Genomic DNA, 54,440 nt, shown 5'->3' with positions numbered 1-54,440 from the left:
TCGTATTTCTGTTTCTTGAGTTGGAGGTAGACGAAGGTCTCGGTCGAGGCGACCCCGTCGAGCGTTCTGATCTTTTGGTTCAGGAACTCGATGAGGCCATCGTCATCCTCGCACACGACCTCTGCCATCAGGTCGAAAGATCCCGCACTGAGGATCAGGTACGAGACCTCCGGCAAGTCGGCGAGGTGGTCGGCGACGACCCTGGTGTCGCCGGAGACGCGAATGCCGATCATGGCGAGCCGGCTGAAGCCGATCCGCATCGGGTCGGTCACGGCAACGATCTGCATGACCCCGGCATCGGTGAGCTTCTGCACCCGCTGGCGGACGGCGGCCTCGCTGAGGCCGACCGCTTTGCCGATCTCGGCGTACGAGCGGCGACCATCGATCTGAAGCTGTTCGATGATCGCCTTCGACGTCGCGTCGAGGGCGAGTGAAGTCCGCTTGCTGCTCACGGTTTCGATCTTGGCACTCCGTGGGCGGAAACGCAAAGGAATTCGAAGCGAGTTCGTGAAAATGCTGGGGATTCCGCAGGTCGGTTCCGCGTGTCGGGGTCCTGCATCCAGGATGCGCAGGACCCCGGAAGCTGCGCCGGACCCGGACACCGTGTTCGGAATCCGGCCCGGATCGGACGCTGGATTCGAAGATCCGTAACGTTCCCGTGAAGATTCGTCGAACCCGCGTCCGGGCTGCTGGTTCGCGCCCCGGCTCTGTGGAATAGTTCGAAACGACCGACCCGGCGATGGAGCTTCAGGATCGTCGTACGGGGAACCGTCATGCATCGAGTCAAAGGAGACCCGAGATGAACAGAGTGCCCGAGGACCCCATTGTCCGAGACCTCGTCGCGATGGTGCGCGGCGCCCAGATGAACCGCCGCGGACTCCTCCGGCTCGGCGCTGCGGGAGCGGCCGGCGCCGGAGCACTCGCGCTCAGCGCCTGCGCAGGAGGCGCTCCGAAGGTCGATCAGGGGACCGGCAAGGCCGGATCGATCGTGTGGGGCAACTGGACCTATTACCTCGACTACGACTCGAAGACCCAGACCTTCCCGACGCTCGACGCGTTCATGAAGCAGACGAACATCAAGGTCGAGTACCTCGAGGACATCGACGACAACAACACCTTCTACGGCAAGATCAAGGATCAGCTGAAGCTCGGTCAGGACACCGGCTACGACGTGATCACGCTGACCGACTGGATGGACGCCCGCCTCATCGAGGCGAAGCAGATCCAGGAGTTCGACTACGCGAACCTCGCGAACGTCACGGCGAATCTCATCGACTCGCAGAAGAACGCGCTCGACGTCGATCCCGGCCGAAGGTTCACGATCCCGTGGCAGCTGCCCGCCTCGGGCTTCGTCTGGAACAAGAAGCTCGTGCCCCAGGGTGTGCGCACGCTCGAGGACTTCATGCGCCCCGAGCTCAAGGGCAAGGTGGGCGTGCTCACCGAGATGCGCGACACCATGGGCATCATCATGCAGGCGCAGGGAGTCGATGTCGCGCAGAAGACCTGGGGCGACGCCGAGTTCGACCGGGCGCTGCAGTGGCTGGACGACGGACTGAAGAGCGGACAGATCTCGAAGGTCAAGGGCAATTCCTACACCCAGGACCTCGAGAAGGAGGACACCCTCGCGGCGATCGCCTGGACGGGCGACATCGTCATGCTGAACGCCGAGCAGGGCGACCAGTGGACGCTCGAGGTGCCCGAGTCCGGCGGCATGATCACGGCGGACTCGCTGACGGTGCCGAACGGCACCTCGGCGAAGAACAAGAAGCTCGTCGAGCAGCTGATCGACTACTACTACCAGCCGGAGATCGCGGCGCAGGTGGTGGCCTACACGTCGTTCGTGCCGCCCGTGAAGGGCGCCAAGGAGGCGATGGCGAAGATCGACCCGAAGCAGGTCGACAACCCCCTGATCTTCCCGGATGCGGAGATGGACAAACGGCTGCACAACTTCCGCACGCTGACTCCGCAGGAGGACAAGAAGTACACGGCCGCATTCAACAAGGTACTGGGACTGTAATCACGCACATGAACGACGCACACTCCTTCGCAGAGGCCGGAGCCGACCTCACCCTCACCGGGATCCAGAAGCGATTCCCGGGATTCACCGCCATCGAGCACCTCGATCTCGAGATCCCCGCCGGGTCCTTCTTCGCGCTGCTCGGCCCCTCGGGCTGCGGCAAGACCACGACCCTGCGGCTCGTCGCGGGCCTCGAGGATCCGACCGCCGGTCGGATCCTGATCGGCGGTCGGGACGTCACCGCGCTGAAGCCGCACAAACGACCGGTCAACACGGTGTTCCAGTCCTACGCGCTGTTCCCGCACATGACGATCCTCGAGAACGTCGCCTTCGGACTCCGCCGCCGCAGGGTGGGGGATCCCGTCGGCAAGGCCAAGGAAGCGCTCGAGCTCGTCGAGCTGGCGCACATCTCCGACCGCAAGCCCGCCCAGCTCTCGGGCGGCCAGCAGCAGCGCGTCGCGCTCGCCCGCGCCGTCGTGAACCGCCCCGCGCTGCTGCTGCTCGACGAGCCGCTCGGCGCGCTCGACCTCAAGCTGCGCCGTCAGATGCAGCAGGAGCTCAAGCAGATCCAGCAGGAGGTCGGCCTGACCTTCCTCCACGTGACCCACGATCAGGAAGAGGCCATGACCATGGCCGACACGGTCGCGGTCATGAACAAGGGCCGCATCGAGCAGATGGGCGCCCCCGAGGAGCTCTACGAGCTGCCGCGAACCGTGTTCGTCGCGAACTTCCTCGGGCAGTCCAACCTGTTCGAGGTGCAGGTGGTCGGCACCACCGATCGGGTCGTGCAGACCACGCTGAACGGCGGACGCATCACACTGCTGCGCGAGCGGACCGAGCGCGACGGCGGCACCATCACCGTCGGAGTGCGCCCCGAGAAGCTGCGGCTGCACCGCGAGCAGCCGGAGGACGACCCCGCGATCAACGCGATCGGTCCCGGCCGCATCACCGACGTCTCGTTCATCGGCGTCAGCACTCAGTACACGGTGGAGGCGCCCGAGTTCGGCTCGGTGCAGGTGTTCTCCCAGAACGTGGAGGCCGGTCCCGGTGCGCGGCTCGGCGATGAGGTCTGGCTGAGCTGGCACGTCGAGCACACCTTCGGGCTCGCCGACGACCCGAGCGGAACCGGATCCGTCGCCTCGGATCTCTCGACGCGGGCCATGGCAGCCCAGGCGAAGCAGGGCTAAGGGGAGACCGATGGCATTCACCGCATTCTCGACGGGCGCGGCGTCCGTCGAGCAGGCGCCGAGGAAGCGATCCTGGACCGCGCTGCTGCTGCTCGCGCCCGGCATCGCCTACATGCTCCTGTTCTTCCTCGCGCCCTTCATCCAGCTCGTGTTCACCTCGCTCCAGGCCCCAGCGGCCTCGGGCGGTATCGGCGAGTACATCGCCGCGTGGCAGTTCGGCAACTACGCCGACGCCATCGTGCAGTACTGGCCGCACATCCTCCGATCCTTCGTCTACGCGCTCACCGCGACGGTGATCGGGCTCATCATCTGCTATCCGCTGGCCTACCTGATCGGCGTCACGCTGCGTCCGCGTCCCATGCTGCAGGGCATCGCGCTGATCCTCGTGGTCGCGCCGTTCTTCATCAGCTTCCTGCTGCGCACGCTCGCATGGAAGCAGATCCTGCCGAGCGAATGGATCGGGACCGACTTCTCGGTCATCTTCGGCCTCGTCTACAACTTCATCCCGTTCATGACCCTGCCGATGTTCGCCTCGCTGCAGCAGCTCGACCTGCGGCTCGTCGAGGCCGGGCAGGATCTCTACGCCTCCCCGGTCACCACGTTCCGCAAAGTCACGCTGCCGCTCTCGCTGCCCGGCGTGGTCTCGGGCACACTGCTCAGCTTCATCCCGATGGCGGGCGACTACGTGAGCGCGTCGACCGAATTCCTGGGGTCGACGAAGACCGCGATGATCGGTAACGCGATCGAGTCCAACTTCCTCCGCACGCAGGACTATCCGATGGCGGCGACGCTCTCGATCATCCTGATGGCCGTGATCCTCGTGATCGTCGCGACCTACGTGCGCAAGAGCGGGGCGGAGGATCTGCTGTGAACAAGTTCAGCCTGGGCAAGGCCTTCGTGCCGGTCGTCGGATCGATCGTTCTCATCTACCTGCTGCTGCCGATCTTCTACGTGATCGTGTTCTCGTTCAACGACGCCGGTCGCAACAACATCACCTGGCGTGGCTTCACGACCGACAACTGGTCCAACCCCTGCGGCGCCCCCGACGTCTGCGAGGCGTTCGGCAACAGCATCCTGGTCGGCGTGGTCGCGACGATCGTCGCGACCGTGCTCGGCAGCGCGATCGCGATCGCGCTCGTGCGGTACCGCTTCAAGTTCCGCTCGACCATCAGCCTGATGCTGTTCACCCCGATGGCGACGCCCGAGGTCGTGCTCGGCGCGGGCCTCGCGGCGCAGTTCCTGCTGGCCGGTGTCGAGAAGGGGATCGGCACCATCATCCTGGCGCACACGATGTTCTGCATCTCGTACGTCGTGGTGGCGGTGAAAGCCCGTGTGGCGAGCCTCGACCCCTCGATCGAAGAGGCCGGCCGCGATCTCTACGGCTCACCGGCGCAGGTGTTCTGGCGGATCACGCTGCCGATGCTCATGCCGGGCATCATCGGCGCGGCGCTGCTCAGCTTCGCGCTGTCGTTCGACGACTTCATCATCACGAACTTCAACTCGGGTACCGCGAACACGTTCCCGAAGTTCATCTACACCTCCGCGCTGCGCGGCGTTCCGGCGCAGGCGAACGTGCTGGCATCGATCGTGTTCCTCGGAGCTCTCGCGCTCGTGATCATCGTCCAGATGGTCGGAATCAATCGACGGAAACGGCTCGCGAACCGGTAGAAGCTGCGGTGTTCGCGCCGCGCGGTCGCCGGACCCCCGAACGGGGTTCGGCGACCGGCGCCGCTCCCAGCAAACGGTCGGCCGGGCCGACCGGATGGGTGCATAATGATTCCTTGTTCACGCGCGAAGACGCGCAGGGCGACGGTTCGCGCAGTGCGGTCCTGCCGCGCGAACATCCTCGGTTCTTAAAGGAGAGAACATGACGACAACCTCGACGGCTGCGAAGGGGGCGACCCTCAAGCGGAGCCTCGGACTCTGGGCCATCGTCGGTCTGGGCCTCGGCTACATGACCCCCACCGTGGTGTTCGACACCTTCGGCCTCGTCGCACGCGACACGAACAACGTCGTGCCGCTCGCCTACGCGGTCGCGCTCATCGTGATGGTGTTCACCGCGATCAGCTACGGCAAGATCGCCGGCGCGATCCCCAGCGCGGGTTCCGCGTACACCTACGTGCGCGAATCGATGCACCCGAACCTCGGCTTCATGGTCGGCTGGACGTCGCTCATCGACTACATGCTGCTCCCGATGGTGAACTGCCTCATCATCCGCAGCTACCTCGAGGCGTTCTTCCCGGGCGTACCCGGGTGGATCTGGGTCATCGTCTACGTCGTCTTCGTCACCGGAATCATCTACCTCACGATGCGCGGCACGTCGAACATCAACATGATCCTGCTCGTGTTCTCGATCGTCGTCATGGCCGTGTTCGTGTTCATGGTCGTCATCCAGCTCAACGGCGGCGCCGGCGAGGGCGGCGTGGTGTCGATGAAGCCGCTCTTCCACAACGGCGTCGAGTTCGGCGCGGTGCTGGCCGGAGCCACCATCGTCTGCTTCTCCTTCATCGGATTCGATGCGGTCACCATGTATGCGGAGGAGGCGAAGCACCCGCGCATCATGCCGAAGGCGATCCTCCTCACCGTGATCCTCGGCGGAGCGATCTTCTTCATCGCCGGCTACTTCACCCAGATGCGGTTCCCGGACTGGAACGAGTTCGCACCGAAGGGCGACATGCAGTTCGTCGAGGACAGCACGCTGCCGATCATCGGCGAGATCGTCGGCGGCAAGACGCTGTCCGCCGTGCTCACCGCGGCGGGCTTCGCAGCGACGCTCGCCTCGGGCCTCGCGTCGCACGCATCGGTCTCGCGCATGCTGCTGGTGATGGGGCGCAACAACGTGCTGCCGAAGAAGTTCTTCGGGTACATCAACGCCAAGACGCACACCCCGACCTTCAACATCGTGCTCACCGGTGCGATCTCGCTGCTGGCCGCCGCGTTCACCCTCGAGATGATCGCCGCGTTCATCAACTACGGCGCCCTCATCGCGTTCACCTTCGTGAACCTCTCGGTGATCGCCTGGTTCGCGTTCCGCAAGGGACTTCGCAAGACTCCGAAGGACATCTTCAACTACATCGTGATGCCCCTCATCGGTACGCTGCTCACCGGTCTGCTGTGGGTCAACCTGCACGCCGACGCGCTGGTCGGCGGTCTGATCTGGACCGCGATCGGTTTCGTCTACCTGCTCTTCATCACGAAGGGCTTCCGCAGGAAGGTTGCGGCCTTCGACGAGAACCAGCCCGTCACCGGCTTCAACAAGGTGCCGGAGGGTGCCGACGTCGACTGACCGGATCCGGCTCCCGCCCTGCGCGAGGAATGCTCTGTCATCCTGCGCGAGGAACGAGTCGCAGGATCTCTCCCGGGATCCTGCGACTCCTCCGTCGCGCAGGATGACGAAACAGCGTCGCGCTGAGCGACCGGGCGAGACCGCTAAACTGAGGGAATCATGCTCGATCTCGATTTCGCACCGCGCATTCGCGCCGTCCGGTCCACCTTCGCCGATATCGCCGCCGTGCTCGACGTGCCGAAGCTCGAGCGGGAGATCGCCGAGCTCGAGGAGCAGGCAGGTGCGCCCGACCTGTGGGACGATCCCGCGGCCGCGCAGAAGGTGACGAGCGGCCTCTCGCATCGGCAGGCCCGCCTGAAGCGCCTGCGCGGCGTGGAGCAGCGGCTCGACGATCTCGACGTGCTCATCGAGCTCGCTCAGGAGATGGACGACGAGGACTCGGCGTCCGAAGCCGGCGAAGAACTCGCCGCGCTCGAGAAGGTCGTGCAGGACCTCGAGGTGCAGACCATGCTCTCGGGGGAGTACGACGAGCGCGCAGCGGTCGTCACGATCCGCTCGGGCGCCGGCGGCGACGACGCGACCGACTTCGCCGAGATGCTCCTGCGCATGTACCTGCGCTGGGCCGAGCAGCATGATTATCCGACGAAGGTCCTCGACACCTCGTACGCCGAGGGCGCCGGCATCAAGTCGGCGACCTTCGAGATCGACGCGCCCTACGCGTTCGGCACCGTATCGGTCGAGGCGGGCACGCACCGTCTCGCCCGCATCAGCCCCTTCGGATCCGCCGACAAGCGCCAGACGAGCTTCGCCGGCGTCGAGGTGATCCCCTTGCTCGAGGAGGCGACCGAGGTCGATATCCCAGAGTCCGACATCCGCGTCGACGTATTCCGCTCGAGCGGCCCCGGCGGGCAGTCGGTCAACACGACCGACTCGGCCGTGCGCATCACGCACATCCCGACCGGCATCGTGATCTCGATGCAGAACGAGAAGTCGCAGATCCAGAACCGCGCCGCCGCGATGCGCCTGCTGCAGACGCGCCTGCTGCTGCTGCAGAAGGAGCAGGAGGCAGCGAAGAAGAAGGAGCTGGCCGGCTCCGTCACGGCGAGCTGGGGCGACCAGATCCGCTCCTACTTCCTCTACGGGCAGCAGCTCGTCAAGGATCTGCGCACGGGCCACGAGTCCTCGCAGCCCGACGCGGTGTTCAACGGCGACCTCGACGGCTTCATCGCCGCGGGGATCCGCTGGCGCTCGCTCTCGAAGAACGACTGAGCGAGCCGCGCGAAAGCTGAGAGCTCCCGGTTCGCCCGCGCGTCGCCGCGGGCGGCCGGGCCCGTCCGCGTAGTGTCGTCTGCGTCATGATCCTCTTCGAGAACGTCACCAAGAAGTACCGGGGTGCGCAACGTCCGGCGCTCGACGGCATCGACCTCCGGGTCGATCGCGGCGAGTTCGTCTTCATCGTCGGCGCATCAGGTTCCGGTAAGTCGAGCTGCCTGCAGCTCATCCTGCGCGAGGAGCAGCCCACCGGTGGCACGGTGCACGTCCTCGGGCACGATCTGAGCAAGATCTCCTCCCGCAAGGTCCCCTACTTCCGCCGCAACCTCGGCATGGTGTTCCAGGACTTCCGCCTGCTCACCAACAAGACCGTGTACGACAACGTCGCGTTCTCGCTGCAGGTCATCGGCAAGTCCCGCGGCTTCATCCAGGAGGCCGTCCCCGACACACTCGAGATGGTGGGCCTGGAAGGCAAGGGCAAGCGGTACCCGCACGAGCTCTCGGGCGGTGAGCAGCAGCGCGTCGCCATCGCGCGAGCCATCGTCAACAAGCCGGCGATCCTGCTGGCCGACGAGCCGACGGGCAACCTGGACCCCGCGACCAGCCTCGGCATTATGCAGCTGCTGCGCGCGATCAACGCGGCCGGCACGACCGTGGTCATGGCCACGCACGAGGCCGCGTTCGTCGACATCATGCAGCAGCGCGTGGTCGAGCTCTCGCAGGGCGTCGTCGTGCGCGACGAGCAGAGCGGCGGGTACGGCGAGACGGCTTCGATCCCCGTCATGGACCTCACCGAGCAGGGCGCCCGCGTGCTGCGCACCACCGAGGCGGTCGTGCGTGCGGCGCTCGCGCCCGAGGTCGGCGTCGTCGAGAGCCCGAGCGCGGCGGCCGAGGCCGGAGCGCACGAGGCCCCGGCCGCAGAAGCGCAGGCACCCGCCCCGGTCCTCGCGGCACCCGAGGCACCCGCCACGGCCGCGGCAGCGACCGTGCCGCCCGCGGACGACGAGGATCCGCTCGACCTCACGGTCCGCGCCGATGGTACGAACGCGGCGCAGGCGCGCAGGGTTCCCGGCTTCCTCGCGCCGAACGACATCGATCCCGTCGAGCTGGCGGCCAAGGGCGGACTCGCCGAGCGCCTCGGCCTCTCGGGTTCCCAGGACGACGACCAGACGGATGTGGGGCCGGTTCGATGAGAGTTTCGCTCGTGCTCGGCGAGGTCTGGAACGGCCTCCGTCGCAATATGTCCGTGGTCATCTCGGTGATCCTCGTGACCTTCGTCTCGCTCACCTTCGTGGGCACGGCGATCCTCATGCAGCTGCAGGTGCAGCAGATGAAGACCTACTGGTACGACCGCGCGCAGGTCGCGATCTACCTGTGCACCAAGTACGACCAGAGCGCGACCTGCTCGGGGGCCGACGCCTCGGAGGATCAGGTCGCCGCGGTCAAGCAGGCGCTCGAATCCGATACGTTGAAGCCCTATATCGCGGACTCCTTCTACGTCAGCCACGACCAGGCGTACACGGAGTTCAAGAAGCAGTTCAAGGGCAACCCGATCGTCGACATCACGAAGCCCGACCAGCTGAACCAGACTTACTGGGTGAAGCTCAAGGATCCGTCGCGCTCCGCGATCATCCAGGAGACGTTCTCGGGGATCCCGGGCGTGCAGTCGGTCTCCGACCAGCGTTCTCTGCTCGATCGGATCTTCCTGATCCTCGGCGTCGCCAGCTACACGGCCATCGCGATCGCGGGCCTGATGCTCATCGCCGCCATGCTCCTCATCTCGACGACGATCCGGCTGTCGGCGTTCTCGAGGCGCCGCGAGATCGGCATCATGCGCCTGGTGGGTGCGTCCAACCGGTTCATCCAGACACCGTTCGTGCTCGAGGGCGTCATATCGGCGGTGATCGGAGCCGTGCTGGCCGGCGTCGCGTCGGTCGCGATCGTCAAGTTCTTCGTCGAGGGCTTCCTCGTGACGAACGTGCCCTTCACGAGCTACATCACCGTGCAGCAATCGCTCGTGGTGCCGCCGATCCTGCTGGCGCTCGGTATCGTGCTCAGCGCCATCGCCGCGAAGATCGCGATCACGAGGTATCTGCGGGTCTGACCCGAGCTTCTGCATCGAGCCTCCGGGTTGCTTCCGCGCGCTCGGGGATCCCGTCGAGTGGCGGCAGAACGCCCGTATCCCATCCGGATACGGGCGTTCTGCCGCCACTCGACGCATTTCGCCTCCGCGCGGGCACGAGCTGTGGCAGACTGAGCGGGTCGGCCGACGCAGGCCGACATTTCGCTCACACTACGGATCGTCCGGCACGTGCCTGCCGGTGGAACGAAAGGAAACCTCGATGGCGAGCGTCGTCTACGACAACATCACCCTGCAGTACCCGGGAACCGACCGACCGGCGGTATCCGACCTCAACCTCCACATCGAGGACGGCGAGTTCCTCGTCCTCGTCGGCCCCTCCGGCTGCGGCAAGTCCACCGCGCTGCGCATGCTGGCCGGCCTCGAAGAGGTGACCGGTGGTCGCATCATGATCGGGGGCGAGGACATGACCCATGTCTCGCCCAAGGATCGTGACATCGCGATGGTCTTCCAGAACTACGCGCTGTACCCGCACATGACCGTCGCCGAGAACATGGGCTTCGCGCTCAAGATCGCCGGTGTCGACAAGGCCGAGCGCCAGCGTCGCGTCGAAGAGGTCGCCGAGCAGCTCGACCTCACCGAGTACCTCTCGCGCAAGCCGAAAGCGCTCTCCGGCGGCCAGCGCCAGCGCGTCGCGATGGGGCGCGCGATCGTCCGCGAGCCCCGCGTCTTCCTCATGGACGAGCCGCTGTCGAACCTCGACGCGAAGCTGCGCGTGCAGACCCGAACCCGCATCGCGTCGCTGCAGCGCGAGCTCGGCGTCACGACCGTCTACGTGACCCACGACCAGACCGAGGCGCTCACCATGGGCGATCGCATCGCGGTGATGAAGCTCGGCGTGCTCCAGCAGGTCGGCACGCCGCGCGAGCTGCTCGACCGCCCCCGCAACGTCTTCGTCGCGGGCTTCATCGGCAGTCCGGCCATGAACCTGTTCACCGCCGAGGTGACGGCGGCGGGCCTCGTGCTCGGATCCGCGACGATCCCGCTCGCCCCCGAGGTCGCGGCAGCGATCACCGGCGGCACGGTCACCGTCGGCATCCGTCCCGAGGACCTCTCGCAGGGCGAGCCCGGTGCCGCGGGCCTCGAGATCGACGTGAACCTCGTCGAGGAGCTCGGCGCCGACGGTTACCTCTACGGCCGCAGCGAGATCGCTGGCGCGCAGACCGACCTGGTCGTGCGCGTCGACGGGCGTGCGCACGCCAACGCGGGGGAGCGCGTCACCGCGGTGCCCGATGTGGCCCGCGTGCACCTCTTCGACGTCGCGACCGGCGAGCGCATCGGCACCCCCGAATCGCGCGAAGCCTGACCCGAACGCAGCGACGAACGCTCCCGACCGCAGCGCGGCCGGGGGCGTTCGCGCGTTCGCGCTCCGGGGAATACCGCGAATCGCGAGAATCGTCGCCCGCGGGCGAGACGACGGGCGACGCCGCACGCTAGGATGGAGGTTCGGTCCGCTCACGGGAACGCTCGAAGAAGGGGGAGTGCCATGCCGAAGGAAACCGGCGAGAAGCTGATCGCGTCGAACAAGAAGGCTCGGCACGAGTACCTCATCATCGACACGTACGAGGCGGGCATGGTGCTCACCGGCAGCGAGGTCAAATCGCTGCGCATGGGGCGTGCGTCCCTCGTCGACGGCTACGTGTTCATCGAGCACGGCGAGGCCTGGCTCGACGCCGCCTACATTCCCGAGTACCTCAACGGTTCGTGGACCAACCACGCTCCGCGGCGCAAGCGCAAGCTGCTGCTGCACCGCCAGCAGATCGACAAGCTGTACCAGAAGACGCGCGAGGGCGGCATGACCATCGTGCCGCTGCGCCTCTACTTCCTCGACGGCCGCGCCAAGGTCGAGATCGCGCTCGCCAAGGGCAAGCGCGAGTACGACAAGCGGCAGACGCTGCGCGAACGTCAGGACCGCCGCGAGGCGGATCGCGCGATCTCCGCGCGCAAGCATCTCGGCGAGTAGGGGCGTCTCAGCGATTGGCGGGAGGCGGCGCGCAACTCCGTTCGCGCGCCGATCCATCCGCGTCCGGCGCTTCGCGCTGGCCGCTCCCGCCAGACCCGCCAGGCTCGCGAACGGAGTTGCGCGCCGCCTCCCGCCGACCGGTCCCGGTCAGTCGAGCGCGCGACTGATGTCGAGCAGCAGCGCGTTCTGCAGCGAGTCGAGCTCGTCGGAGAGCGGTTCCGGCCAGCTCGACAGTTTCACGATCACCGAGTCCGTCTGCGGGTCGAGCCAGAGGTTCTGGCCGTGGATCCCGATCCCGCTCACGTTGCCGCGCTCGTTGCCGGTGCACCACCACTGGCGGGTGTAGCTGCCGTTCGGGAATTCGGCCGTGAACCCCGCGTAGGTCATGGCCTCGGTGGAGCCGCCGGCGAGCACGCCGCGGGTCCACTCCTCGGGGACGACGCGCCCTCCGGGCGCCATGCCGCCGTCGAGGATCACGCGTCCGACGCGTGCGAGGTCGCGCGCCGTGCACGAGATCGCCGCGTTCGCGAATCCGAAGCCGGTCGAGTCGACCGTGATCGTGGCGTCGCGGTCCGCGTCGAGCTTCGACCAGAGGTGCTCGGAGAGCGCGTCGGAGTAGCGCGAGCCGGTGACGCGCTCGACGATCCAGGCGAGCACGTCGGTGTTCGCCGAGCAGTACTGGAACTCGCCGACAGACCCGCTTCCGCGCAGGGCGGCGAGGAACGCGTAGTCGTCCGCCGGGTCCCCGGGCTTCGCGGGGCGCCAGCCGGCGGCGCGGTCGTGCGTCTGCACCTCGGAGTCGGGATCGACGTAGTTCTCGCTGTAGTCGATCGCGATCTCCATGTCGAGCGCGCGCTGCACAGTGGGGCCGTCGTAGACGGATCCGGTGAGCTCCGGGATGTAGTCGGTGATCGCCGCCGCGGGATCGATCCGTCCGGCGCCGATGAGCGCGCCGACGACGGTGCTGCAGAGCGACTTCGACACGCTCATGAGGAGGTGGCGCTGGTCGGGCGCGAACCCGGGCCGATGGTACTCGGCGACGACGTCGGCGCCGCGGAGCACGAGGAGCGCGTCGGTGTAGGTGCGCTCGAGGCGATCCTCGAGCGTGTCGACGCGGCTCACGAGGGCCTCGAGACGCGCGGTGGCCTCGGCCGGTGTGGCGGGCCAGCGACGCGAGACGGTTGCGACGGGCAGCATCTCGGCGAGGTTCGCGAACGCCCAGCGATTGTGCGGCGCCTCCTGCCAGGACTCGAGGGTCGGCTGACCCGCTGGTGCGCCCGGGTAGCGGGCGGGGTGGGGGCCGGTGTCCGTGCTCACGCGGCGACCTCCTTGCGGATCGCGGGGCGGGCGAGCAGGACGTAGAGGCCGGCCGAGACGAGGAGGCCGACTGGCACCGAGAGGTCGAGTCCGCCGGCGGCCTCGGCGAGCGGGCCAACCCAGATGTCGGTCGAGAGGAACAGCGCGGTCGCGACACCGCCGACGACGGCCGAGAGCAGTCCGGCGACACCGAAGCCGTTCGCGAACCAGTAGGCGCCGCTCTTCGACTCCTCGAACAGCTCGAAGGCGTCGTAGCGGCGCTTGCGCAGGAGGATGTCGGCGACGTAGACCGCCATCGTCGGCACCGAGATGATGAGCAGGAACTGCAGCAGCAGGTTGACCGCCGAGATGAGCGAGGTCGACATGGCGAGCACGATGGTGAAAACTGTGCCGAGGACGCCGATGAGGATCGCCGACGGGATGCGCTTGATGGGCACGCCGATCGACTGGAAGACCATGCTCGAGGTGTAGGTGGTCATGCCGTTGAGTGCGATGGTGTTGACGACGACGCCGAGCACGAAGATCGGCCCGAGCCAGCCGGGGATCATATCGAGCAGCGAGTACTCGATGCCGAGATCGAGCGCGTCCGCGGTGACGGCGGTGCCGAGCAGGGCGCCGAAGCCGGTGAAGAGGAAGCAGGGGATCGCGCCGCCGAGCGCCGTCGCGGCGATGATGCTCGCGGGCTTCGTCTCGGCGGGAAGGTAGCGCGCCAGATCGGCGCTGTTGGAGTAGGAGAGCGGGGTGGACGCCAGGATCGCGAAGCCGACGCAGAGCGACACCCAGAGATCGTGCCCGCCGAGGGGCTCGGGCTGGGTGAAGCCCCAGTCGATGTGGGGAAGCAGGAATCCGGTGACGACGAGGAAGATCACGAGCAGGACGGTCGTGACGACGGTGTACGCGCGCAGGATCAGCGCGTGCCCGTAGACGGCGACGAGTACCGTGATCGCCGAGACGACGACGGTCACGCCGATGATCGCGAGCGGCTCGTTGTCGAGGCCCATGCGGCGCAGCAGCTCCACGCCCATGAATGTGGAGGCGACCCAGTTGAGGGCGAGGAAGACGCCCGAGATGAACCAGCCGTAGAAGGCGATTACGATCCGGTTCCCGCGGATGCCGTAGATGGCCCGGGTGATGACCGATCCGGAGGTGCCGGCCGCGGGGCCGCTGACGGCGACGATGCCGGGCAGGACCCAGAGCAGGCAGGAAGCGAGGATCACGAGGAGCGCCTGCCAGACCTCGAGACCGAGCACGAGGGTGAGCGTGGCGCCCATGGTGAAGTTGAGCACGCTCACGTTGGGCGCGGCCCAGACGGCGAACAGCTCGCGGGCTTTGCCGTGCCGCTCGGAGGGTGCGATGAGCTCGATCCCTCGGGTTTCGGGCTGGCTGGCGGTGTCGACGAACGTGTCGTCTGGGGCGGGGGCGGACGGCTTCGTCACTCGGGTTCCTCTCGGCAGCAGCCCAGGCAGCATCGCGTGGTCCAGAACGAGCGGCAGTGCTATTGGTCATGGGGCCAATGGGCTGTTGGTCACTATTCCAATATGATGACGGGCATGGTGTCAAGTGGAACGCGCGGACGCGTGCGGAAGGAGCCCGAGGAGCGCCGTGCCGAGATCCTCTCCACTGCGGCAACGATCGCCCTCGAGGACGGGCTCGAGCGCATCACCCTCCGCGCCGTGGCCGAGCGACTCGAGGTGCGTCCGGGGCTGATCAGCCACTATTTCCCTGCCGCGGAGGACCTGGTGATCGCCGCCTTCGAACTCGCCATCGCGGGGGAGCGGGAAGAGATGTTCGAGGGAAGCGGAACCGCCCTGGAACGGATCGCCGGGATCGTGCACCGCATCGAGAGCCGGAGCGCCGACGACCTCGCGCGACTCTGGCTCAACGCGCGGCATCTCTCGCGTTTCAGCGAGCCGCTGGCTCGCGCGGTCGATGCGCAGGAATCGCTCGACCGCGACGAGCTCATCGCCCTCATCGACCAGGGGATCGCGGAGGGCACCTTCGTGGCTCCGGACCCGCTGACCGCGTGCATTCGCATCTTCATGGCGATCGACGGCTTCGGCGGATACGTCAACGACCGGGGGCCGTTCGTCGGCGAGGCCTTCACCGGGTTCGTGAGCGACGTCGTCGCATGGTCGCTCGGCTTCGAGCGCGCGGAGCTCGACGCGGCGGTGGCGCGCCTGGCGTGACCGCAGCCCGCGGTGCTAGAATCGAGGTTCCGGTTCTGCCGGAGTTTGACAATTCCACAGCGCGTGATGTGCCGCCCCGGTGGTCGGAAGACCGCACACGGGGCCGATCGGTTTCGACACGTCGATTTGAGACCGTGAGAAGCGGGCCGAGGACGCGGAGTTATCTCGTAAACGCCCTTCGCAAACCATAGGTGCCAACGCTAAGCGCACCGACTTCGCTCTCGCTGCCTAAGCAGTAAGACCGAGTCCGTCAGGTCGGGTGGGCCTCCGCCCCGGTTTCCTGGCGTCATCTAGGGGGCTTGCTGATGCGTCGCGTCTCAGGGCGCATCGGGACTTTTTCTGAGACTGGGCCTGTCGTACTAGCTGTTCGTGGCAAAGAACGGGGCCGAGCAGAACGTTTTCACGAACTACGCTCGTAGAAGGCACGGAATCGTCGAAGTGGACCGGGGTTCGATTCCCCGCGGCTCCACAGCGGCATGAGCATCACGCGCACGAATCGTCACCGCAGAGGCCGTCCGAAAGGGCGGCCTCTGCGACTTTCTGGGGCTGACGGACGCTCCGTTCTCAGCCTCTGGCGCGGGCACGGTACACGGTGAGCGCACGGCGGCTGGATCGCGCCCTGAGTACTTCGGCGAGCTCGCCCACTTCTCCGTCCCGAGCGACGCGCGCGGGGCCGTTCGGCAGTGAGATCCGGAGTTCGGGAGCCGAGACCTCGTGGTACTGCTTCACTCGCCCGAGCTGGCCGGTGAGCGTGGCCAACAGCACCACGACCCGGGACCACTTGCTCGAGACATCGAGGATGCGGAGATCCAGCAGACCGTCCTGCAGGTCCGCTCGAGTGCTCGGGGCGAAGCCCTGCGGCTGGTACTGGCCGTTGCCGAGGAACAGCAGGCTCGACTCACGCGTGCGTCCGTCGACCGTGACGGCGACCGAACGGTCCTTCGAGAGCAGACGCCAGGCCGCCACGAGTGCGGCGAGGGGCTTCCCGATCCGCTTTTCGAGTCGCTCCCGGATGCGCACGAAATCCGTGTAGGCGCCGACGCTCGCCGTGTTCAAGAAGATCTCGTCGTTCACATAGGCCACATCGACCTTGCCGACGCTGCCTCGCTGGATGGCCTGCACGGTCCGACCCGCCGAGGAGGTTCCGATGGCCCGGGCGAAGTGGTTGAAGGTGCCTGCGGGGAAGACCGCGAGCGGAATGCCGCGTTCGATCGCCGCATGCGCCGCCGAGCGGACCGTCCCGTCGCCGCCGGCGACCGCGAGGACCTCCGCCTCCTTCGCAGCGGCGGCCATGACCGCCTCGACATCGTCGTCCTGCGCGAGTTCCACGACCCGCATGTCGGGAAGCTTCCGCCGAGCGCTGTTCGCAAGTTCGGCGCCGCGGCCGCTGTGCGAGGCAGGGTTGACCACGAGGAGCACGCCTTCGCCCGTCCGCCGTGGCTTGATCCGATCGAATTCGATCGGCCGCGAAGGTTGGGGAGCCGGCACGGGCGGTACGAGGCGACGTCCGATCGCTGCGATCGAGCCGCCGAGGACGAAGCCTGCGGCCACGTCGGAGGGATAGTGGGCCCCCGTCGCCACGCGGGAGAATCCCACGAGGCCGGCCAGGACCTGCAGCGGCACGCCGAGCGCCGGCACCTCGGACGAGACACCGGCCGCGAACGCGGCAGCGCTCGCCGAGTGTCCGCTCGGGAACGAGGACGAGCGAGGACTGCGCAGGGAACGCCGACCGAGGGGAACGGCATCTCGCAAGGGCCGCTCGCGGTGGTGCAGACGCTTGGCGAGCTGGTTCGCGATCAGGCTCGTCGCCCCGAGCGTGACGACACCGCGCAGGGCGGCGCGGCGCACACGGCCGCGACCGGTGAGGGCGAGACCGCCCGCGATCGCGAGCCACAGCACGGAGTGGTCCGCGGCGTTCGTGAGCTTCGGCATCCAACGATCCAGCACGGGGCTGGGAGTGGACGCCACTGCGGAGTAGATCGCGCGGTCCAGTGCGTGGATCTGCGCGCGGGTCTCCGAACCGGCGCGCCGTACCGGACCTCGGTTCTGCCTTCTCGCCAATGCGCACCTCCGCCCCTACGTTAGCAACGCCCGGTGACGGCGGGCCCGCTAGACTGGGCCGCCATGAACGACCCCTTCGGCGAGATACCGGTACTGCCGATCGTGATCCCGTTGGGTATCGTCGTCTTCGTGCTGCTCTGCTGGCGTCTGCGCGCGAAGCAGATGCTCTCGCTGCCGCGTGCAGCGGTGGCGGCGGCGCTCGGGGTCTATGTCGCGGGCATCGTCGCGAACACCGTCTTTCCCGTGTTCCTGCGCGCTCCGGCCCCGCCGGGACCCTGGTGGTCCGGCGTCGTGCTCACCCCGCTCGTCGACTACGAGGTCGAGGACGCGCTGATGAACGTCATCGTCTTCATGCCGCTCGGAGTGCTGATCCCGCTGGTGCTTCGGCGGCCGGTCTGGTGGAGGGTGCTGAGCGCGGTCGTCGGAGTGAGCCTCGCGATCGAACTGACGCAGCTCGCCGCCCAGGACTTCGCGGGCGGCGGCCATGTCGCCGACGTCAACGACCTGATCTTCAACACCCTGGGCGGGGTCATCGGGTTCGGATTCCTCGCGCTGTTCGGCCGGCTGCCCGGGAGCGACCGGATCCTGGAGCGGTTCCGCTGGGCGGACGGCGACGGGCTGCCGGTCGCGCCGCTCTGAGCTCGGACCCGTTCCGGCTCGGTCGATCGACCCCGCACCTCCTGGCGAGCGGGCCATCCTCCTGCGTTCAGTGGCTGGGAAGGATCCTGAACGACTCGAGCAGGTCGCCGCGCGTAGTGGCGATTGCGGTGCTGACGCCGGTGAAGACGCGGCTCTCCCACGAGAAGCGCAGTTCGGTGGTCTCACCGTCGGTCGTGGACTCGAGCACGGTCATGCGTGCGCCGGCACCGATGGCATCGCTCGCCGCCCAGCTGCGCACCCCGTCCGGGCCTCGGAGCACGCGTCCCCAGTCGTCGACGAAGCCGTCCTCGGTGAATGCCGCGACGAACGCGTCGGCGTCCGCCGCGTTGATGGCATCGACGAAGGCCTGAACGGGAGCGGGGGGAGTGGAGGCGGTCATGCGACGATCGTAGGCGCAGCACCTGGAGGAGCACCACCGCACCAGGTGGGAGGTCGGGCCTTTTGACCCCTCTCCGGGGGTCAAAATCGACTGCTGCGGAGCGGTGTCCGTGCTTCGGCTACCCGGACCTTCGCATCGGAGCTATGTTTTCGCGTGTCGTAACTGCGCATTCGAGCTGCGCCGTCGGTACGACGAGACGCGCAATGAGCACCGAACAGGAAAGCGAGGACGCTTCATGGCATCTGGAACCTCCAAGGCGACGGAACCGCGCAGGCGCTGGTGGGCGGTCGCACTGCTCGCCGCCATTGCACTGCTCGTTCCCTCGGTCGCGACCGCGGCGAACGCGGCGACGATCACGAACGGACAGTCGGTCTGGGTCGGCAAGACCGTTCCGGGGTCGGGCGGCACCGCGTTCCACGGTATCCACCTGCAGACGCCCGCCGACCCGAAGAATCCCGGTACACCGGACTTCTACGCCTACTGCATCGAGCACGACATCAGCGCCGTGCCGCTGCAGAACGGGGTCGTGGGGGATCCGTCCAGCTACCTCGGAGCCAACCACTACACGGATCCCGCGATCCAGGGCAAGGTGAACTGGGTGCTGCAGCACAGCTACCCCGCGCTGAGCCTCGAAGAGCTCGCCCAGGCGGCGGGGCTTCCGAGCATCTCGCTCTTCGATGCGACCGAAGCGACCCAGTACGCGATCTGGCGCTACACCGATCTCACCTTCGACGCGGCCTGGCAGTGGAACAGCGATGACTCGAAGGCGGCCTACTGGTACCTGGTGAACGGAGCGAACGCGAGCTCCGGTGCACCCGTCGATGCGCCCATCACCGTGTCGGTGACCCCGGCGTCGGGAACCTTCCCGGCCGGCGGCATCTCGGGGCCCTTCACCGTGCAGACCAACCAGGCGACGGCGGCGGTCACCGCGAGCGGCGGCGCGACGATCGTCGACGCGAGCGGCAACGCCATCGACGCGGGCAATGTGGTCGACGGGCAGCAGGTCTACCTGGATCTGCGGAACGTGACGGCAGCCGGGTCGACCACGATCACCGCGACGGTCGCGGGCGCGTCGGGCACGGGGCACATCATCACCTCGCCGAAGACCATCGGCGGCACGGCGACCGCCGGAAGCCACGGCCAGAGTCTCGTGCTCGTCGTTCCGGGCGGGGCGACCACTTCGGCCACGGCGGATGCGAGCTGGACCGTCCCCGCGATCAGCACGACGCTGCTGGATCAGGCGGACGGGGATCACAACCTCGTGTTCACGGGCGGCACGGTGGTCGACACGATCGCCTACAAGAATCTGGTGCCGGGTCAGCAGTACACGGTGTCGGGTGAGCTGATGCGCAAGTCTGATGGTTCGGCGACGAGCATCACCGGGTCGAGGACGTTCACGCCGACGGCGGCGAACGGCAGTGTCGAGGTGACGTTCGTGGTGCCGGCCGGTTTCGACGGGCAGACGCTGGTGGCGTTCGAGAAGCTGTATCGCGGTGAGTCGGCGTCGGGTACTCCGGTGGCGACGCATGAGGATATCGATGATGCGGCGCAGACGGTCGTCGTCGCGAAGAAGCCGGCGCAGACGACGCCGACCACGCCGGGATCGACGACCGCACCTGGGACGCCGACCACGCCGGGCGGAACGCTCGCGACCACCGGCTCCGCGGCGCAGCCGGCGATGCTGGCGGGAGTCGCACTGCTCGGGCTGATCGCGGGGGCGACCGCCCTGGTGCTCGCGCGTCGCCGACGGGCCGCAGCCGTCGAGGCGGAATAGCCCGGGACGGCCGCGGATCGAACGCGGTCGCGAGATGGAACCGAGCGGGCCCCGATCCTCTGGATCGGGGCCCGCTCGCGTCCGGATCCGGGACTCGAAGATCGTCCGGCGCCCCGGAACTCACCGCTGCGCGTCGCGGAACGCGCCCGGTGCGATTCCCACGCGGTGCTTGAAGTACTTCGAGAAGTTCGCCGGGTCGTCGAAGCCGAGCCGGGCCCCGATCGCGGCGATCGGCGTCTGTTCGTGGGCGAGCAGGCGCTTCGCCTCCAGCACGACACGGCGGTCGATCAGTTCCTTCGCGCTGAGCCCCGCGTGCGCACGGGCCAGGCGGTTGAGCGTGCGCTCCGAGTACCCGAGACGCCGGGCGTACCAGGCGGCCGTGCGATGCTCGGCGAAGCTGCGCTCGATCTCGTCGAAGAACCAGTGGAACGCTTCCGGCAGCTCCACCTCGACCGTCGACGCGTCCGACTCGGCGGTGTCTGCGAGCAGGAGCAGCGCCGCTGCCGCGGCGTGCGTCGCAGCGTGATCGTGCGCCTGCGCCCGGGCGGCCCGGTCGCCGGATCCGGACGAGTCCGCGGTGATCGCGGCGAGGGCGGTCAGCGCGCTGAGCAGAGGACCGCCCGGAGCGGCGGCGTCAGCCCAATGATTCCGCGCGAATGCTCCGAACGTGCGCAGCAGCGCGACCACGTCGGCCGGCAGCGCGTCAGGACTGAAGATGACCGCGATTCCCTCCAGCTGACGCACGTCCCCCCACAGCTGGACCTGCCCGGAGTGCACCCAGAGCACGTCGCCCGCGGAGACGTCGTAGCGCGTGAAGTCGACTTCGTGCGTCGTGCTCCCGTGCTCGATCGCGAGCAGGAGCTCGAAGTCGGGGCGCTGCGGGGCCGCGAACTCGGCGAGGCCGCCGCGCCGTCTGATCCGGTCGATCGTGGTGATCTCGATCGGGAGGCGCGCGGCCCCGGCCGGGTTGTAGCGCACCCGCCTGACGGGCGATGTCTGATTTTCACCATTCATTGTCCCTGCCGAACCGTGATCTTCGCGCTCCATGAGCATAGTTTTACCTCATGGCCGCGGAATCACCGAGTGACTCGCGGTCGACCACCGCTCGCACACCGATCCACGGAGAGAAGACATGACCGATCTCACCATCACCGTCCTGGACGCGCCGGCGTCCTCACTGCACAAGACGAGCGTGCTCGTCACCGGCGAGACCGACGCGGTGCTCGTCGACGCCGGTTTCACCCGCGCCGACGGGCACCGGATCGCCGCCGCGATCCTCGACGCCGGCAAGACCCTGACCACCGTCCTCGTGACCGGCGGCGATCCCGATTTTTACTTCGGCGCCGAGGTCATCGCGGACACGTTCCCCGAGGCCCGATTCATCGCCCCGAGCGACGTGATCGAGCACATCCGGCACAGCTACGACGGGAAGCTGCAGGCCTGGGCGCACCTCGGCGCGAACCTGCCCACCCGTCTCGTCGAGCTGGAAGCCTTCGACGGCGGCGAGATCGCCGTCGGCGACCGCAGCATCGAGCTGCGCAGCGCCGGCGACGATCTCGGGGATCGCCGCTGGTTCGTGTTCGACGCGGCGCAGCGCGCTCTCTTCGGCGGGATTCTGCTGTTCGAGGGCCTGCATGTCTGGACCGCCGACACCGCGACCCCCGAGGCGCGCCGCGCCTGGCTCCGTGCGCTCGACGGCTTCGACGCGCTCGATCCGGCATTCGTCGTCGCGGGCCATCGCATCACCGGCGCTCCGACCGATCGCACCGCGATCGAGCACACCCGCGCCTACCTGCAGCGCTTCGAGGAGGTCATCGCCGAGTCCGTCGACGCCGCGGCGGCCGAGCGGACCCTGCTCGCCGAGTACCCCGACGCCGGGCTCCAGATCGCCGCATCGCTCGGTACCAAGGTCGCGAAGGGGGAGATGTCGTGGGGCTGAACGAGTCGAACGAACCGGCAGACGTCGTCCGCAGGCAGTACCTCGCATCGGCGGCGGGCGATCTCGCGGCGCTGCGTGCCACCCTCGCGCCCGACGTGGAGTGGACCGAGATGGCCGGGTTCCCGCTCGCCGGAACCTACCGCACGCCCGAGGGCGTCACCTCGAACGTGATGGAGGTGCTGGGCCGCGACTGGACGGGTTGGACCGCGCACGACGACTCCTACGTCGTCGACGGCGAGAACGTCGTCGTGCTGGCGCGCTACACGGCCCGGAACAATGCGACCGGCAAGGACCTGAACGTGCGGGTCGTCCACCACTTCGTCGTCCGCGGCGGCCTCATCGTGCGCTTCGAGCAGTTCGTCGACACCGCGCTGGTGCGCGACGCGATGGCCTGAACCGCGGCGGGACCGCGTGATGCCGCGCGGCTACGCGATTCGGGCGAAGCGGGGTCCGCGGTACCCGTCGCGATCCACCTGCTCGACGAACATCGCGACGGGGCGCACCCAGAAGCTGTAGTCGTCGTAGAGCTTGCGGTAGAAGACGAGCGACTCCTCGGTCTCGGAGTGCCGGCCCGTGCCGATCACTTCGTACCGTCGGCCCTTGAAATGCTGGTAGATGCCGGGCTCGACGTCGGAGGAAACGGAAACGGTCATGGTCGCAGCATATCCGCTGCGACCATGACCGCTTCCGGCATCCGACGGTTGCCGGGCGCTACTTCGGGAACTCGGGGGCCTTCGCCTCGCACGTCACCGGCTTGCCGGGATCCGAGGTCGCCGTGGCGATCTCCTTCGAATCATCGAGCAGGATCCGGCAGGTGGCGCGCACGCCGGCCGGAGGGGTCGCGGAGATGCGGGTCTGCTTGCCGACGACCACGATCGAATCCGCCTTCCACTTCGAGGGGGCGCCCCCGGCTCCGGCGGAGGTCTCGACCGTGCCGACGCGCTTCATCGCAGCTTCTTCGAGGCGGCCGCTGGTGTCGAGGTACGAGACGTCGGTGAGCGTCGCCGACGCGCTTCCGTCGGTGGTCACCTCGTAGTTCAGCTGCCAGGCGTCCTGCGAGGACTTGCCGATCGCATCGATGACGCTGCAGCCGGTCAGCGGGAGCAGAAGGGCGGCGGCGCCGACGGTGAGGGCGAACGGGCGGATTCGAGAGGCGGTGGTCTTCATGCTTCCGATCCTCCCGGGTGACTCCGGCGTGCCGCATCGGACCCAGGTCGGACGAGAAGGTACCGGGGTGCCGTCAGTCGTGCCCGCGGTTCCGTTCCAGGAGGCCGAGCATCCGCGTGAAGCGGTCCTGCTCCGCGCCGAGCGCCGCGAAGTACGCGCGATCCGTCTGTTCGACGGCCCGCACGGCCCGGTTGACGATCGCGAGTCCCGCAGGTGTCGGGGTCACCGTCACCGCGCGGCGATCCTGCGGGTGCGCTCCGCGGGCGACCAGGCCGTTCCGTTCGAGCGCGCGAACCACCTGCGAGGTCATCATCGGGTCGGTGGAGGCGGCATCGGCGAGGTCGCGCTGCGTCATCGGTTCGTCCGGATCCGCGTGGGCGAGCGCTGCGAGCAGCACGAACTGGACGTGCGTGAGGTCGAAGGGGGAGAGGGCGGATCGGATCGCCCGCTGCCACGCGTTGGTGACCCGCCAGAGCATGAGTCCGGGGCTCTGGCTGGCGTGCGGGTAGTCGGAGTCGAGTCGGCTCACGCGGTCATCGCCTCCCGCAGGGTGTCGAGGTCCTCGGGTTCGAGCGGCACGAGTCCGAGGCGGAGCCGGTAGCCCCAGTGCGGGTCCGCGGTGAGTCGCAGCGAGTCCCGCACCCGTTCCAGCGGCACGTGCGTCGTCGAGAGGACGTCGAAGCGGCGGCGGTACGGGTGGAACGAGCCCTCGTCGGCCTGCCAGATCTCGTCGTCCGGCAGCGTGCCGATCGCGGTGAAGCAGCGGTAGGCGATGCCGTCGCCGCGGGAGCGGGTCGGAGAGTAGTAGACGAGCGTGTCGCCGGCGTGCATGCGCGCGAGCGCCGTGCGGTTGCCGTGGTTGATCTGCGCGATGCCGAGGTCGGCACCGCGGGCCACATGGTCCGCGGCGACGACGCCGAGCCAGCCGCGGTTCATGCGGCGTCCAGGTTCGCGAGGAGGCCGTCGATGTTGGTGTGCGCCGCGTCCGCGAACCCGCGCCCGATCGCGAGCCGCCAGAGCGGCGCGAGCGGGCCGTCGATGCGGATCTCCACCGACAGGGTCGCCCCGTCGCCCGCCGGTTCGACGCGGTGATCGAAGGTGAGTGCCGCGCCCGGCATGCGCGAGACGTTGGTGAAGCGACGATCCTCGACGAACTCGGTGATGGTGAAGGAGGTCGCGGGGCCGCTGGCCGGCCGCATGCGTCCGGTGGCGCCGACGCGGACCCGGTCGGTGAAGGCGACCTCGCGCACGTCCGGATCCCATGCGGGCCAGGAATTGGGGTCCGCCCATCGCGCGAACACGGACTTCTCGGGGTGGTCGGTTCGCGCACGGTGGGAGCTGAGGATCGGCATGTGTTTAGTATGCGTGCTTATTATCTGATGGGCAAGCCCTCCCTTCTCGGAGCGTTCGCGTCGGGTCTCTGGAGCCCTGTGCCGAGGGGATCAGTGGAGGCTCACCGGCACCCCCTATGCTGTGCGGCATGCATGGAATCGGTGCCGTCGGCGCCGCGGCCGTCGGGCCGCGGCCGCTCCGACGCGCGGTCCTCGCGTTCGTGGTCGTCACGACCGTGCTCGTCGGCCTGCTGGGCATGCACGTGCTCGAGCTGCACGGCACCTCCGCTGCGGCGCACGCCGCCTCGGGCATGGCGCCCCACGCCGAGGTCGTCTCCGTCGACGGTGCTGCGGCATCGAGCGGCATGCACGGCGCGGACGGGATGAGCGACGCCGCTGGCATGGTGATGATGTGCGTGCTGGCGCTGCTGCTCGTCGCCTTCGCCGTGCGACTGCGACGGCGTTCCGTACTGCGCATTCCCGCGCTTGCGCGGGGGAGCGTCCGCCGCAGATTGCTTCCTCGACTCGCGCCGCGCATCCCCGATCCGCCCACACCCCTCCTGCTCGGGATCAGTCGGACCTGAGCGGCCTCGGATCCGAGGTGCTCTGTTGCGCCCGGATCGCTCAGCCGTATCCGAACGAACCCATTTCAGCGGGCGCCTGCGCGCCCGCGCACTCAGGAGACCCACCATGACCAAGAACACACCTGCGCTCACCGCGCTCCTCGCCGGCGTAGCGATCGCTGGATCCCTCACGGTCGCCGGCTGCTCGACCCAACCGGCGGGCGAACCGTCGCCGAAGCCGAGCGCGAGCGCATCGCTCCCCGCCGATGTCAACGAGGCAGACACGATGTTCGTCTCGATGATGATCGGACACCACCAGCAGGCGATCGAGATGAGCGACATCGTGCTGGCCAAACCCGAGCTGGACCCGGGCGTTCGTGACCTCGCGAAGCGGATCAAGGCCGCGCAGGGTCCGGAGATCACGCAGCTGAAGGGTTGGCTGTCCGACTGGGGGATGGCCGATGCCGGTTCCTCGTCCGAGCACGGAGGTCACGCCATGAACGGCATGCTGTCGGCGGAGCAGCTCGGGCGGCTCCGTTCGGCCGACGGCGCGACGAGCTCGACGCTCTTCCTGGAGCAGATGATCGAGCACCACGAGGGCGCGGTCGAGATGGCGAAGCCGGAGGTCGCCGATGGCGCGAACGTCGATGTACAGCGGCTCGCCCGGTCCGTGATCGACGATCAGAGCGGCGAGATCGCGGAGATGCGCGAGATGCTCGCCGAGCTGCGGTAGCGGAGCCGGTGCCGGGCGTGGGGAACCGCGCCCGGCACCGCCGCGCCAGTGGGCCGGGTGATCGCGGGTGACCGAGCCGGCTGCGCGCGTCCCCTAGACCGTCGCCGGGGCTTCCAGATCCTGCAGTGCCCGCACGAGCGGAGCGAGTTCCGGTCGTGCGTCCGCCTCGGCGAGCACCCGCTCGAGCGCCTCGTCGTGCACGGGGTGCGCGCGTTCGTAGAGCCGGCGGCCGGCGGGGGTGAGCTCGGTGTAGATGCCCCGGCGATCGTCGGCGCAGAGGATCCGGGTGAGCAGGCCGCGGTCCTCGAGGCGGGTCACCAGGCGCGTGGTGGCGCTCGGGCTGAGCGCCGCGGCGCGCGCCAGCTGCTGCATGCGCATGTGCCACCCGTCCTGCCGGCTCAGCGCGTCGAGCACGGTGTACTCGACGACCGACAGCTCGACTGATGCGCTCAGCGTGCGCTCGAGCTCGGCCTCGATGAGGCCGTGCATGGCGGCGAGGGTGCGCCAGCCGCGGGCGCGGATCTCGACGGCGTCGTCGGCGATGCCCATGGGTCCTCCAAAGGTAGTTGCTTGCGCGGATTAATTGCGTATGCAATGATTGTGTTCATCGACGCAACATCCCGCGTCTGCAACTACTTTATCAGGATCCTCCGCGAACCGCGAGGGATCCGGGGGAGCGCACACATGCCACTCGGACTCATCGCCCTCGCTATCGGGGCGTTCGGCATCGGACTCACCGAGTTCGTGATCATGGGCCTGCTGCCCGACGTCGCCCGCGACTTCGGCGTCAGCGAGGCGACGGCCGGCTGGCTCATCTCGGGCTACGCGCTCAGCGTCGTCGTCGGTGCGCTCGGCATCACCGCTGCGACCACCCGGCTGCCGCGCAAGGCCGTGCTCATCGGGCTCGTCGTGCTCTTCATCATCGGGAACGCGCTCACCGCTGCGGCACCCGACTACGGCGTCGCCATGCTGGGCCGCATCATCGCCGCGCTCAACCACGGGGCGTTCTTCGGCATCGGGTCCGTCGTCGCGGCCGAGCTCGTGGCCCCCGAGAAGAAGGCTGGTGCGATCGCGATCATGTTCACGGGCCTCACCGCCGCCAACGTGCTCGGGGTGCCGTTCGGCACGTTCCTCGGGCAGCAGTTCGGTTGGCGATCCACCTTCTGGGCGATCTCGGCGATCGGTATCGTCGCGCTCGTGGGCATCGCGGCGCTCGTCCCGGCACCGAAGAGCGCGGGGGAGCCCGTGCGGCTCCGCTCGGAGCTGCGGGCGTTCCGGTCGGCCCAGGTCTGGCTCTCGCTCGCCGTCACCGTGCTCGCCTACGGCGGCATGTTCGGTGCCTTCACCTACATCGCGTACACGCTGACGGATGTCGCCGGTTTCGCCAGCGCATCGGTGCCGTGGCTGCTCGTGCTGTTCGGCGCGGGGCTCGTGGTCGGCAACTGGCTCGGCGGGCATCTCGCCGACCGATCGATCGACGGCACGCTGCTCGGGTTCATCGCCGCGCTCGTCGTCGTGCTGGTCGCCTTCGGCCTGCTCGCCTTCTCCCAGCCCGCGACCATCGTCATCCTCTTCCTCATGGGCGGCTTCGGCTTCGGCACCGTCCCCGGGCTCCAGAGCCGCATCATGCAGTACGCGGGCGGGGCCCCGACGCTGGCCTCCGGTGCGAACATCGGTGCGTTCAACGTGGGCAACGCCCTCGGCGCATGGGCCGGCGGAGTCGGCATCGCCGCGGGGCTCGGCTACACCGCTCCCATCTGGATCGGCGCCGCGATCACGGTGGCCGCGCTCCTCGTCATGGCGTTCGCGGCGTTCGCGGCGAAGCGCCCCAGCCGGGAATCCGCGGTCGCGAATCCGCAGCTGCAGCCGTCGGCCCTGAGCGCCGCCGCCCGGTGACGCCTCGGGCCGTTCCGCCCGACACCCCGTTCCTCCCATCCACCACTCGAATCCCACAGGAGATCTCATGACCGCACCGACCGTTCCCACCATCACCCTCAACAACGGCCTCGAGATGCCGCAGCTCGGCTTCGGCGTCTTCCAGGTGCCCGACGCCGAGACCACGGCGGCGGTCTCGGCCGCGCTGGATGCCGGGTACCGGAGCATCGACACCGCGGCGATCTACGGCAACGAGGCGGGCGTGGGTCGCGCCATCGCCGAGTCGGGGATCCCGCGCGACGAGCTCTTCGTGACCTCGAAGCTCTGGATCGACTCGCTCGACTACGATTCCGCGATGCGCGGCTACGAAGCGTCGCTCGAACGGCTCGGCCTCGAAACGCTCGACCTGTTCCTCATCCACTGGCCGGCGCCGGCGAGCGACCGCTACCTCGACGCCTGGCGAGCGCTCGCGCAGCTCGCATCCGACGGTCGCGTGCGCGCCGTCGGCGTGTCGAACTTCCTGCCGGCGCACCTCGACCGGCTCGCCGAGGCGAGCGATCTGGTGCCCGCCGTGAACCAGGTCGAACTGCACCCGGCCCTGCAGAACCGGGAGACGGCCGAGGCGAACCGACGCCTCGGGATCGCTACGGAGGCGTGGAGCCCGCTCGCGCAGGGTGCGGTTCTCGGCGAGGAGTCCGTGATCGCGATCGCCGAGCGCCACGGGAAGACCCCGGCCCAGGTGGTGCTGCGCTGGCACCTCCAGCAGGGGCGCATCGTGATCCCGAAGTCGGTCACCCCCGCGCGCATCGCCGCGAACCTCGACGTCTTCGATTTCGAGCTCGCCGACGCAGAGCTGGCGGCGATCGACGGTCTCGAGCGCGACGGCCGCACCGGTCCGCACCCCGCCGAGTTCAACGGCTGAGCGCGGGCGAATCGAGACCGCTGGATCCGCGAATCGCCGCGGATCCAGCGGTCGCTCAGCATCGGCTCCGCGCGGCTGTCCGTCTGGAGAATGAGCCACGAGTCGCTCGTTTCGGGACAAATCGGTACCTCGGGATGACGCGCGGTATCCCGGTATCAGGGATCATGGGATCATGCAGCTGAGATCGATGACCGTCGTCCGTGTGCTCGGGGCAACCGTCGCGGCGGCGCTGATCGCTCCCGCACTGACCGGTTGCGCCGTGCTGCGCGGCACGCTGGGAGAACTCGACGCGCAGCTGCGGCGCGTGACCTATGAGGTCTCGGTCTCGGGCAAGAGCGCGGGGGTCGGATCGCTCGGCGTCACCAACCTCTCGTACCTCGACGCCCCCACGCGCGGGCGCGACACCAAGCACATCTCGAGCATCACCACGCGCAGCGGGCAGAACCGCATGGACTGGTCCGCCGACGCGCTCGTACGCTCCGGGCGCACCGCCCGGGTCGCGGCCACCCCCGTGCCCGGCGCCACAGCGAAGTGCCGGATCCTGGTCGACGGCGGTCGCGAGCTCGCCTCGAGCACGGCGAGCACCGGCAAACCGGTGGTGTGCGAAGCCAAGCTGCCGAAGGACCTCCGGCGCTGATCCGCGGGGCCTCCGCTCTTGCCTGCACCTGATCCCGCCGCCGCGGTCGAGTGAACGCGTGTACACGAAAAGGGCCCTCTTTTCGTGTACACGCGTTCATTCGGGGGCTCTCCGCATCCGCGCGGCGCAGCTCGGGCGGCATATGCCCGGCGAATGCGCGGGAGCGCATATCCTCGGGGCATGAGCAGTGAAGCCCATGCCGGCGTCGGTACGAGACCGCAGCGCAGCGTCCCCGAGGGGCGCGATCTCACGCTGGATCTGACGCGGGTCGCCTGCGTCGTGCTCGTCGTGTTCGTGCACATCCTCTTCACGGGTGTCGGACGCGGCTCAGACGGATCCCTGCTCATCGAACGAACGGTCGAAGGCGAGACCTGGTTCAACGCCGCCTCGTGGATCGCCGACATCATGCCGCTGTTCTTCGTCGTGGGCGGGTTCGCGGCGCGGGCGGGATGGAACTCGGCGCAGCGCCGGGGCGAGACAGCGGACGGCTTCGTCCGGCTGCGCCTCGCCCGCCTCGCCCGCCCGGCGCTCGCCGTATTCGTGTTCTTCGCGGCCGTGCTGGGCGCCGCCGCGCTGCTCGACATCGACCCGGTGCTGGTCGACACCGTCGCCATCGGAGTCGGGTCCCCGCTCTGGTTCCTGGCCGCGTACCTGCTGGCGCAGGCGCTGGCGCCCCGCATGATCCGGCTGCATCACCGCTTCGGCTGGGGCGTTCCCGCGGTGCTGCTCGCCGGAGCGGTCGCGACCGACACGCTGCGATTCCTCGTCGCGGGGGAGCTCCTCGGCCTCCCGCACGTCGATCCCCAGGGCTTCGTGATCGGTCAGGAGCTCTTCGGACTGCCGAACGTGCTCTTCGTCTGGCTGTTCGCCCAGCAGATCGGGTTCTTCCTGTTCGACGGCTGGTTCGCGCGTCGACGCGTCTGGCAGCTGCTCGGACTGATCGCCGCCGGGTACCTCGCGATCTGGGGGCTCGTCTCGCTCGGCGGCTACTCGTGGAACATGCTCGCGAACCAGTGGCCCCCGACCGTGCCGCTCGCGCTGCTCGCCGTGGTGCAGGCGGCGACGCTGACGCTGCTCAAAGCGCCGCTCACCGCGCTCATGCGGACGCGCGCGGCGCAGGGGGCCGTTCTGCTGATCGGCTCCCGGCTGATGACCGTCTACCTCTGGCACCTGCCGGTCATCATGATCCTCATCGGGATCCAACTGGTGCTGCCGATCCCCATGCCGATGCCCGGCAGCGTCGCCTGGTGGTGGACCCGCGTCCCGTTCCTGCTGCTGGTGCTCGCCGCGGTCTGGGCATTGTCGCTCTGGCTCGTGCGCTTCGAACGCACGCCTCCGCTGGGCCGCCCGGCGTTCCCTGCGGCGACCCCGGTAGCGGTGGTGCTCTTCGTCCTGCCGGTGCTGGCGATCACGGCCTACGGGATCGACGCCGCGCTCGCGACGGTCGCGTTGATCGCCACGGCGCTCGCGCTCGGCTTCACCGGCGGTTTCGGTGCTCCGCGCAGGGTGCAGGCCCGGGGTTAGGCGCGCGCGGCGCGGCGCGCACGGATGGCCGCGACGCCGCGGCCGATGCCGCGCCAGCCGACCAGCAGGACGCCGAGCGCGACCGTCGCGACGATCACGAACGCGAGCGCCGTGCCGGCCCCGGTCGCCCAGCGCACCAGCATGCCGAGGGCGACGGTGCCGATCCAGATCGGGACGCCGCTGCGGAGCGGACGGAGCGGCGCGCGCCAGGCGAGCGCCGCGATCCATGCGACGGCGAGGCCGACCAGGAACGGCCAAGCGGTGATGAAGACGCCGGCGGGGCTCACGTCCTCGCCGTGGCTCGATCGCCCGATGGCGGCGAAGAGCATGACGCAGCAGAGGTCGGCGACGATGGCGGGAAACACGGTGCGCGACGTCTGCTCGGAGCTCATATGTCGAAGCATATCGGCTGCGCGGGGCCGTTTCTGCGTGGCGGACGTGCATAATAGAGAGGTGAACTGGCGGGGGGCGGTTCCGAGATGTTGGACTCGGTCCGATTCCTGTCTCGGAGCGTCTTTGGCCCACCGTTCCATACGGAAGGACAGCGGGACTACACGTGCAAGATCAGCTCTGGCTCGACGATGAGGAGCGGGATCTCTGGCTCCGGCTGGTGAGCCTCACCATGCTGCTCCCGAGCGCCGTCGAGGCGCAGCTCAAGCGCGACGCGAGCGTCTCGTTCTTCGACTACCATGTGCTCGCGATGCTGTCGGAGGCTCCGGACCGCACTCGGCTCATGAGCGACCTGGCATTCCATACCAACGCGTCGCTCTCGCGTCTCTCGCACGTCGTCACCCGGCTCGAGAAGCAGGGCTGGGTGCGCCGCGAGGCCTACCCGAACGACGGACGCGCCACCAACGTCGTGCTGACCGACCACGGCTACGCGCACCTCACGGAGCACGCTCCCGGGCACGTGCGCGAGGTGCGGCGCCTGGTGTTCGCGTCGCTCGATCGCGAGGACATCGCGACCCTCTCGGCCCAGCTCGGCCGAATCCTCGACGCGGTCGATCCCGACCGTCGTCAGATGCGGGGCTGACCCCGGTTCAGCCGCGCTTCGCCGCGTCGATCGCGCCGCGCACGGCATCGTGCAGCGCGCCGTTCGTCGCGAGCGAGCTGCCGTTCCACGCGGACTCGGCACCGTCGATGTCGGTGAAACGGCCACCGGCCTCGCGCACGATCGGAACGAGCGCGGCCAGGTCGTAGGGCTTCACGTCGAACTCGGCGACGATGTCGACGAGTCCCTCGGCGAGCAGCATGTACGACCACATGTCGCCGTACGCGCGGTCGCGCCACACCGCCCGGCTCAGTGCGATCAGCGGCTCGAGATACCCGGCGAGATCCCACTGCTCGATGCTCTGGAAGCTGAGCGACGCGTGCTCGAGCTCCGAGACGCCCGAGACGTGCAGGCGACGCGGTTCCGCCTCGCCCTCCGCCTTCCAGGCGCCGCTGCCGGTCTCGGCCCACCAGCGGGTGCCGAACGCGGGCGCCGAGACGATGCCCACACGCACCTCTCCGGCGATCTCGAGGCCGATCAGGGTCGCCCAGTTGGGAACGCCCCGCAGGAAGTTGGAGGTGCCGTCGATCGGGTCGAGGATCCAGCGCCGCTCGCCGCGCTCGGCGCGGCCGGATTCCTCGCCGAAGAAGCTGTCTTCCGGGCGCTCGGCCTCGATGCGCGCACGCAGCGCCTCTTCGACGGCGCGGTCGGCGTCGGTGACGAAGGTGCGGTCGGGCTTCGTCTCGATCGTCAGGTCGGCCGCGCGGAAGCGGGGCAGCGAGATCGAGTCCGCGAGCTCCGCGAGCTCCAGAGCGAAGGCGAGATCCTCGGACGGGGAGGGGGGCAACTGGGACATCGACGGCTCCGATCGCGTGGGGCGGGAACGACAAAGGCCCGGAACCGTGAGGTTCCGGGCCAATCCGTGCGCCCTCACGGGCTCGAACCGTGGACCCGCTGATTAAGAGTCAGCTGCTCTACCAACTGAGCTAAAGGCGCATGTCGCTTCTGCGAGGTTTTCCCTCGCTGGGCAACGGAGAAAACAATAACACGGTTCTCGGGGTCAGGTGAAATCGAGGTGGCTTCTGCGTGGATTCCGGGAGTGTTGCCGCGGAATCACGCGGATCTCGTGGCGGGCCCGGGTGGGACGGCCGCCCGGGCCCGCCCCGTGCGTCAGCGCGGCGCGACGACCGCGCGGCGCTTCGGGCGGACCAGGAAGCACGCGGCGACGACGGGGGCCAGCAGCGACGCCGCCATCACCGCGAGCCGGGCGAGGTCGGCCGTCTCGGGGTGATCGAAGCTGAGCTCGGTGACGAGGAGTGAGACCGTGAAGCCGATGCCGGCGAGCGCGGCGACGCCGATGAGTTCGCGCCAGCGGATCGCGGGATCGAGCTCGGCCCGGGTCCACTTGGTCAGGATCCAGGTGGTCAGCGCGATGCCGAGCGGTTTGCCGACGACGAGGCCGACGATGATGCCGAGCGCGACGGGGCTGAAGGGGAAGCCGCTCGTGCCGCTGATCGCCACGCCGGCCGCGAAGAACGCGAAGACGGGCACCGCGAAGCCGCTGGAGAGCGGACGGAAGCGGTGCTCGAAGGTCTCGGCGAGCGCGGTCCCGCCGCGTCCCTCGACCGGGATCGCGAACGCGAGTGCGACACCGGCGATGGTGGCGTGGATCCCGGACGCGTGCACGAGCGCCCAGACCACGATGCCGATGGGCAGCAGGATCAGCCACGGAGCCCAGCCGGAGGTCGCGAACCGCGCGGGAAAGCGATGCGCGAGGAAGGCGAACGCGGCGAAGGGGATCACGGCGAGTCCGAGCATGAGGAAGTCGATGCCGCTCGAGTAGAAGACGGCGATGACCGAGATCGCGATCAGGTCGTCCACCACGGCGAGCGTGAGCAGGAACATGCGGAGCGCGGGCGGGACGCCCGGGGCGATGAGGCCGAGCACCGTGACCGCGAACGCGATGTCCGTGGCGGTGGGGATCGCCCAGCCGTGCATCTCGGGCGACCCTGCGGTGAATGCGACGAACAGCAGCGCGGGAACGGCCACTCCGCCGAACGCGGCGGTGACGGGCACGATCGCGGTCCGGAACCGGCTGAGCTCGCCGGCGACGAACTCGCGCTTCAGCTCGAGACCGGTGAGGAAGAAGAAGATCGCGAGCAGTCCGTCGGCCGCCCAGGTGCCGAGCGAGAGGTCGAGGTGCAGGGCCTCGGGCCCGATCCTGAAGTCGCGCAGCGCCTCGTAGGCGGGGGAGAGGGGGCTGTTCGCCGCGGCGAAACCGATCACCGCGGCGATGATCAGCAGGATGCCGCCGACGAGCTCGGCGCGCAGAACGCGTGCGACGCGGGTCGTTTCGCGACGGCTGGTCAGCGAGAGAATGCGGCGCGGACGCGAGCGGGTGCTCGGAGCGCCGGGGCTGTGGGCGTGGGGATCGTGGGACAACGGGTCTCCTGACGGTTCACGAACGAACGCGTCGACCAGACTTCCCGACTCACCAGCGTCCAGTCTACCGGAAGCGGCTCGAGGTCAGGAGTCGAGGTGCTTCTGATCCTCGGCGAACTGCGCGTCCTCGTCCTGCTTGGCGACGCCCGCGATGGCGAGGGCGAGGCTCGCCGCCCAGACGCCCCAGACCACGAGCCGGCGCCAGTCGGCGGGCATGGACTTGGTCTGCCGCACGACGCCGGCGATGCCGGCGGCAGCGCCGAGCACGCTGAGGCTGGTCAGGTACTTGCCGATGGACATCGGACCTCCCGGATGCGACGGGCGGGCGCCGCCGTTCTGCGCTCCACCATACCGTCGTGCGGGGAATGAACGGGGCGGTATGCTGAGGGCGTTCCCACGACGGGGTCGTCGCGACTCCGTCGAACACCACGAAGCGCATATAAAGGAGCCGAAGGTCATGGCACAGCAGCAGCCCGCCGCACTGTTCGAGGAGAGCTCGCAGGGAGCGGTGAGCGTCGTCACGGCGTTCGTGTTCGTGCTGTCGATCGTGCTCGCGTTCGGCGGCATCGTCCTCGCCAGCTTCGGCTTCACCGCGTTCGGCGACGAGGCGGGTCACCCGAGCATGTTCCTCTTCGCGTCCGGCCTCGCGCTCAGCGTCATCGGTTTCATCCTGCCGTTCACGCTGCTCCCCGCAACCGGCAAGTAAGGTCGTCCGTCGCCGCGAGCGCCGGACCGCAGATCGGAGGCAACCCGCATGTCTGAGCTCGATATCAAGCCGCGCAGCCGTGCCGTCACCGACGGCATCGAGGCGACGGCTTCGCGCGGCATGCTCCGCGCCGTCGGCATGGGCGACGAGGACTGGGACAAGCCCCAGATCGGAATCGCCAGTTCCTGGAACGAGATCACGCCCTGCAACCTAAGCCTCGACCGGCTCGCGCAGGGCGCGAAGGAGGGCGTGCACGGCGGCGGCGGATACCCGCTGCAGTTCGGCACGGTCTCCGTGTCGGACGGCATCTCGATGGGCCACGAGGGTATGCACTTCTCGCTCGTCTCGCGCGAGGTCATCGCCGACTCGGTCGAAACGGTGATGATGGCCGAGCGGCTCGACGGATCCGTGCTGCTCGCGGGCTGCGACAAGTCGCTGCCGGGCATGCTCATGGCCGCTGCGCGCCTCGACCTCGCCTCGGTGTTCCTCTACGCGGGATCCATCGCGCCGGGCTGGGTCAAGCTCTCCGACGGCACGGAGAAGCAGGTCACGATCATCGACGCCTTCGAGGCGGTCGGCGCGTGCGTCGCCGGCACGCTCAGCGAAGAGGACCTGAAGCGGGTCGAGTGCGCCATCGCCCCGGGCGAGGGCGCGTGCGGCGGCATGTACACCGCGAACACCATGGCGTGCGTCGCCGAGGCGCTCGGCATGAGCCTGCCCGGCTCCGCGGCCCCGCCCAGCGCGGATCGCCGCCGCGACTACTACGCCCACCGGTCCGGCGAGGCCGTGGTGAACCTGCTGCGCAAGGGCATCACCTCGCGCGACATCCTCACCCGCAAGGCGTTCGAGAACGCGATCACCGTTGCGATGGTGCTCGGCGGCTCCACCAACGCGGTGCTCCACCTGCTGGCGATCGCCCGCGAGGCCGAGGTCGAGCTCACGCTCGACGATTTCACCCGGATCGGGCAGCGCACGCCGCACCTCGCCGACATGAAGCCGTTCGGCCAGTACGTGGCGCAGGACTTCGACCGGGTCGGCGGCATGCCGGTCATCATGAAGGCGCTGCTCGACGCGGGCCTGCTGCACGGCGACGCCCTCACGGTGACCGGCAAGACGGTGGCCGAGAACCTCGCCGAGCTCGACCCGGCTCCGCTCGACGGCGCGGTGGTGCGCACGCTCGACAACCCGCTGCACGCGAACGGCGGTCTCACGATCCTCTCGGGCTCGCTCGCCCCCGACGGCGCCGTCGTCAAGACCGCGGGCTTCGACCTCGATACCTTCGAGGGTCCCGCGCGGGTGTTCGAGCGCGAACGCGCCGCGATGGACGCCCTCGAAGAGGGACGCATCTCCGCCGGCGACATCGTCGTGATCCGCTACGAGGGTCCGAAGGGCGGTCCGGGTATGCGCGAGATGCTCGCGATCACCGCCGCCATCAAGGGCGCGGGACTCGGAAAAGATGTACTACTATTGACGGACGGACGATTCTCAGGCGGCACAACCGGCCTGTGCATCGGCCACATTGCACCGGAGGCATCGGACGGGGGTCCGATCGCCCTGGTTCGCGACGGTGACCTGATTCGGGTCGATATCGCCGCACGTACGCTCGATCTGCTGGTGGATCCCACCGAGCTTGCGGCCCGCCGAGAAAGCTGGGCCCCGCTTCCCCCGCGGTACACCCGCGGAGTCCTCGCGAAGTACGCGAAGCTCGTGCATTCGGCGTCCGAAGGCGCCATCACCGGCTGAATCGCTGTTCGCTCCCAGAGGGAGCCGACGTTTCTCGAGCGGCCCGCGCGACCGCTCCCACCACTGTCAAGAGAAAGTGTGCAATGAACTCGGAATCGAGCTCTCAACCCACCCGGCATCCGAACGGCGCTCGCGGCGAGCGCATGACCGGCGCCCAGGCCATCGTCCGCAGCCTCGAGCTGCTCGGCGTCGAGGACGTCTTCGGCCTGCCGGGCGGCGCCGTGCTGCCGCTCTACGACGCGCTGATGGACGCCCCGAAGCTCCGCCACATCCTTGTGCGGCACGAGCAGGGTGCGGGCCACGCGGCCGAGGGTTACGCCGCGGCGAGCGGCAAAGTCGGCGTCTGCATCGCCACCTCGGGTCCCGGCGCCACCAACCTGGTGACGGCGATCGCCGACGCCTACATGGACTCCGTGCCGATGCTCGCGATCACGGGCCAGGTCTTCTCGACCCTCATGGGAACGGACGCGTTCCAGGAGGTCGACATCCACGGCATCACGCTGCCGATCACCAAGCACTCGTTCCTCGTGAAGCGCGCTGAGGAGATCCCGGCGGCCATCGCCGCGGCCTACCAGCTGGCCTCCACCGGTCGTCCGGGCCCCGTGCTCGTCGACATCACCAAGGACGCGCAGGAGGGACTGTTCGACTTCGTGTGGGAGCCGCGGGTCGACCTGCCCGGCTACCGGCCCATCACGAAGGCCAACAGCAAGCAGATCCAGGCCGCGGCCGAGCTCATCGCGGCGGCCGAGCGCCCCGTGTTCTACGTCGGCGGCGGCGTGGTCCGCGCCGGCGCGGCGGAGGAGCTGCGTCAACTCGTCGAGCTGGTCGGCGCTCCCGTCGTGACGACGCTCATGGCGCGCGGCGTGTTCCCCGATTCGCATCGCCAGAACCTCGGCATGCCGGGGATGCACGGCACGGTGCCCGCGGTGCTCGCGCTGCAGGAGTCCGACCTGATCATCGCCCTCGGAGCCCGCTTCGACGACCGCGTGACGGGCAAGGCGGCGCTGTTCGCCCCCGACGCGAAGGTGATCCACGCCGATATCGATCCCGCCGAGATCGGCAAGATCCGTGCGGCCGACGTGCCGATCGTGGGCGACGCCGGCGAGGTCATCTCGGACCTCATCGCGGCCATGACCTCGGCCCAGCGCACCCTCGCCTGCGCCGACATCGGCGCCTGGTGGACCCGGCTCAACGAACTGCGCGAGCGCTACCCGCTCGGCTACCAGTCGACGAGCGACGGCCTGCTCTCGCCCCAGCACGTGATCCAGCGCATCGGCGAGCTCTCGGGCCCCGAGGCCGTGTACGTCGCGGGCGTGGGACAGCACCAGATGTGGTCGGCGCAGTTCATCGGCTACGAGCGCCCCAACGCGTGGGTGAACTCGGGCGGCGCCGGCACCATGGGCTACGCCGTGCCGGCGGCCATGGGCGCGAAGGTCTCCCAGCCCGATCGCACCGTGTGGGCGATCGACGGCGACGGCTGCTTCCAGATGACCAATCAGGAGCTCGCCACGTGCCTCGTGAATGAGATCCCGATCAAGGTCGCGGTGATCAACAACTCGGTGCTCGGCATGATCCGCCAGTGGCAGACGCTGATCTACGACGGCCGCTACTCGAACTCGCAGCTCGAGACCGGGCACGGCAGCCGCCGGATCCCCGACTTCGTGAAGCTGGGCGAGGCCTACGGGTGCCTCTCGATCCGCGTCGAGCGCGAGGACCAGGTCGACGACGCGATCAAGCTCGCGCTCGAGACCAACGACCGGCCGGTGCTGCTCGAGTTCGTCGTGAGTTCCGACGCCATGGTGTGGCCGATGGTCCGCCAGGGCACCTCCAACAGCGACATCCAGTACGCCCTCGAGCACAGCCCCGAGTGGGGAGAGGAGTAAATCATGACCCGCCACGTTCTGAGCCTCCTCGTCGAGGACAAGCCGGGTCTGCTGACCCGTGTCGCCGGGCTCTTCGCACGCCGCGGCTTCAACATCGAGTCCCTCGCGGTGGGCCCGACCGAGGTGCCGGGGCTCTCCCGCATCACGGTCGTCGTCGACCAGGAGGATCTGCCCCTCGAGCAGGTCACGAAGCAGCTCAACAAGCTGGTCAACGTGATCAAGATCGTCGAGCTCGAGCCCGCGCAGTCGGTGCAGCGCGAGCACGTGCTCATCAAGGTCCGGGTCGATCACCAGACCCGTTCGCACGTGCTCGAGGCCGTCAACCTGTTCCGCGCCCGCGTCGTCGACGTCGTCACCGACGCGCTCGTGATCGAGGTCACGGGCGACACGGGCAAGATCGAGGCGTTCCTCAAGGTGCTCGAGCCCTACGGGATCAAGGAGATCGCGCAGTCCGGCCTCATCGCCATCGGGCGCGGCTCGAAGTCGATCACCGAGCGGGTCTTCAAGAATTGACGGCGCCCCGCGCCGTCATCCTGCGCGAGCGTGCGAGTCGCAGGATCCACAACCGAATACCGAGATTCTGCGGCTTCGCGCAGAATGACGTTTGAACCACACAACACAAGGAGAATCCACGTGGCTGAGATGTACTACGACGACGATGCAGATCTGTCGATCATCCAGGGCAAGAAGGTCGCCGTTGTGGGCTACGGCTCGCAGGGCCACGCCCACGCGATGAACCTGCGCGACTCGGGCGTCGAGGTCGTCATCGCGCTCAAGGACGGCTCGAAGTCGATCGAGAAGGCCCAGGAGGCCGGGTTCGAGGTTAAGAGCGTCGCCGATGCCGCCGAGTGGGCCGATCTCATCATGATCCTCGCTCCCGATCAGCACCAGCGTGCGATCTACAACGAGCAGATCAAGGACAAGCTGACCGAGGGCAAGACCCTCGCGTTCGCGCACGGCTTCAACATCCGCTTCGGCTACATCGAGGCGCCCGAGGGCGTCGACGTGATCCTCATCGCCCCCAAGGCGCCGGGTCACACGGTGCGCCGCGAGTTCGTCGCGGGCCGCGGTATCCCCGACATCATCGCCGTCGAGAAGGACGCTTCGGGCAACGCCTGGGCGACCGCGATCTCGTACGCGAAGGCGATCGGCGGCACGCGTGCGGGCGTCATCAAGACCACCTTCACCGAGGAGACCGAGACCGATCTCTTCGGCGAGCAGGCCGTGCTCTGCGGCGGTGTCTCGCAGCTCGTCCAGTACGGTTTCGAGACCCTGACCGAGGCCGGCTACCAGCCCGAGATCGCCTACTTCGAGGTGCTGCACGAGCTGAAGCTCATCGTCGACCTCATGTGGGAGGGCGGCATCGCCAAGCAGCGCTGGTCGGTCTCCGACACCGCCGAGTACGGCGACTACGTGTCGGGCCCCCGCGTGGTCGACCCGCGCGTCAAGGAGAACATGCAGGGCGTGCTCGCCGACATCCAGTCGGGCGCGTTCGCGAAGCGCTTCATCGACGACCAGGACGCCGGCGCTCCCGAGTTCCTCGCGCTCCGCGCCAAGGCCGAGCAGCACCCGATCGAGACCACCGGTCGCGAGCTGCGCAAGCTCTTCGCATGGAAGCAGACCGACTCGGATTACGTCGACGGCTCGGCCGCTCGCTGATCCAGCATGGCTCGGCCGTGATCCGGCCGTGAACACCGAAGCCCCCGGGAGGAATCCCGGGGGCTTCGCCGTTGTGGAGACCGTGACCGGCCGCTCGCTCAGCCGGCGCGGAGCTGCTTGGCGTGGGCCTTCGCCGCCTCTTTCGCTCGGTCGCGCGTGCGGCGCAGCTCGGCTTCGGCGCGTTCGGCGTCGCGCACGCGGCGCTGGGTCTGCTTGCGCAGTTCGATGCCGGCCCGCAGCTCGGCCTCGGCCCGCTCCAGCGCTTCGGCAGGGGTGAGTTCGACCGCCGCTGCCGGCGCCGGCGCCTGCGCCTGCGCGTTCGAGAATGTCGCCTCGAGCCCGTCGAGCAGCACGCCGAGGGCGAAGTCGAAGATCAGGGCGGTGTCGTCCTCGGCGAGCGCTCCGCTCTCGGTATCGCCGAAGTAGGCGCCGCTGCGCACGAGCAGTGCGACGTCGGGGAACCGGCCCGGCGTCACGGCCTCCTCGACCAGGGCGCGCGTCTCGGGTGAGATCTCGCCTCCCGCGAGGACCTCCCGTTCGACGGCGGCGTGGCCGCGGGCGAAGGCGGCGAACAGCATGAGTACGGCGAGCTTCGCCGGTTCGGCCGCGGGGAGCGTGCGCATCGCCCGCAGGGCGCGGTCGGCGACGCGCATCTGGCCCGGCATGAAGTGGATGTCGGGGGACAGTGGGATGTCGAGCGCCCAGGGGTGGCGCCGATAGCCGTCGAGCAGCTCGCGGAGGAACTCGCGTAGGCCGGACCGCCAGTGCTCGGCGTCGATGACGCCGTCGGCGCCGCTGAGCGACGCGTCGAGCATGAGGCGGTGCAGCTCGTCCTTGGTCGCCACGTAGCGGTAGAGCGCCATGGTGCTGAACTCGAAGGTCTGCGCGACCCGCTGCATGGTGACCGCCGCCAACCCTTCGGCGTCGGCGATCGCCATGGCGGCTTCGACGATGCGCTCGGGGGTGAGCTCGCGCTTCGGCCCGCGCTGCGGTGCTGCGGCGAGACCCCAGGCGAGCGCGAGCGTGCGCGATACGGCTTCGTTCTCGTTCGTCATGCGTTCCTCCCGCGCTCAACCGTATTCCATCATAACTGCGTGACATATCTACTGTTTATGCTGCATACTGTGTGTGCTGCATACAGAAAGGATGGATCATGAATCCGACCATCGAGATCACCGATCTCCGGCAGAGCTACGGCGGCCGTGCCGTGCTCGACGGCATCACGCTCGGGATCGAGGGCGGCGTCTTCGCGCTGCTCGGCCCGAACGGAGCAGGCAAGACCACCCTGGTCTCCGTCCTGAGCACCTTGCTGCGCCCCGATTCGGGCACCGCTCGGATCCTGGGGCACGACGTGGTGCGCGACGCCGCGACCGTGCGACGCCTCATCGGGACGACGGGCCAGTACGCCTCGATCGACGAGGCGCTGACCGGACGCGAGAACCTCGTGATGGTCGCCCGGCTGCTCGGCCTCGGCGCGCGGCGGGCGAAGCAGCGCGCCGACGAACTGCTCGGCTCCTTCGAGCTCGAGGACGCCGCGGATCGTCGGGTCGGGGGCTACTCGGGCGGCATGCGTCGCCGCGTCGACCTCGCCGCGTCCCTCGTGCTCCCGCCCGCGGTGCTGTTCCTCGACGAGCCGACGACCGGGCTCGATCCGGCGAGCCGGTCCCGGCTCTGGGCCGACGTCGCCCAGCTCGCCGCCGACGGCTGCTGCGTGTTCATGACCACGCAGATGCTCGACGAGGCCGAGGCGCTCGCGGATCGGGTCGCGATCCTGCAGGACGGCGCGATCGTCGCCGACGGTACGGTCGCCGAGCTGACCGGGCTCGTCGGTGAGGAGACCGCGGTGCTCGTGGATCGCGACGGCCGTCCGGTCCGCACCCTCGACGTGCCGAGCAGCGCGGGCGGTCTCGCCGCCGCGTTGGCCGCACTCGACCCCGCAGAGCGGGGGCTCCGCGTGGAGCTGCGCAGGCCCACCTTGGACGACGCGTTCATCGCGCTCACCCGTCGCGACCACCGACTCGATCTGACAGGAGCAGCCGCATGAGCGCCGTCGCCCTCCACCCCGGAACCGGACCGATCGCGGCGAGCCGCGTCTTCGTCGGGCGCAGCCTCCGGCACAGCCTGCGCGACGGCGAGGGGCTCTCGCTCGCGATCGTGCTGCCGGTCATGCTCATGCTGCTGTTCACGTTCGTGTTCGGCGGGGCCATCGACTCCGGCGGCGGGTACGTCGACTTCGTCGTGCCCGGGATCATCGTGCTGTGCTCGGGATTCGGCGCCGCATCCGTCGCGGTCTCGGTCAACCGCGACCTGACGGGCGGCGCGATGCAGCGCTTCCGCAGTCTGCCGATGCCGGCCGCGACCTGCCTCGTCGGCCACGTCGTCGCGAGCGTACTGCGGAACCTGCTCGCGACCGCGGTCGTCGTCGGTGTCGCCCTGCTCGTCGGATTCCGGCCGGTCGCCGGGGTCGGGGAGTGGTGCGCGGCGATCGGGCTGGTGCTCGCGTGGATCCTCGCGGTCACCGTCGTCTTCGCGGCGATCGGGCTGCTCGCGTCGACCCCTGAGGCCGCCAACGGCTACGGCTTCGTTCTGCTGTTCCTGCCGTACCTGTCGAGCGCGTTCGTGCCGCTCGACAGCCTGCCCGCCTGGCTCGTACCGGTCGCATCCGCGCAACCGGTGACCCCGCTCGTGGAGTCGATCCGTGCGCTGCTGCTCGGGCAGGATCCGGGCCTGCAGCCGCTCTTCGCGGTGCTGTGGTGCGCGGGGATCGTGCTGGCGGGGGCCGCCGTCGCGGTCTGGCGCTTCCCCAAGCGGTGATCCCTCGAGCGGGATGACGGCCGCGCGCCTCAGCCGATGCGGTGCTCGTGCAGTTCGCTGCTCAGGTGGGTGCCGTTGAGCTCGACGTAGAGCTGCCCCTCGGTGCGCGACACCGAGAGGTCGCTGCGCCGCTCGATGGCGCCCACCGCGGCGTCGATGAACCCGGGGTCGAAGCTGCGCAGCACGAGCTCCTCGGCGCGGTGGATCTGCTTGCCCTCCCACGAGGCGAGCACCTTCGCGGGGTCACGGTGCGTGTAGACCGCCGCGTACTCGGCGAGCTTGCTGGCGCTGTGCATGCGCGCGGCGTCGGGGGAGCCGACCTCGATCCAGCCGGTGATGCGACCGGTCAGGTCCTTGACGAGCACGGCCGGTTCGTCGGTGGTCGAGACGCCGCCGCCGAACTCGATGCCCTCGCGGTGCTCCAGGCAGTAGGCCAGGATCCGGGTCATCATGTACGCGTCCGTTTCGGACGGGTGCCGGGCGACGCGGATCGTGAAGTCGTCGTAGACCCCGCGATCGACGTCGGCCAGCTGCACGGTGAAGGTGTGAATCGTCGATCCGATGGCCATAGCGTTCGAGCCTACCGGTTGCGGGTGCGCGCGGTCGCCTGCGCGGTCCAGGGATCCTCGGGCCAGGGATGCTTGGGATAGCGGCCGCGCATCTCGCGGCGCACTTCTTGGTAGGGACCGTTCCAGAAGGACGACAGATCGGAGGTGACGGCGAGCGGACGCCGCGCGGGCGAGAGCAGATGGAACCGCACCGGCACGCGGCCGCCCGCGAGCCGGGGCGTCTCGGCGAGGCCGAAGACCTCCTGCAGCTTGGCGGAGACGACCGGCTGCTCGTCGGATCCGTCGGCGTCGTTCGGCTGCGGATACTCGACCCGCGCGGTGGATCCGGACGGGAGCGGCAGGCGCTCCGGAGCCAGCTCGTCGAACCGCGCCGCCTCGGGCCAGGGGAGCAGCCTGCGCAGCGCCTGCGGCAGGTCGATCCCGCGCAGCGAACCGCCGGGACGCAGTCGTTCGAGGTCCGGGCCGAGCCAGGCATCGATCCGGTCGAGCAGCGCCGCGTCGCTCACGTCGGGCCAGGGTCCGCCGAGTTCGCGGTGCAGCAGAGCGAGGCGTCCGCGCAGCGACTGCGCGGCTTCAGACCAGTCGAGGGCGTCGAGCCCGAGCTCGCGCAGGTGCGCGGCGAATGCTGGGCCGGTGTCGTCGGGCCGCGCGGCGGCCGGCGTCGACGCGAGCGGGATCGCGCCGAGACGCCGGACCAGGCGTACGCGGATCCGGCCGTCCACGACGGCGGTGGTGCGCTCCTCGACGAGTGCGTGTGCGCCGAGTCGCAGCGCATCGTCCTCGGCGATCGCGGCGGCGAGGCGGATCGCGGCCCCCGTGCCGTCGGCCGCGCGGCCCTCGGCGCGCTGCACCTCGCGCACCGCGATCCACTCGCTGCCGAGCAGGGGGCTTCCTTCGGGGAGCGCGGCTCGGGTGCCGCTCGCCAGCAGGTAGGAACGCGAGTGCGCGCCGGTCCGGCGGGCGATCCACTCGGGGCGGGCGAGCGCGGTGACGACGCCGGCGTCGTCGTGGGTCGTCCCGCGTGACGAACCGTCTCCCGTCGTCCTGCGTGACGGACCGTCTCCCGTCATCCTGCGCGACGGAGGAGTCGCAGGATCCGCCCCCTCGCCCGCGAGTCGCGACAGCCGCTCGGTCTCGCGCTTCCACCGCTCGGCGCCGGGCGCGCGTCCGCTGCGCAGCTCGCGGAGCAGGCGTGCGAGGTCGGCGTCGCTCGCGCGGTGGTCGTCGGAGATCGCGGCGACGACCTCGGCGGTTCGGCGGGCGTCGCCGAGCTCGGCGGTGCCCGCGAGCAGCGCCCGCGCCTCGCGCACGCCGATGGGGAGGCGCGCGACTCGTGCGCCGAGCTCGGTGAGACTCCCGCTCGCGTCCACCAGATCGAGCGCGGCGAGCACGGCGACCGCGCGATCCATGGCGGCGGCAGGCGGCGGGGTCAGCAGCGCGAGCCCGCGGCCCGCGGGGGCGCCCCACGCGGCGAGCAGCAGCGCGGTGTCGCTGAGGTCGGCGGTCGCGATCTCGGGGGTGAGCTCGGCGGGCATGCGGGCGAACTCGGCTTCGGAGTATGCGCGCACGACGGTGCCGGGCCCCTGGCGGGCAGCGCGTCCGGCGCGTTGCTCGGCGCTCGCGCGTGACGCGCTGACGGTGACGAGCCCGGTCATGTCCCGGGCCTGATCGCGACGCACCTCGCGCGACAGTCCGGAATCGATCACGAGGCGCACGCCGGGCACGGTCAGCGCGCTCTCGGCGAGCGCGGTCGAGACGACGATGCGGTGCGGATCCGCGTCGCGCAGTCGGCCGCGCACGGCGCGATCCTGCTCGCGGGGCGAGAGGCGCCCGTGCAGGGGCAGCACGTCGACGGAGGCTCCGGACCGCGAGACGCGGCCGCGCAGCCGGTTCACGACCTCGTCGACCTCGCGCGCGCCCGGCACGAACACGAGCGCATCGGCGCCCGATCCGGCCTGCGCGTCGGCGGCGACGTCGGCGAGGTGGGCGAGATAGTCGCGGGTGATGCCGCGCTCGTCGAGCCGCGCGCCGTCGAAGGGGGCGTGCTCCACGCGCAGCGGATGCAGCGCCGAGGGCACGCGCACGATGGGGGCGGGACCGTCGCCGGCGGCCGCGCCCAGCAGCTCGGCCACGCGATCCGCGTCGAGCGTGGCCGACATCGCGACGACGAGCAGGTCGTCGCGCAGCGCCCGGACCTCCGCGACGAGGCCGAGCAGCAGGTCCCCGTCGAGGGAGCGCTCGTGCACCTCGTCGAGGATCACCGCGCCGACGCCGTCGAGCTCGGGATCGGCGATGAGCCTGCGCAGCAGCACGCCTGGGGTCACGACCTCGATCCGCGCATCGCGGCCCGCACGGCGCTCACCGCGGACGGTGAAACCGACGTGCTCGCCGATGGCGCTGCGGTCGAGCTCGGCGAGGCGGGCTGCCGAGGCGCGAGCGGCGACGCGGCGGGGCTGGGTGAGGATCGTGCGGCCGGCGTGGCGTGCGGAACCCGATCCGCCCTGCGCGAGCAGGTTCGCGACGAGCGGCGGGACGAAGGTGGTCTTGCCCGTGCCCGGGGGAGCCGTGACGACGGCCGCACCGCGCGCGAGCGCTCGGCGGAGCTCGTCGTCGGCTCGGGCGACGACGAGGCCCGCGCCGATGGCGTCGAGGTCGAAGCGGTGGATCGGCACGCCACTCATCTTAGGAGCGGCGTGCGCCGCCGGCTCAGGACGCGGGAGCGGCGTCCGGGATCGTGATGGGCGCCTTGCCGTCGGCCCACACGGGAGCCGGGAGCGTCGTGCCGGTGCTACCGTCCTGGATCTGCTTGAGCGCCGCGGCGATCTCGTCGGCGTTCTGCGGGACCTCGAGTCCGCAGGTGCGCATCTCGCTCGCGAACTTCAGGGTGAGGCGGTTCTTGCCGGCTTCGACCGCCTGGGCGGTGGTGCCGGTGCGCTTGTCGCTGCCGGTCTGGATATCGGACACCTGGTCGCAGACGTGGTACACCTTGCCGCCGTCGACCCAGACGACCTGGTCCTTGCCGAGCAGCTGGATCACGGTGGACTGATCGGCCGTGTACTTCTCGACCGACGGCGGGTTGTAATCGATGCCGAGCGCCACTGCGACGAGCGCGACGACGATGCCGATGGCACCCGCGATGCCCTTCTGCTTCCCGTTCATGTCCTTGTTGAGGAAGATCAGGATGATGAGCGGCAGGAACGCGATGACGGCGATGATCGCGCCGAGCTGGTTCTGCACGAAGAAGCGCACGGTGTCGGAGCGACGGGCCGGGTCGAGACGGTTCGCCTGCTTCCAGAGCATCGAACCGGTGATCGAGAGCGCGCCGATGATCACGATCGCGATGATCAGCGAGACGAAGGCCCACTGCGGGAAGGTGCTCGTCGAGGCGGAGGATTCGAGGATGCCCGTCTGCGGGTTGCGCACCAGTTCGCCGTCGGCGCCGGTGACCTCGCGCTGGCGGAGCAGCCAGAAGATCGAGACGGCCTCGAGGATGATGGCCACGGCCCAGAGGATCGCGGCGATCCAGCGGAAGCGGGTGGCTTTGGCCTTGGCCTCGGGGGTGGGGGTCCAGCCGGGTGCCGGTTCGGAGCCCGCGGCGGGCGTCGGCGCCTGCTTGCGGCGCGGGGTGCTTGCGTCGGACACGATGGGCCTCTTCTCGAGCTGGATCGTCGATACTGTGCACAGCCTACTGGGAGCCAGTGACGAGGCGAAGAGGACGGTGTCGAAGTCGCGCCATGCCCGTCTGCGAGGATGGCGGCATGGAACGGGACGACGAAGCGACCTCGGGGGTGCTGTCGCGACGGGACGCATCGCCGAAGCCTCGGCGGCGACGGATCTTCGTCGTGCCCACGGTGCTCGGAGCGCTCGTCCTGATCACGATCGCGCTGCCGGTCGCGAACCCCCTGTTCCCGAAACGCGAGCAGGCGTCGTGCACGATCGAGAGCTCCTCGAAGATCGGGAGCACCCGGGCCGCTCGTCGCGGCAACATCTTCCCGAGGGTCGGAACCGATTGCGGGAGCTTCGTCGCGGGCAAGGAGGTCGCCTGCGTCTCCGATCCGGGCCGGAAGATCCGACTGATCCCCGGGATCACCTACGATCTGACGGTGCAGGGTCCGCGCGTCCCGGTCATCTGGGATCCGAGCATCGTCGAGGTCCGCATCTCCGCAGAGCAGAAGCGGCCGAATGTGCACGAGCTGGCTCGAGCGCGCACCTCCGATCCCGAGCTGAACGCGACGCTGGATGCGCTCGCGGACGAGGTCTCGCCCGGGACGCTGCGCGCGTTCGATTACGAGCAGCCCGGCTTCGACCCCGAGTGCGATGTCCTGCGCCACGTGATGACGACGAAGGGGATCCAGCTGATGAGCCCGGCCGACGCCGCGGAGGCGCTGCGTCCTCCCGAGGGCGTCGCGCCGCGGGATCCGAAGCTGCCCTGCACGCGGTACCCGTGCGGGCTCGAGGACATGCCGGAGTAGTCGAGCGCGTGGGACGCGCTCGCGCCGGCGGCGGCGCGAGCGCTCAGGTGAGAGCGGATAGGCTGGAATCCATGCGAAAGAAGTCGAACGCCGAGGCGCGCGAGAGCACCCTGGCCAGCGGCTGGGTGGTCGAGGGCGACGAATCGTCGACGCCGTCGGACGCGCCCGCGGAGCCCCAGACCGACGAGGCCGTTCCGGCCGGCGACCCCGCGATCGAGGTAGGGGGCAAGCCCGATCCCGACGGCGGCCCCGAGCAGGCGAGCAACGCGGTGCTGGTGCTGCTCGGCGTGTTCGGCGGTCTCTACGCGCTCTACACCTGGGGCTGGTTCGTCGTCGCCAAGGCCTACGCCGACTTCAACACCACCGTCGCGGCCGGCAGCGGATCCTTCGGGCAGGTGCTGCAGCAGATCCTGTTCTGGGCGGCTCCGTTCGCCACCGTGCTGTGGTTCCTCTCGGCGGTCCTGTTCCTGCGCCGCCGCGCGCTCTGGCTCGGCATCGCCCTGGTGCTCGGCGCCGTGATCCTCGTTCCGCTCCCGATGCTGGTGGTGAGTGCTCAGTGAACCGTTTCTCGCTGATCGGCGCGTGGGTCGCGGGCCTGCTCGTCACCGGGCTCTACGCCTACGCCGTGTTCGTGCAGTTCGGCAACCTGATCGGCATGCAAGAACTGGGCTCGCGCCTCGGCCTCGGATTCAGCCCGCTCGGTTGGTTCTGGCTGCTGTTCGGCATCGTGCTGCCGTTCCTCGTGCTCTTCGGTGCGCTGCTGCTCGGCCGCCGCCTGCGCGCCTGGGGGCGCGTGCTGCTGCTCGCGGCGGGTCTCGCCGTGGTGGCGGTGGCGCAGCTCGACGTCATGCACGTGGTGCCCCAGTCCGGTTTCTTCGCGTGACGCGGTGTCGCGGGGGCTTCCGCGACACGGCTAAGCTGGAATTCGGTCGCCCGTAACGGGCGTGACGCCTCCGACCCCGAAGGAACCGCTCCTTGGCTACTCCTGTCGTCCTCATCGCTGAACAACTCTCGCCGGCCACCATCGCCGCGCTCGGTCCCGATTTCGACGTGGTCAACGTCGACGGCACCGACCGTGCGGCGCTGAAGGACGCGCTGGCCACCGCCGACGCGGTGCTCATCCGATCCGCCACCCAGATCGACGCCGAAGCGCTCTCGTGGGCGCCGCAGCTCAAGGTCGTGGCGCGCGCCGGCGTCGGCCTCGACAACGTCGACATCAAGGCCGCCACCCAGGCCGGCGTGATGGTCGTCAACGCGCCGACCTCCAACATCATCAGCGCCGCCGAGCTGACGGTCGCGCACATCCTCGGCCTCGCCCGCAACCTGCAGCGCGCGCACGCGTCGCTGTCCGCGGGGGAGTGGAAGCGCTCCTCGTTCACCGGCATCGAGCTGTTCGAGAAGACCATCGGCATCATCGGCCTCGGTCGCATCGGGGCGCTCGTCGCCGAGCGCCTGCGCGGCTTCGGCGTCGAGCTCATCGCGTACGACCCCTACATCACCGCTGCGCGTGCGCAGCAGCTCGGGGTCGAGCTGGTCGAGCTCGACGACCTCGTCGCCCGCGCCGACTTCCTCACGATCCACATGCCGCGCACGCCCGAGACCACGGGCATGATCGGCGAGGCCCAGCTCAAAGCCATGAAGCCGACCGCGTTCGTCGTGAACGTGGCCCGCGGCGGCCTGATCGACGAGGCGGCGCTCGCCGCGGCGCTCGCCGCCGGCGAGATCGCCGGTGCCGCGCTCGACGTGTTCGTGCAGGAGCCCCCCGCCGATGCGTCGCTGACCGGCCTGGCTAACACCAACGTGACCCCGCACCTGGGCGCCTCGACCGAAGAGGCGCAAGAGAAGGCCGGCGTCTCGGTCGCGAAGTCGGTGCGCCTCGCCCTTGCCGGCGAGCTCGTGCCCGACGCGGTCAACGTCGCGGGCGGCGTGATCAACGAGTACGTGAAGCCGGGACTCCCGCTGACCGAGAAGCTGGGCCAGGTCTTCGCCGGTCTCGCCAACGGCCCGGTCACCGCGCTCGACATCGAGGTGCACGGCGAGCTCGCCGAGCACCGCGTCGAGGTGCTGCGCCTGGCCGCGCTCAAAGGTCTCTTCTCGAAGATCGTCAGCGACCCGGTGTCGTACGTCAACGCGCCGCTGCTCGCCGAGCAGCGCGACCTCGAGGTGCGGTTCAGCGTCGACGCGGTCTCCGAGAGCTACCGCAACGTGATCACGCTGCGCGGCACCCTCGCCGACGGCACGCCCATCTCGGTCTCGGGTACGCTCACCGGCCCGAAGCAGGTCGAGAAGATCGTCGAGATCAACGGCTACGACCTCGAGCTGCCGCTCTCCGAGCACCTCGTCGTGTTCACCTACACCGACCGCCCCGGCATCGTCGCGGCGTACGGCGGGCTGCTCGGCGACGCCGGCGTCAACATCGCGGGCCTCCAGATCGCGCGCGACGAGAAGGCCGGCACGGCCCTCTCGGTGCTGTCGGTCGACGCTCCCGTCTCGGAGGATCTGCTCGCGCAGCTCGGCGAGGCCATCGCGGCCGACTCGCTGCACGCGATCGACATCGTCGAGGACTGATCCCGACTGATCGTGCGAACGGCGCCCCGACCACGCGGTCGGGGCGCCGTTCGCGCTTTCCGGGCACAGTTGAAATATCTATCCACGCACGTTCGTTCACAATCTGATATATTCGGTGCATGAGCAATCGAACCGAGGGGACAGCGATGGCCGCCGAGCGACGTGAAACGGTGCTCGGACTCACCGCGAGCGACAGGGTGTTCGTCTGGGTCGTCGGCGGCGGCGCCGGTGTGGCGCTCGGGTTCCTGCTGCCGTGGCTGCTGCAGTACGTTTCGAAGTGGCCGATCCCGTACATCGACATCCTCAAGTTCATCGGCTCGTTCGACGCGCCCATCATGGTCGTGGGGCGGCCGGTGGTGCTCGGGGTGATCGGCCTCGTCATCGCGTTCTTCATCACGCACGAGAGCGCGATCCTGCGAATCACCGATGCGGAGATCGTCGTGGAGGAGGGGGAGGACCGCCGCGTGATCCCGCGCGAGGTCGTCGCCGGCGTGTACCGGCGGGGCGGAAAGGTGCGTATCGACTCCGCCGAAGGGCGCGTGCTCTACGACGGTGACGTCGAGGGCAAACGGTCGGCGGTCTCGGCGGCGTTCATCGAGCACGGGTATCCCTGGGAGAACGTCGAGCCGACCGGAGCCCGGCGGTGATGGGCGCGGGTGCCGGGACCGGCGCCGCGACGCAGGTGTCGCCCCGCACTCTGATCGAGGCCTGCATCTCGGCCGAGGGGCGCGCCGAGCTCGACGTCGTCTACGATCTCGGCCTCGCGATGGGGCTGCCCGAGCAGACGGTACGGCTCGCGCTGCGGCGCATGCAGGGCGAGGGGATCCTGGAGCAGCGCGGGCGCGGGCGTGCGGGGCACCTGGTGCTGACGGCGCAGGGCGCGCTGCGGGCCGAGCGGGATCGTGCGCTCATCGAGTTCGCGTTCGCGCAGGACCGCGGCGAGGTGCCGTGGGACGGGCGCTGGCGCCTGTACGGGTTCTCGGTGCCGGAGCGGCTGCGCGCGGAGCGCGACGGGCTGCGTCGGTTGCTGACCGTGCTCGGGGCTGCGCCGCTGCTGCCGGGCGTGTACGTGTCGCCGCACGACCTCGATACCGAGCTGCGCCGTTCGGTGCCGCCCGAGACCCTCGACCAGTACCTGATCGTCTCGGTCGGCGAGGATCTGCGGGTGCCCGGCTGCGAGACGCCGCGCGACCTCGCCGAGCGGCTCTGGCCCGCGGCCGAGGTCGACGCGGGGTACGACCGCCTGGCCGCCGAACTGGATCGCCGCCCCGCGACTGCGCCGGCGGGTCCGGTCGCGGTGACGGCTCGCGCGCTCGAGCTGGTGGACGCGCTCGACGCCGGACTGCTCGCGGATCCGCTATTGCCGGGGGAGCTGCTGCCCGAGGTGTGGCGTCCGCGTCGCCTGCGTGCCGAGTTCGACGCGGAGTGGGCGGCGCTGCGTGATGCCGAGGCCGGGCTGCCGATCTTCGCCTGGGCGGAGTAGCGCGCACGGGTGACGTCGTCGCGATGCGGGCGTAGGGTCGAGGCATGAGCGCTGAGACCGACCTGACCGAGCTGGAGTTCACGGTGAACGGCTTCGTGTCGCGCACCCCGTCCGAGACGTACGAGGCGGTGGCCGATCCTGCCTCCCTGAGTCGTTACTTCACGACGGCGGGCGCGGTCGGTCGGCTCGAGGCCGGCACGACGGTGCACTGGGACTTCGCCGATTTTCCGGGGGCGTTCCCGGTTGGGGTGCTGGAAGCGGTGCCGGGGGAGCGGATCGTAATCTCGTGGGGCGGTGAGGCCGGCGTGGTCTCGGCTGGCGAAGCGACGCGGGTGTCGTTCGAGTTCCGCCCGGTCGACGACGGCGCGCGCACCGAGGTGCGCATCACCGAGCAGTCGTGGACGCTGACTCGGGCGGGCGCGCAGGCGGCGTTCGGCAACTGCATGGGCTGGACCGGGTTCCTCGCCGCGCTGAAGGTCTGGCTGGAGCACGGCGTCGTGCTGCGCGAGGGGTTCTACAAGTAGTTCTGGGTGTTGGCGGTTGGCGGTTGGCGGTTGGCGGTCGGCGGTCGCCGGATATTCACCTTCCACTGGATCACCGGTTTCTCGGGGTCCGGCGGAGCGGAGATTTCCGGCGGAGCGGAGGTGCCCGACTGGGTGTCGAGGCGGGAGCGGTCGCTGCGCTCGTTGCGGGGGGAATGCTCGGTGGATGCGGCGTAGGCGGTCTGACGCTCAGACTGAGATCCGCGTTCAGACTGATGCGGGCGTAGGTGTTCTCAGTCTGAACACGGGTGTCAGTTTGGGCGCGGATCTCGGTCGGCGCGTCGGCTCCTGCTCGGCTGCGACCGCGCGCCGCCGCGCTCAGGCCGTTGCGGCTTGGGGCGCGGCGTTGAGCTTGCGGATCGCGATGAGTTGGCTGGTGGCGAAGAGCGCGACGTCGAGGGCGATGGCGAGCACGGCGATGGTCGCGAGGGCGTGTGCTGCGGTGAGCGACGCGACGGCGATGAGTGCGGCGGCCAGGATGTTGACGCCCATGACGAGGTGGAGTGCCCGGCGGAGCGTGAGCCGGGTGACCATCCAGAGCACGGTGCCGGCCCAGACGGCGACGATGCCGCCGGTCGCGATGAGCAGCGGCACGGGGAGTGCGACGGCGGTGGCGATCTGCGGTGCGGTTGCGGCGACGAAGATGCCGAGGATCAGGCAGTAGGCGGCGTCGATTCGGAGACTCCAGGTGCCGAGTGCACGGCCGGTGATGCGTCGCATGGGGCCAGTATGCCAGGCGGGTCTGCTGCTCTGCCGTCCGGCGGCGTAGTTGCGGTCCCTTACGCCCGACGCGCGTAGAGGATGAGCCAGACCAGCCCGGCGAGGAGCAGCAGGACGAAGCCGCCGAGGCTCATCGGCAGGGCGGCTGCCGCGCGGGTGAGCGCGTCGAGGCCCCAACCGACCAGCACTCCGACGGTCAGCAGTCCCGCGGGGATCAGCGACCAGTATCCGGCCGGCTGCTGGATCGGGCTGGAGAGCGCGATCCAGGCGAGTGCGCCGGCGATCAGGAGGCCGGGGACGACGACCCATGCCACTGACGAATGGTGCGGCAGGTGTCGCATGATGGCCCCGGGTGCGCTGAGGAGCGTCAGCGTGGCGGTGAGCGACGCGGCGATCCAGATGATTCCGCGCACCCAATTGCCGAGCGTGGAACGGCGGTTTGGGGAGCGGTGGTAGTGGTTCTCGACGAAGGCCCAGCCGGCGAGCGGCAGCGCGACGAGCGCCCAGACGAGTGAGGCGGCGGTGAGGATCCCGACGCCGATGGCGTGGGCGGCGGTCCAGTCGGTTTCGTAGGTGACGGCGATGTCCATGACGGTGGTGGCCTTTCTGGGGGTTCTGCGGTGGGGTGAAGGTTCGGGCGGGTTGGCACCCGGCGGGTACGGCTGTGGCCCGCACGGGCAGCTCCGGAAATTCGGGAACGGTGCTGCGTGTGCGGGCCACAGGGGGAGGGGGAGTCCGGCTGGCAGGGGCGCCGGGCCGGACTCCCGGCCTGGTGGTGGTGCGGGTGGGTTAGCAGCTCGGCTGGGTGTTCAGCACCCGGTCGCTGATCACGCCCGTGCCGCCGAGCACGACCCCGGCCTGGGGCTTGATCGTGCCCGTGATGGTGTCCTTCACCGGCTTCGGCACACAGTTCTT

58 protein-coding genes, 1 tRNA gene and 1 other RNA gene (1 of these 60 running past the window's edge) are annotated in these 54,440 nt (G+C 69.3%); 37 read left to right on the top strand and 23 right to left on the bottom strand.

All coding sequences use genetic code 11. The annotated features are described in order from the left end of the window. Positions 1-452, bottom strand: partial view of an Lrp/AsnC family transcriptional regulator gene (locus BMH31_RS15040; protein WP_046453977.1) — the 5' portion only. It extends 16 nt beyond the left edge of the window; the window shows 452 of its 468 coding nt (coding positions 1-452); the start codon lies at positions 450-452; the stop codon falls past the left edge of the window. A gap of 347 nt (positions 453-799) precedes the next feature. Between BMH31_RS15040 and BMH31_RS15035 the strand changes: the two genes are divergently transcribed. The 10 genes from BMH31_RS15035 to smpB all read left to right on the top strand — a co-directional run bounded on the left by BMH31_RS15035 (position 800) and on the right by smpB (position 11,865). Next, positions 800-2,017 (top strand): spermidine/putrescine ABC transporter substrate-binding protein, encoded by a 1,218-nt coding sequence (locus BMH31_RS15035; protein ID WP_099722631.1) that lies wholly within the window; start codon positions 800-802, stop codon positions 2,015-2,017. An 8-nt stretch (positions 2,018-2,025) separates the two neighbouring features. Continuing rightward, the gene (locus BMH31_RS15030; protein WP_099722630.1) at positions 2,026-3,204 is read left to right on the top strand and encodes an ABC transporter ATP-binding protein; all 1,179 of its coding nucleotides are present in this window, start codon (positions 2,026-2,028) and stop codon (positions 3,202-3,204) included. Positions 3,205-3,214: 10 nt separating this feature from the next. Further along, entirely contained in the window at positions 3,215-4,075 is an 861-nt protein-coding gene (locus BMH31_RS15025) for an ABC transporter permease (RefSeq protein WP_099722629.1), read from the top strand. After that, positions 4,072-4,872, top strand: coding sequence for an ABC transporter permease (locus BMH31_RS15020; protein WP_099722628.1), 801 nt, complete (start codon positions 4,072-4,074; stop codon positions 4,870-4,872). The genes BMH31_RS15025 and BMH31_RS15020 overlap by 4 nt, the downstream gene beginning before the upstream one ends. Before the next feature lie 199 nt (positions 4,873-5,071). After that, a complete protein-coding gene (locus tag BMH31_RS15015) occupies positions 5,072-6,490 on the top strand; it encodes an APC family permease (RefSeq protein ID WP_099722627.1) in 1,419 nt (472 codons plus the stop codon). Between the two features lie 159 nt (positions 6,491-6,649). Further along, positions 6,650-7,759, top strand: coding sequence for a peptide chain release factor 2 (gene prfB, locus BMH31_RS15010; protein ID WP_099722626.1), 1,110 nt, complete (start codon positions 6,650-6,652; stop codon positions 7,757-7,759). A gap of 86 nt (positions 7,760-7,845) precedes the next feature. Then, positions 7,846-8,955, top strand: coding sequence for a cell division ATP-binding protein FtsE (ftsE, locus tag BMH31_RS15005; RefSeq protein WP_099722625.1), 1,110 nt, complete (start codon positions 7,846-7,848; stop codon positions 8,953-8,955). Next, positions 8,952-9,866, top strand: coding sequence for a permease-like cell division protein FtsX (gene ftsX / locus BMH31_RS15000; RefSeq protein WP_099722624.1), 915 nt, complete (start codon positions 8,952-8,954; stop codon positions 9,864-9,866). Before ftsE ends, ftsX begins: the two co-directional genes overlap by 4 nt. A gap of 238 nt (positions 9,867-10,104) precedes the next feature. Beyond that, the gene (gene ugpC / locus BMH31_RS14995; RefSeq protein ID WP_099722623.1) at positions 10,105-11,208 is read left to right on the top strand and encodes a sn-glycerol-3-phosphate ABC transporter ATP-binding protein UgpC; all 1,104 of its coding nucleotides are present in this window, start codon (positions 10,105-10,107) and stop codon (positions 11,206-11,208) included. 180 nt (positions 11,209-11,388) lie between these two features. After that, complete coding sequence (gene smpB, locus BMH31_RS14990; protein ID WP_046454198.1) at positions 11,389-11,865, top strand: SsrA-binding protein SmpB; 477 nt, start codon at positions 11,389-11,391, stop codon at positions 11,863-11,865. Positions 11,866-12,012: 147 nt separating this feature from the next. Here the strand turns inward: smpB and BMH31_RS14985 are convergent, their stop codons facing one another. Both BMH31_RS14985 and BMH31_RS14980 read right to left on the bottom strand, forming a co-directional pair. Beyond that, positions 12,013-13,182 carry a serine hydrolase gene (locus tag BMH31_RS14985; RefSeq protein ID WP_099722622.1) on the bottom strand — a complete coding sequence of 390 codons (1,170 nt, stop codon included), beginning with the start codon at positions 13,180-13,182 and terminating at the stop codon, positions 12,013-12,015. After that, on the bottom strand, positions 13,179-14,618 hold the full coding sequence (locus BMH31_RS14980; RefSeq protein WP_241898324.1) for a cytosine permease: 1,440 nt from the start codon (positions 14,616-14,618) through the stop codon (positions 13,179-13,181). Before BMH31_RS14980 ends, BMH31_RS14985 begins: the two co-directional genes overlap by 4 nt. Positions 14,619-14,732: 114 nt before the next feature. On the opposite strand from BMH31_RS14980, the gene BMH31_RS14975 reads away from it, so the two are divergent. Both BMH31_RS14975 and ssrA read left to right on the top strand, forming a co-directional pair. Beyond that, positions 14,733-15,368 (top strand): TetR/AcrR family transcriptional regulator, encoded by a 636-nt coding sequence (locus tag BMH31_RS14975; protein ID WP_099722620.1) that lies wholly within the window; start codon positions 14,733-14,735, stop codon positions 15,366-15,368. A 99-nt stretch (positions 15,369-15,467) separates the two neighbouring features. Then, positions 15,468-15,840: a transfer-messenger RNA gene (gene ssrA, locus BMH31_RS14970) on the top strand. 92 nt (positions 15,841-15,932) lie between these two features. Here the strand turns inward: ssrA and BMH31_RS14965 are convergent. Further along, positions 15,933-17,300, bottom strand: coding sequence for a bifunctional phosphatase PAP2/diacylglycerol kinase family protein (locus BMH31_RS14965; RefSeq protein ID WP_199068113.1), 1,368 nt, complete (start codon positions 17,298-17,300; stop codon positions 15,933-15,935). Positions 17,301-17,492: 192 nt separating this feature from the next. On the opposite strand from BMH31_RS14965, the gene BMH31_RS14960 reads away from it, so the two are divergent. After that, positions 17,493-18,068, top strand: a complete 576-nt coding sequence (locus tag BMH31_RS14960; protein WP_099722618.1) for a VanZ family protein — start codon at positions 17,493-17,495, stop codon at positions 18,066-18,068. A 67-nt stretch (positions 18,069-18,135) separates the two neighbouring features. On the opposite strand, the gene BMH31_RS14955 is transcribed toward BMH31_RS14960, so the two are convergent. Continuing rightward, entirely contained in the window at positions 18,136-18,468 is a 333-nt protein-coding gene (locus tag BMH31_RS14955; protein ID WP_099722617.1) for a nuclear transport factor 2 family protein, read from the bottom strand. Positions 18,469-18,703: 235 nt separating this feature from the next. Here BMH31_RS14955 and BMH31_RS14950 point away from each other — a divergent pair, with 235 nt between their 5' ends. Next, the gene (locus BMH31_RS14950) at positions 18,704-20,242 is read left to right on the top strand and encodes a VaFE repeat-containing surface-anchored protein (protein ID WP_099722616.1); all 1,539 of its coding nucleotides are present in this window, start codon (positions 18,704-18,706) and stop codon (positions 20,240-20,242) included. Between the two features lie 120 nt (positions 20,243-20,362). Here the strand turns inward: BMH31_RS14950 and BMH31_RS14945 are convergent, their stop codons facing one another. Beyond that, positions 20,363-21,256, bottom strand: coding sequence for a helix-turn-helix transcriptional regulator (locus BMH31_RS14945; RefSeq protein WP_099722615.1), 894 nt, complete (start codon positions 21,254-21,256; stop codon positions 20,363-20,365). A gap of 118 nt (positions 21,257-21,374) precedes the next feature. On the opposite strand from BMH31_RS14945, the gene BMH31_RS14940 reads away from it, so the two are divergent. Then, the gene (locus tag BMH31_RS14940) at positions 21,375-22,181 is read left to right on the top strand and encodes an MBL fold metallo-hydrolase (protein WP_099722614.1); all 807 of its coding nucleotides are present in this window, start codon (positions 21,375-21,377) and stop codon (positions 22,179-22,181) included. Continuing rightward, a complete protein-coding gene (locus tag BMH31_RS14935) occupies positions 22,172-22,576 on the top strand; it encodes a nuclear transport factor 2 family protein (protein WP_099722613.1) in 405 nt (134 codons plus the stop codon). The genes BMH31_RS14940 and BMH31_RS14935 overlap by 10 nt, the downstream gene beginning before the upstream one ends. Before the next feature lie 30 nt (positions 22,577-22,606). On the opposite strand, the gene BMH31_RS14930 is transcribed toward BMH31_RS14935, so the two are convergent. The 5 genes from BMH31_RS14930 to BMH31_RS14910 all read right to left on the bottom strand — a co-directional run bounded on the left by BMH31_RS14930 (position 22,607) and on the right by BMH31_RS14910 (position 24,700). Beyond that, positions 22,607-22,834, bottom strand: a complete 228-nt coding sequence (locus tag BMH31_RS14930; protein WP_099722612.1) for a DUF1653 domain-containing protein — start codon at positions 22,832-22,834, stop codon at positions 22,607-22,609. Between the two features lie 58 nt (positions 22,835-22,892). Continuing rightward, positions 22,893-23,348, bottom strand: coding sequence for a hypothetical protein (locus BMH31_RS14925; RefSeq protein ID WP_099722611.1), 456 nt, complete (start codon positions 23,346-23,348; stop codon positions 22,893-22,895). Between the two features lie 73 nt (positions 23,349-23,421). Continuing rightward, complete coding sequence (locus BMH31_RS14920) at positions 23,422-23,877, bottom strand: MarR family transcriptional regulator (RefSeq protein WP_241898323.1); 456 nt, start codon at positions 23,875-23,877, stop codon at positions 23,422-23,424. After that, the gene (locus tag BMH31_RS14915) at positions 23,874-24,284 is read right to left on the bottom strand and encodes an EVE domain-containing protein (protein ID WP_099722610.1); all 411 of its coding nucleotides are present in this window, start codon (positions 24,282-24,284) and stop codon (positions 23,874-23,876) included. Before BMH31_RS14915 ends, BMH31_RS14920 begins: the two co-directional genes overlap by 4 nt. Beyond that, positions 24,281-24,700 (bottom strand): SRPBCC family protein, encoded by a 420-nt coding sequence (locus BMH31_RS14910; protein ID WP_099722609.1) that lies wholly within the window; start codon positions 24,698-24,700, stop codon positions 24,281-24,283. The genes BMH31_RS14915 and BMH31_RS14910 overlap by 4 nt, the downstream gene beginning before the upstream one ends. 128 nt (positions 24,701-24,828) lie before the next feature. Here BMH31_RS14910 and BMH31_RS14905 point away from each other — a divergent pair, with 128 nt between their 5' ends. Together BMH31_RS14905 and BMH31_RS14900 are read left to right on the top strand one after the other, a co-directional pair. Then, entirely contained in the window at positions 24,829-25,263 is a 435-nt protein-coding gene (locus BMH31_RS14905) for a DUF6153 family protein (protein WP_143469909.1), read from the top strand. Between the two features lie 106 nt (positions 25,264-25,369). After that, positions 25,370-25,975, top strand: a complete 606-nt coding sequence (locus BMH31_RS14900; protein WP_099722607.1) for a DUF305 domain-containing protein — start codon at positions 25,370-25,372, stop codon at positions 25,973-25,975. A 93-nt stretch (positions 25,976-26,068) separates the two neighbouring features. Here BMH31_RS14900 and BMH31_RS14895 read toward each other — a convergent pair whose 3' ends face one another. Further along, positions 26,069-26,524, bottom strand: coding sequence for a MarR family transcriptional regulator (locus BMH31_RS14895; protein ID WP_099722606.1), 456 nt, complete (start codon positions 26,522-26,524; stop codon positions 26,069-26,071). Positions 26,525-26,659: 135 nt separating this feature from the next. On the opposite strand from BMH31_RS14895, the gene BMH31_RS14890 reads away from it, so the two are divergent. The 4 genes from BMH31_RS14890 to BMH31_RS14875 all read left to right on the top strand — a co-directional run bounded on the left by BMH31_RS14890 (position 26,660) and on the right by BMH31_RS14875 (position 30,933). Further along, positions 26,660-27,871: an MFS transporter gene (locus tag BMH31_RS14890; RefSeq protein ID WP_099722605.1), complete on the top strand. Its 1,212-nt coding sequence runs from the start codon at positions 26,660-26,662 to the stop codon at positions 27,869-27,871. A 67-nt stretch (positions 27,872-27,938) separates the two neighbouring features. After that, positions 27,939-28,772, top strand: a complete 834-nt coding sequence (locus BMH31_RS14885; RefSeq protein WP_099722604.1) for an aldo/keto reductase — start codon at positions 27,939-27,941, stop codon at positions 28,770-28,772. Between the two features lie 172 nt (positions 28,773-28,944). Beyond that, positions 28,945-29,409: a hypothetical protein gene (locus tag BMH31_RS14880; RefSeq protein WP_099722603.1), complete on the top strand. Its 465-nt coding sequence runs from the start codon at positions 28,945-28,947 to the stop codon at positions 29,407-29,409. Between the two features lie 180 nt (positions 29,410-29,589). After that, positions 29,590-30,933 carry an acyltransferase family protein gene (locus BMH31_RS14875; protein ID WP_158234921.1) on the top strand — a complete coding sequence of 448 codons (1,344 nt, stop codon included), beginning with the start codon at positions 29,590-29,592 and terminating at the stop codon, positions 30,931-30,933. Here the strand turns inward: BMH31_RS14875 and BMH31_RS14870 are convergent. Further along, positions 30,930-31,325, bottom strand: coding sequence for a DUF3054 domain-containing protein (locus BMH31_RS14870; RefSeq protein WP_099722601.1), 396 nt, complete (start codon positions 31,323-31,325; stop codon positions 30,930-30,932). The two genes, BMH31_RS14875 and BMH31_RS14870, sit on opposite strands and share 4 nt — an antisense overlap. 164 nt (positions 31,326-31,489) lie before the next feature. Here BMH31_RS14870 and BMH31_RS14865 point away from each other — a divergent pair, with 164 nt between their 5' ends. Continuing rightward, positions 31,490-31,966: a MarR family transcriptional regulator gene (locus BMH31_RS14865; protein WP_241898322.1), complete on the top strand. Its 477-nt coding sequence runs from the start codon at positions 31,490-31,492 to the stop codon at positions 31,964-31,966. A 7-nt stretch (positions 31,967-31,973) separates the two neighbouring features. Here the strand turns inward: BMH31_RS14865 and BMH31_RS14860 are convergent, their stop codons facing one another. The 4 genes from BMH31_RS14860 to BMH31_RS14845 all read right to left on the bottom strand — a co-directional run bounded on the left by BMH31_RS14860 (position 31,974) and on the right by BMH31_RS14845 (position 34,666). Next, entirely contained in the window at positions 31,974-32,780 is an 807-nt protein-coding gene (locus BMH31_RS14860) for an inositol monophosphatase family protein (protein ID WP_099722600.1), read from the bottom strand. A 67-nt stretch (positions 32,781-32,847) separates the two neighbouring features. Next, positions 32,848-32,920: transfer RNA gene (locus BMH31_RS14855), tRNA-Lys, on the bottom strand. Between the two features lie 174 nt (positions 32,921-33,094). Then, positions 33,095-34,303, bottom strand: coding sequence for a Na+/H+ antiporter NhaA (gene nhaA, locus BMH31_RS14850; protein WP_241898326.1), 1,209 nt, complete (start codon positions 34,301-34,303; stop codon positions 33,095-33,097). Positions 34,304-34,450: 147 nt separating this feature from the next. After that, the gene (locus tag BMH31_RS14845) at positions 34,451-34,666 is read right to left on the bottom strand and encodes a hypothetical protein (protein WP_099722598.1); all 216 of its coding nucleotides are present in this window, start codon (positions 34,664-34,666) and stop codon (positions 34,451-34,453) included. Positions 34,667-34,823: 157 nt separating this feature from the next. Here BMH31_RS14845 and BMH31_RS14840 point away from each other — a divergent pair, with 157 nt between their 5' ends. The 5 genes from BMH31_RS14840 (at position 34,824) to ilvC (ending at position 40,357) form a co-directional block, all read left to right on the top strand. Beyond that, positions 34,824-35,072: a hypothetical protein gene (locus BMH31_RS14840; protein WP_099722597.1), complete on the top strand. Its 249-nt coding sequence runs from the start codon at positions 34,824-34,826 to the stop codon at positions 35,070-35,072. 48 nt (positions 35,073-35,120) lie between these two features. Then, positions 35,121-36,815, top strand: a complete 1,695-nt coding sequence (gene ilvD, locus BMH31_RS14835; protein WP_099722596.1) for a dihydroxy-acid dehydratase — start codon at positions 35,121-35,123, stop codon at positions 36,813-36,815. Further along, a complete protein-coding gene (locus tag BMH31_RS14830) occupies positions 36,722-38,698 on the top strand; it encodes an acetolactate synthase large subunit (protein ID WP_306460327.1) in 1,977 nt (658 codons plus the stop codon). The genes ilvD and BMH31_RS14830 overlap by 94 nt, the downstream gene beginning before the upstream one ends. A gap of 3 nt (positions 38,699-38,701) precedes the next feature. Then, positions 38,702-39,211: an acetolactate synthase small subunit gene (gene ilvN, locus BMH31_RS14825; protein ID WP_099722594.1), complete on the top strand. Its 510-nt coding sequence runs from the start codon at positions 38,702-38,704 to the stop codon at positions 39,209-39,211. 120 nt (positions 39,212-39,331) lie between these two features. After that, on the top strand, positions 39,332-40,357 hold the full coding sequence (gene ilvC, locus BMH31_RS14820; RefSeq protein ID WP_099722593.1) for a ketol-acid reductoisomerase: 1,026 nt from the start codon (positions 39,332-39,334) through the stop codon (positions 40,355-40,357). Positions 40,358-40,455: 98 nt separating this feature from the next. Here ilvC and BMH31_RS14815 read toward each other — a convergent pair whose 3' ends face one another. Beyond that, positions 40,456-41,412 carry a TetR/AcrR family transcriptional regulator C-terminal domain-containing protein gene (locus BMH31_RS14815; RefSeq protein ID WP_099722592.1) on the bottom strand — a complete coding sequence of 319 codons (957 nt, stop codon included), beginning with the start codon at positions 41,410-41,412 and terminating at the stop codon, positions 40,456-40,458. Positions 41,413-41,510: 98 nt separating this feature from the next. On the opposite strand from BMH31_RS14815, the gene BMH31_RS14810 reads away from it, so the two are divergent. Beyond that, entirely contained in the window at positions 41,511-42,401 is an 891-nt protein-coding gene (locus BMH31_RS14810) for an ATP-binding cassette domain-containing protein (RefSeq protein WP_099722591.1), read from the top strand. Then, positions 42,398-43,171 (top strand): ABC transporter permease, encoded by a 774-nt coding sequence (locus tag BMH31_RS14805; RefSeq protein ID WP_099722590.1) that lies wholly within the window; start codon positions 42,398-42,400, stop codon positions 43,169-43,171. Before BMH31_RS14810 ends, BMH31_RS14805 begins: the two co-directional genes overlap by 4 nt. A gap of 29 nt (positions 43,172-43,200) precedes the next feature. Here the strand turns inward: BMH31_RS14805 and BMH31_RS14800 are convergent, their stop codons facing one another. From BMH31_RS14800 to BMH31_RS14790, 3 genes are read right to left on the bottom strand one after another with little or no spacing between them, the layout of a single operon-like run. Further along, positions 43,201-43,740, bottom strand: a complete 540-nt coding sequence (locus BMH31_RS14800) for a YaeQ family protein (RefSeq protein ID WP_099722589.1) — start codon at positions 43,738-43,740, stop codon at positions 43,201-43,203. Positions 43,741-43,751: 11 nt separating this feature from the next. Beyond that, a complete protein-coding gene (hrpB, locus tag BMH31_RS14795; RefSeq protein WP_099747352.1) occupies positions 43,752-46,421 on the bottom strand; it encodes an ATP-dependent helicase HrpB in 2,670 nt (889 codons plus the stop codon). A gap of 25 nt (positions 46,422-46,446) precedes the next feature. Beyond that, positions 46,447-47,382 carry a hypothetical protein gene (locus BMH31_RS14790; RefSeq protein WP_099722587.1) on the bottom strand — a complete coding sequence of 312 codons (936 nt, stop codon included), beginning with the start codon at positions 47,380-47,382 and terminating at the stop codon, positions 46,447-46,449. A 116-nt stretch (positions 47,383-47,498) separates the two neighbouring features. Here BMH31_RS14790 and BMH31_RS14785 point away from each other — a divergent pair, with 116 nt between their 5' ends. The 7 genes from BMH31_RS14785 (at position 47,499) to BMH31_RS14755 (ending at position 52,787) form a co-directional block, all read left to right on the top strand. After that, positions 47,499-48,212, top strand: coding sequence for a hypothetical protein (locus tag BMH31_RS14785; protein WP_099722586.1), 714 nt, complete (start codon positions 47,499-47,501; stop codon positions 48,210-48,212). Between the two features lie 71 nt (positions 48,213-48,283). Further along, on the top strand, positions 48,284-48,772 hold the full coding sequence (locus BMH31_RS14780; protein ID WP_099722585.1) for a hypothetical protein: 489 nt from the start codon (positions 48,284-48,286) through the stop codon (positions 48,770-48,772). Further along, on the top strand, positions 48,769-49,095 hold the full coding sequence (locus BMH31_RS14775; protein WP_241898321.1) for a hypothetical protein: 327 nt from the start codon (positions 48,769-48,771) through the stop codon (positions 49,093-49,095). The genes BMH31_RS14780 and BMH31_RS14775 overlap by 4 nt, the downstream gene beginning before the upstream one ends. A 92-nt stretch (positions 49,096-49,187) precedes the next feature. Then, on the top strand, positions 49,188-50,780 hold the full coding sequence (serA, locus tag BMH31_RS14770; RefSeq protein WP_099722584.1) for a phosphoglycerate dehydrogenase: 1,593 nt from the start codon (positions 49,188-49,190) through the stop codon (positions 50,778-50,780). A 119-nt stretch (positions 50,781-50,899) separates the two neighbouring features. After that, a complete protein-coding gene (locus tag BMH31_RS14765) occupies positions 50,900-51,427 on the top strand; it encodes a hypothetical protein (RefSeq protein WP_143469907.1) in 528 nt (175 codons plus the stop codon). Beyond that, positions 51,427-52,263, top strand: a complete 837-nt coding sequence (locus BMH31_RS14760) for a PaaX family transcriptional regulator C-terminal domain-containing protein (RefSeq protein WP_099722582.1) — start codon at positions 51,427-51,429, stop codon at positions 52,261-52,263. The genes BMH31_RS14765 and BMH31_RS14760 overlap by 1 nt, the downstream gene beginning before the upstream one ends. A 44-nt stretch (positions 52,264-52,307) precedes the next feature. After that, on the top strand, positions 52,308-52,787 hold the full coding sequence (locus BMH31_RS14755) for an SRPBCC domain-containing protein (RefSeq protein ID WP_099722581.1): 480 nt from the start codon (positions 52,308-52,310) through the stop codon (positions 52,785-52,787). Between the two features lie 336 nt (positions 52,788-53,123). Here BMH31_RS14755 and BMH31_RS14750 read toward each other — a convergent pair whose 3' ends face one another. Further along, complete coding sequence (locus BMH31_RS14750; protein ID WP_099722580.1) at positions 53,124-53,525, bottom strand: hypothetical protein; 402 nt, start codon at positions 53,523-53,525, stop codon at positions 53,124-53,126. Positions 53,526-53,584: 59 nt separating this feature from the next. Beyond that, complete coding sequence (locus BMH31_RS14745) at positions 53,585-54,115, bottom strand: hypothetical protein (RefSeq protein ID WP_099722579.1); 531 nt, start codon at positions 54,113-54,115, stop codon at positions 53,585-53,587. Positions 54,116-54,440 lie beyond the last annotated feature (325 nt).

The sequence above is a fragment of the Leucobacter sp. OLIS6 genome, assembly GCF_002752355.1.
In the GTDB taxonomy this organism is placed as follows: domain Bacteria; phylum Actinomycetota; class Actinomycetes; order Actinomycetales; family Microbacteriaceae; genus Leucobacter.
Note: the sequence above shows the minus strand (reverse complement) of the source record. Positions and strands in the feature narration are given on the sequence as shown.

Bases quoted from the DNA above. Each gene is read 5' to 3' on its own strand.
- smpB (WP_046454198.1), top strand. From the start codon at position 11,389: ATGCCGAAGGAAACCGGCGAGAAGCTGATCGCGTCGAACAAGAAGGCT.
- BMH31_RS14950 (WP_099722616.1), top strand. From the start codon at position 18,704: ATGGCATCTGGAACCTCCAAGGCGACGGAACCGCGCAGGCGCTGGTGG.
- BMH31_RS14895 (WP_099722606.1), bottom strand. From the start codon at position 26,524: ATGGGCATCGCCGACGACGCCGTCGAGATCCGCGCCCGCGGCTGGCGC.
- BMH31_RS14940 (WP_099722614.1), top strand. From the start codon at position 21,375: ATGACCGATCTCACCATCACCGTCCTGGACGCGCCGGCGTCCTCACTG.
- BMH31_RS14965 (WP_199068113.1), bottom strand. From the start codon at position 17,300: ATGCCGAAGCTCACGAACGCCGCGGACCACTCCGTGCTGTGGCTCGCG.
- BMH31_RS15035 (WP_099722631.1), top strand. From the start codon at position 800: ATGAACAGAGTGCCCGAGGACCCCATTGTCCGAGACCTCGTCGCGATG.
- BMH31_RS14900 (WP_099722607.1), top strand. From the start codon at position 25,370: ATGACCAAGAACACACCTGCGCTCACCGCGCTCCTCGCCGGCGTAGCG.
- prfB (WP_099722626.1), top strand. From the start codon at position 6,650: ATGCTCGATCTCGATTTCGCACCGCGCATTCGCGCCGTCCGGTCCACC.
- BMH31_RS14905 (WP_143469909.1), top strand. From the start codon at position 24,829: ATGCATGGAATCGGTGCCGTCGGCGCCGCGGCCGTCGGGCCGCGGCCG.
- BMH31_RS15015 (WP_099722627.1), top strand. From the start codon at position 5,072: ATGACGACAACCTCGACGGCTGCGAAGGGGGCGACCCTCAAGCGGAGC.
- BMH31_RS14890 (WP_099722605.1), top strand. From the start codon at position 26,660: ATGCCACTCGGACTCATCGCCCTCGCTATCGGGGCGTTCGGCATCGGA.
- ilvD (WP_099722596.1), top strand. From the start codon at position 35,121: ATGTCTGAGCTCGATATCAAGCCGCGCAGCCGTGCCGTCACCGACGGC.
- BMH31_RS15030 (WP_099722630.1), top strand. From the start codon at position 2,026: ATGAACGACGCACACTCCTTCGCAGAGGCCGGAGCCGACCTCACCCTC.
- BMH31_RS14910 (WP_099722609.1), bottom strand. From the start codon at position 24,700: ATGCCGATCCTCAGCTCCCACCGTGCGCGAACCGACCACCCCGAGAAG.
- ftsE (WP_099722625.1), top strand. From the start codon at position 7,846: ATGATCCTCTTCGAGAACGTCACCAAGAAGTACCGGGGTGCGCAACGT.
- BMH31_RS14955 (WP_099722617.1), bottom strand. From the start codon at position 18,468: ATGACCGCCTCCACTCCCCCCGCTCCCGTTCAGGCCTTCGTCGATGCC.
- BMH31_RS14760 (WP_099722582.1), top strand. From the start codon at position 51,427: ATGGGCGCGGGTGCCGGGACCGGCGCCGCGACGCAGGTGTCGCCCCGC.
- BMH31_RS14915 (WP_099722610.1), bottom strand. From the start codon at position 24,284: ATGAACCGCGGCTGGCTCGGCGTCGTCGCCGCGGACCATGTGGCCCGC.
- BMH31_RS14800 (WP_099722589.1), bottom strand. From the start codon at position 43,740: ATGGCCATCGGATCGACGATTCACACCTTCACCGTGCAGCTGGCCGAC.
- BMH31_RS14805 (WP_099722590.1), top strand. From the start codon at position 42,398: ATGAGCGCCGTCGCCCTCCACCCCGGAACCGGACCGATCGCGGCGAGC.
- BMH31_RS15025 (WP_099722629.1), top strand. From the start codon at position 3,215: ATGGCATTCACCGCATTCTCGACGGGCGCGGCGTCCGTCGAGCAGGCG.
- BMH31_RS14925 (WP_099722611.1), bottom strand. From the start codon at position 23,348: ATGAAGACCACCGCCTCTCGAATCCGCCCGTTCGCCCTCACCGTCGGC.
- BMH31_RS14885 (WP_099722604.1), top strand. From the start codon at position 27,939: ATGACCGCACCGACCGTTCCCACCATCACCCTCAACAACGGCCTCGAG.
- BMH31_RS14810 (WP_099722591.1), top strand. From the start codon at position 41,511: ATGAATCCGACCATCGAGATCACCGATCTCCGGCAGAGCTACGGCGGC.
- BMH31_RS14930 (WP_099722612.1), bottom strand. From the start codon at position 22,834: ATGACCGTTTCCGTTTCCTCCGACGTCGAGCCCGGCATCTACCAGCAT.
- BMH31_RS14755 (WP_099722581.1), top strand. From the start codon at position 52,308: ATGAGCGCTGAGACCGACCTGACCGAGCTGGAGTTCACGGTGAACGGC.
- BMH31_RS14765 (WP_143469907.1), top strand. From the start codon at position 50,900: ATGAGCAATCGAACCGAGGGGACAGCGATGGCCGCCGAGCGACGTGAA.
- ilvN (WP_099722594.1), top strand. From the start codon at position 38,702: ATGACCCGCCACGTTCTGAGCCTCCTCGTCGAGGACAAGCCGGGTCTG.
- BMH31_RS14945 (WP_099722615.1), bottom strand. From the start codon at position 21,256: ATGAATGGTGAAAATCAGACATCGCCCGTCAGGCGGGTGCGCTACAAC.
- ugpC (WP_099722623.1), top strand. From the start codon at position 10,105: ATGGCGAGCGTCGTCTACGACAACATCACCCTGCAGTACCCGGGAACC.
- BMH31_RS14870 (WP_099722601.1), bottom strand. From the start codon at position 31,325: ATGAGCTCCGAGCAGACGTCGCGCACCGTGTTTCCCGCCATCGTCGCC.
- BMH31_RS14960 (WP_099722618.1), top strand. From the start codon at position 17,493: ATGAACGACCCCTTCGGCGAGATACCGGTACTGCCGATCGTGATCCCG.
- BMH31_RS14845 (WP_099722598.1), bottom strand. From the start codon at position 34,666: ATGTCCATCGGCAAGTACCTGACCAGCCTCAGCGTGCTCGGCGCTGCC.
- BMH31_RS14975 (WP_099722620.1), top strand. From the start codon at position 14,733: ATGGTGTCAAGTGGAACGCGCGGACGCGTGCGGAAGGAGCCCGAGGAG.
- ftsX (WP_099722624.1), top strand. From the start codon at position 8,952: ATGAGAGTTTCGCTCGTGCTCGGCGAGGTCTGGAACGGCCTCCGTCGC.
- BMH31_RS14880 (WP_099722603.1), top strand. From the start codon at position 28,945: ATGCAGCTGAGATCGATGACCGTCGTCCGTGTGCTCGGGGCAACCGTC.
- BMH31_RS14785 (WP_099722586.1), top strand. From the start codon at position 47,499: ATGGAACGGGACGACGAAGCGACCTCGGGGGTGCTGTCGCGACGGGAC.
- BMH31_RS14745 (WP_099722579.1), bottom strand. From the start codon at position 54,115: ATGGACATCGCCGTCACCTACGAAACCGACTGGACCGCCGCCCACGCC.
- BMH31_RS14860 (WP_099722600.1), bottom strand. From the start codon at position 32,780: ATGTCCCAGTTGCCCCCCTCCCCGTCCGAGGATCTCGCCTTCGCTCTG.
- BMH31_RS14780 (WP_099722585.1), top strand. From the start codon at position 48,284: ATGCGAAAGAAGTCGAACGCCGAGGCGCGCGAGAGCACCCTGGCCAGC.
- BMH31_RS14875 (WP_158234921.1), top strand. From the start codon at position 29,590: ATGAGCAGTGAAGCCCATGCCGGCGTCGGTACGAGACCGCAGCGCAGC.
- BMH31_RS14815 (WP_099722592.1), bottom strand. From the start codon at position 41,412: ATGACGAACGAGAACGAAGCCGTATCGCGCACGCTCGCGCTCGCCTGG.
- BMH31_RS14840 (WP_099722597.1), top strand. From the start codon at position 34,824: ATGGCACAGCAGCAGCCCGCCGCACTGTTCGAGGAGAGCTCGCAGGGA.
- BMH31_RS14750 (WP_099722580.1), bottom strand. From the start codon at position 53,525: ATGCGACGCATCACCGGCCGTGCACTCGGCACCTGGAGTCTCCGAATC.
- hrpB (WP_099747352.1), bottom strand. From the start codon at position 46,421: ATGAGTGGCGTGCCGATCCACCGCTTCGACCTCGACGCCATCGGCGCG.